The 50,214-nt window shown below is 60.5% G+C and carries 50 protein-coding genes and 1 pseudogene; 32 read left to right on the forward strand and 19 right to left on the reverse strand.

What is annotated here, in order from left to right; genetic code table 11:
- Positions 1-476 (reverse strand): NTP transferase domain-containing protein (locus ACGYLA_RS17010; RefSeq protein ID WP_394434035.1); only part of this gene is annotated, 476 nt, incomplete at its 3' end.
- Between the two features lie 828 nt (positions 477-1,304).
- Between ACGYLA_RS17010 and ACGYLA_RS17015 the strand changes: the two genes are divergently transcribed.
- A complete protein-coding gene (locus ACGYLA_RS17015; RefSeq protein WP_394434037.1) occupies positions 1,305-1,703 on the forward strand; it encodes a VanZ family protein in 399 nt (132 codons plus the stop codon).
- A 539-nt stretch (positions 1,704-2,242) separates the two neighbouring features.
- Positions 2,243-2,827, forward strand: a complete 585-nt coding sequence (locus ACGYLA_RS17020; RefSeq protein ID WP_394434039.1) for a terminase small subunit — start codon at positions 2,243-2,245, stop codon at positions 2,825-2,827.
- Between the two features lie 40 nt (positions 2,828-2,867).
- Here ACGYLA_RS17020 and ACGYLA_RS17025 read toward each other — a convergent pair whose 3' ends face one another.
- Complete coding sequence (locus ACGYLA_RS17025; RefSeq protein WP_394434041.1) at positions 2,868-3,758, reverse strand: tyrosine-type recombinase/integrase; 891 nt, start codon at positions 3,756-3,758, stop codon at positions 2,868-2,870.
- Between the two features lie 58 nt (positions 3,759-3,816).
- Here ACGYLA_RS17025 and ACGYLA_RS17030 point away from each other — a divergent pair, with 58 nt between their 5' ends.
- The 6 genes from ACGYLA_RS17030 (at position 3,817) to ACGYLA_RS17055 (ending at position 7,439) form a co-directional block, all read left to right on the forward strand.
- A complete protein-coding gene (locus tag ACGYLA_RS17030) occupies positions 3,817-4,065 on the forward strand; it encodes a multiprotein-bridging factor 1 family protein (RefSeq protein WP_394434043.1) in 249 nt (82 codons plus the stop codon).
- Between the two features lie 322 nt (positions 4,066-4,387).
- A complete protein-coding gene (locus ACGYLA_RS17035) occupies positions 4,388-4,918 on the forward strand; it encodes a hypothetical protein (RefSeq protein WP_394434045.1) in 531 nt (176 codons plus the stop codon).
- Entirely contained in the window at positions 4,911-5,420 is a 510-nt protein-coding gene (locus ACGYLA_RS17040) for a hypothetical protein (RefSeq protein WP_394434047.1), read from the forward strand. The genes ACGYLA_RS17035 and ACGYLA_RS17040 overlap by 8 nt, the downstream gene beginning before the upstream one ends.
- 767 nt (positions 5,421-6,187) lie before the next feature.
- Positions 6,188-6,451, forward strand: a complete 264-nt coding sequence (locus tag ACGYLA_RS17045; RefSeq protein ID WP_394434049.1) for a hypothetical protein — start codon at positions 6,188-6,190, stop codon at positions 6,449-6,451.
- 449 nt (positions 6,452-6,900) lie between these two features.
- The gene (locus ACGYLA_RS17050; RefSeq protein WP_394434051.1) at positions 6,901-7,143 is read left to right on the forward strand and encodes a type II toxin-antitoxin system CcdA family antitoxin; all 243 of its coding nucleotides are present in this window, start codon (positions 6,901-6,903) and stop codon (positions 7,141-7,143) included.
- Entirely contained in the window at positions 7,143-7,439 is a 297-nt protein-coding gene (locus ACGYLA_RS17055; RefSeq protein ID WP_394434053.1) for a CcdB family protein, read from the forward strand. The genes ACGYLA_RS17050 and ACGYLA_RS17055 overlap by 1 nt, the downstream gene beginning before the upstream one ends.
- Before the next feature lie 47 nt (positions 7,440-7,486).
- Here ACGYLA_RS17055 and ACGYLA_RS17060 read toward each other — a convergent pair whose 3' ends face one another.
- On the reverse strand, positions 7,487-8,245 hold the full coding sequence (locus ACGYLA_RS17060; RefSeq protein WP_394434055.1) for an alpha/beta hydrolase: 759 nt from the start codon (positions 8,243-8,245) through the stop codon (positions 7,487-7,489).
- A gap of 71 nt (positions 8,246-8,316) precedes the next feature.
- Positions 8,317-9,213: a LysR family transcriptional regulator gene (locus ACGYLA_RS17065; RefSeq protein ID WP_394434057.1), complete on the reverse strand. Its 897-nt coding sequence runs from the start codon at positions 9,211-9,213 to the stop codon at positions 8,317-8,319.
- Between the two features lie 131 nt (positions 9,214-9,344).
- Here ACGYLA_RS17065 and ACGYLA_RS17070 point away from each other — a divergent pair, with 131 nt between their 5' ends.
- Genes ACGYLA_RS17070 through ACGYLA_RS17080 form a run of 3 tightly spaced genes read left to right on the forward strand, consistent with a single transcriptional unit; the run spans position 9,345 to position 12,305 of the window.
- Positions 9,345-9,857 (forward strand): TRAP transporter small permease subunit, encoded by a 513-nt coding sequence (locus tag ACGYLA_RS17070; RefSeq protein ID WP_209219519.1) that lies wholly within the window; start codon positions 9,345-9,347, stop codon positions 9,855-9,857.
- Positions 9,854-11,164: a TRAP transporter large permease gene (locus tag ACGYLA_RS17075; RefSeq protein ID WP_394434059.1), complete on the forward strand. Its 1,311-nt coding sequence runs from the start codon at positions 9,854-9,856 to the stop codon at positions 11,162-11,164. The genes ACGYLA_RS17070 and ACGYLA_RS17075 overlap by 4 nt, the downstream gene beginning before the upstream one ends.
- 28 nt (positions 11,165-11,192) lie before the next feature.
- Positions 11,193-12,305, forward strand: coding sequence for a C4-dicarboxylate TRAP transporter substrate-binding protein (locus tag ACGYLA_RS17080; protein ID WP_394434061.1), 1,113 nt, complete (start codon positions 11,193-11,195; stop codon positions 12,303-12,305).
- A 42-nt stretch (positions 12,306-12,347) separates the two neighbouring features.
- Here ACGYLA_RS17080 and hydA read toward each other — a convergent pair whose 3' ends face one another.
- Positions 12,348-13,784, reverse strand: a complete 1,437-nt coding sequence (gene hydA / locus ACGYLA_RS17085; protein WP_394434063.1) for a dihydropyrimidinase — start codon at positions 13,782-13,784, stop codon at positions 12,348-12,350.
- Positions 13,785-13,863: 79 nt separating this feature from the next.
- Here hydA and ACGYLA_RS17090 point away from each other — a divergent pair, with 79 nt between their 5' ends.
- From ACGYLA_RS17090 to ACGYLA_RS17145, 12 genes are all read left to right on the forward strand, one after another.
- Positions 13,864-14,511 carry a GntR family transcriptional regulator gene (locus ACGYLA_RS17090; protein WP_394434065.1) on the forward strand — a complete coding sequence of 216 codons (648 nt, stop codon included), beginning with the start codon at positions 13,864-13,866 and terminating at the stop codon, positions 14,509-14,511.
- Positions 14,512-14,603: 92 nt separating this feature from the next.
- The gene (locus ACGYLA_RS17095) at positions 14,604-14,996 is read left to right on the forward strand and encodes a VOC family protein (RefSeq protein WP_209219524.1); all 393 of its coding nucleotides are present in this window, start codon (positions 14,604-14,606) and stop codon (positions 14,994-14,996) included.
- 75 nt (positions 14,997-15,071) lie between these two features.
- A complete protein-coding gene (locus tag ACGYLA_RS17100; RefSeq protein WP_394434067.1) occupies positions 15,072-16,631 on the forward strand; it encodes an ABC transporter substrate-binding protein in 1,560 nt (519 codons plus the stop codon).
- Between the two features lie 73 nt (positions 16,632-16,704).
- Positions 16,705-17,670 (forward strand): ABC transporter permease, encoded by a 966-nt coding sequence (locus ACGYLA_RS17105; protein WP_209219526.1) that lies wholly within the window; start codon positions 16,705-16,707, stop codon positions 17,668-17,670.
- A 10-nt stretch (positions 17,671-17,680) separates the two neighbouring features.
- Positions 17,681-18,553: an ABC transporter permease gene (locus tag ACGYLA_RS17110; RefSeq protein WP_209219527.1), complete on the forward strand. Its 873-nt coding sequence runs from the start codon at positions 17,681-17,683 to the stop codon at positions 18,551-18,553.
- Positions 18,553-19,548 carry an ABC transporter ATP-binding protein gene (locus tag ACGYLA_RS17115; protein WP_394434069.1) on the forward strand — a complete coding sequence of 332 codons (996 nt, stop codon included), beginning with the start codon at positions 18,553-18,555 and terminating at the stop codon, positions 19,546-19,548. Before ACGYLA_RS17110 ends, ACGYLA_RS17115 begins: the two co-directional genes overlap by 1 nt.
- Positions 19,545-20,579, forward strand: a complete 1,035-nt coding sequence (locus tag ACGYLA_RS17120; protein ID WP_394434071.1) for an ABC transporter ATP-binding protein — start codon at positions 19,545-19,547, stop codon at positions 20,577-20,579. The genes ACGYLA_RS17115 and ACGYLA_RS17120 overlap by 4 nt, the downstream gene beginning before the upstream one ends.
- Entirely contained in the window at positions 20,576-22,018 is a 1,443-nt protein-coding gene (locus ACGYLA_RS17125; RefSeq protein ID WP_394434073.1) for an ABC transporter substrate-binding protein, read from the forward strand. Before ACGYLA_RS17120 ends, ACGYLA_RS17125 begins: the two co-directional genes overlap by 4 nt.
- Positions 22,008-23,465: an amidohydrolase family protein gene (locus ACGYLA_RS17130; protein WP_394434076.1), complete on the forward strand. Its 1,458-nt coding sequence runs from the start codon at positions 22,008-22,010 to the stop codon at positions 23,463-23,465. Before ACGYLA_RS17125 ends, ACGYLA_RS17130 begins: the two co-directional genes overlap by 11 nt.
- Entirely contained in the window at positions 23,462-24,121 is a 660-nt protein-coding gene (locus tag ACGYLA_RS17135; RefSeq protein WP_394434078.1) for an aspartate/glutamate racemase family protein, read from the forward strand. Before ACGYLA_RS17130 ends, ACGYLA_RS17135 begins: the two co-directional genes overlap by 4 nt.
- 8 nt (positions 24,122-24,129) lie before the next feature.
- A complete protein-coding gene (locus ACGYLA_RS17140) occupies positions 24,130-25,053 on the forward strand; it encodes a dihydrodipicolinate synthase family protein (RefSeq protein ID WP_394434080.1) in 924 nt (307 codons plus the stop codon).
- Positions 25,053-25,823, forward strand: coding sequence for an SDR family oxidoreductase (locus ACGYLA_RS17145; protein WP_394434082.1), 771 nt, complete (start codon positions 25,053-25,055; stop codon positions 25,821-25,823). The genes ACGYLA_RS17140 and ACGYLA_RS17145 overlap by 1 nt, the downstream gene beginning before the upstream one ends.
- 159 nt (positions 25,824-25,982) lie before the next feature.
- On the opposite strand, the gene ACGYLA_RS17150 is transcribed toward ACGYLA_RS17145, so the two are convergent.
- The 9 genes from ACGYLA_RS17150 to ACGYLA_RS17190 form a co-directional block, all read right to left on the reverse strand.
- On the reverse strand, positions 25,983-27,407 hold the full coding sequence (locus ACGYLA_RS17150; protein ID WP_394434084.1) for a mannose-1-phosphate guanylyltransferase/mannose-6-phosphate isomerase: 1,425 nt from the start codon (positions 27,405-27,407) through the stop codon (positions 25,983-25,985).
- 194 nt (positions 27,408-27,601) lie between these two features.
- Entirely contained in the window at positions 27,602-28,471 is an 870-nt protein-coding gene (gene rfbA / locus ACGYLA_RS17155) for a glucose-1-phosphate thymidylyltransferase RfbA (protein WP_394434086.1), read from the reverse strand.
- Positions 28,468-29,319, reverse strand: a complete 852-nt coding sequence (gene rfbD, locus ACGYLA_RS17160) for a dTDP-4-dehydrorhamnose reductase (protein WP_394434088.1) — start codon at positions 29,317-29,319, stop codon at positions 28,468-28,470. The genes rfbA and rfbD overlap by 4 nt, the downstream gene beginning before the upstream one ends.
- Positions 29,320-29,323: 4 nt before the next feature.
- A complete protein-coding gene (gene rfbB, locus ACGYLA_RS17165) occupies positions 29,324-30,364 on the reverse strand; it encodes a dTDP-glucose 4,6-dehydratase (RefSeq protein ID WP_394434090.1) in 1,041 nt (346 codons plus the stop codon).
- Complete coding sequence (gene rfbC / locus ACGYLA_RS17170) at positions 30,361-30,930, reverse strand: dTDP-4-dehydrorhamnose 3,5-epimerase (RefSeq protein WP_394434092.1); 570 nt, start codon at positions 30,928-30,930, stop codon at positions 30,361-30,363. Before rfbC ends, rfbB begins: the two co-directional genes overlap by 4 nt.
- Positions 30,931-31,037: 107 nt before the next feature.
- The gene (locus ACGYLA_RS17175) at positions 31,038-31,790 is read right to left on the reverse strand and encodes an SDR family NAD(P)-dependent oxidoreductase (protein ID WP_394434094.1); all 753 of its coding nucleotides are present in this window, start codon (positions 31,788-31,790) and stop codon (positions 31,038-31,040) included.
- Positions 31,787-33,103, reverse strand: a complete 1,317-nt coding sequence (locus tag ACGYLA_RS17180; RefSeq protein ID WP_394434096.1) for a TRAP transporter large permease — start codon at positions 33,101-33,103, stop codon at positions 31,787-31,789. The genes ACGYLA_RS17175 and ACGYLA_RS17180 overlap by 4 nt, the downstream gene beginning before the upstream one ends.
- A gap of 4 nt (positions 33,104-33,107) precedes the next feature.
- Positions 33,108-33,587 carry a TRAP transporter small permease gene (locus tag ACGYLA_RS17185; RefSeq protein ID WP_394374367.1) on the reverse strand — a complete coding sequence of 160 codons (480 nt, stop codon included), beginning with the start codon at positions 33,585-33,587 and terminating at the stop codon, positions 33,108-33,110.
- Positions 33,588-33,640: 53 nt separating this feature from the next.
- Entirely contained in the window at positions 33,641-34,645 is a 1,005-nt protein-coding gene (locus tag ACGYLA_RS17190; RefSeq protein WP_394434097.1) for a DctP family TRAP transporter solute-binding subunit, read from the reverse strand.
- A 134-nt stretch (positions 34,646-34,779) separates the two neighbouring features.
- Between ACGYLA_RS17190 and ACGYLA_RS17195 the strand changes: the two genes are divergently transcribed.
- The 4 genes from ACGYLA_RS17195 to ACGYLA_RS17210 are packed head-to-tail and all read left to right on the forward strand — an operon-like array spanning position 34,780 to position 39,140.
- Positions 34,780-35,598, forward strand: a complete 819-nt coding sequence (locus ACGYLA_RS17195; protein ID WP_394434099.1) for an IclR family transcriptional regulator — start codon at positions 34,780-34,782, stop codon at positions 35,596-35,598.
- The gene (locus tag ACGYLA_RS17200; RefSeq protein ID WP_394434123.1) at positions 35,598-36,767 is read left to right on the forward strand and encodes an acetyl-CoA acetyltransferase; all 1,170 of its coding nucleotides are present in this window, start codon (positions 35,598-35,600) and stop codon (positions 36,765-36,767) included. Before ACGYLA_RS17195 ends, ACGYLA_RS17200 begins: the two co-directional genes overlap by 1 nt.
- Complete coding sequence (locus tag ACGYLA_RS17205) at positions 36,767-38,332, forward strand: acyl-CoA synthetase (protein WP_394434101.1); 1,566 nt, start codon at positions 36,767-36,769, stop codon at positions 38,330-38,332. The genes ACGYLA_RS17200 and ACGYLA_RS17205 overlap by 1 nt, the downstream gene beginning before the upstream one ends.
- Positions 38,325-39,140, forward strand: a complete 816-nt coding sequence (locus ACGYLA_RS17210; RefSeq protein ID WP_394434103.1) for a hypothetical protein — start codon at positions 38,325-38,327, stop codon at positions 39,138-39,140. The genes ACGYLA_RS17205 and ACGYLA_RS17210 overlap by 8 nt, the downstream gene beginning before the upstream one ends.
- Positions 39,141-39,215: 75 nt before the next feature.
- Here the strand turns inward: ACGYLA_RS17210 and argE are convergent, their stop codons facing one another.
- From argE to ACGYLA_RS17230, 4 genes are all read right to left on the reverse strand, one after another.
- On the reverse strand, positions 39,216-40,412 hold the full coding sequence (gene argE / locus ACGYLA_RS17215; RefSeq protein ID WP_394434105.1) for an acetylornithine deacetylase: 1,197 nt from the start codon (positions 40,410-40,412) through the stop codon (positions 39,216-39,218).
- Positions 40,409-41,896, reverse strand: a complete 1,488-nt coding sequence (locus tag ACGYLA_RS17220) for a tripartite tricarboxylate transporter permease (RefSeq protein ID WP_394434107.1) — start codon at positions 41,894-41,896, stop codon at positions 40,409-40,411. The genes argE and ACGYLA_RS17220 overlap by 4 nt, the downstream gene beginning before the upstream one ends.
- A 12-nt stretch (positions 41,897-41,908) precedes the next feature.
- Positions 41,909-42,403: a tripartite tricarboxylate transporter TctB family protein gene (locus tag ACGYLA_RS17225; protein WP_394434109.1), complete on the reverse strand. Its 495-nt coding sequence runs from the start codon at positions 42,401-42,403 to the stop codon at positions 41,909-41,911.
- A gap of 102 nt (positions 42,404-42,505) precedes the next feature.
- A complete protein-coding gene (locus tag ACGYLA_RS17230) occupies positions 42,506-43,477 on the reverse strand; it encodes a Bug family tripartite tricarboxylate transporter substrate binding protein (protein ID WP_394434111.1) in 972 nt (323 codons plus the stop codon).
- A gap of 121 nt (positions 43,478-43,598) precedes the next feature.
- Here ACGYLA_RS17230 and ACGYLA_RS17235 point away from each other — a divergent pair, with 121 nt between their 5' ends.
- The 4 genes and pseudogenes from ACGYLA_RS17235 (at position 43,599) to ACGYLA_RS17250 (ending at position 48,382) form a co-directional block, all read left to right on the forward strand.
- Complete coding sequence (locus tag ACGYLA_RS17235; RefSeq protein WP_394434113.1) at positions 43,599-44,519, forward strand: LysR family transcriptional regulator; 921 nt, start codon at positions 43,599-43,601, stop codon at positions 44,517-44,519.
- Between the two features lie 130 nt (positions 44,520-44,649).
- Positions 44,650-45,624 carry a UDP-glucose 4-epimerase GalE gene (galE, locus tag ACGYLA_RS17240; RefSeq protein WP_394434115.1) on the forward strand — a complete coding sequence of 325 codons (975 nt, stop codon included), beginning with the start codon at positions 44,650-44,652 and terminating at the stop codon, positions 45,622-45,624.
- A gap of 258 nt (positions 45,625-45,882) precedes the next feature.
- Positions 45,883-46,884, forward strand: coding sequence for an IS30 family transposase (locus ACGYLA_RS17245; protein ID WP_394434117.1), 1,002 nt, complete (start codon positions 45,883-45,885; stop codon positions 46,882-46,884).
- A gap of 128 nt (positions 46,885-47,012) precedes the next feature.
- Positions 47,013-48,382 (forward strand): annotated as a pseudogene (locus ACGYLA_RS17250) (ISNCY family transposase).
- Here ACGYLA_RS17250 and ACGYLA_RS17255 read toward each other — a convergent pair.
- Positions 48,368-49,093, reverse strand: a complete 726-nt coding sequence (locus ACGYLA_RS17255) for a hypothetical protein (protein ID WP_394434119.1) — start codon at positions 49,091-49,093, stop codon at positions 48,368-48,370. The pseudogene ACGYLA_RS17250 and the gene ACGYLA_RS17255 sit on opposite strands and share 15 nt — an antisense overlap.
- Positions 49,094-49,333: 240 nt before the next feature.
- Between ACGYLA_RS17255 and ACGYLA_RS17260 the strand changes: the two genes are divergently transcribed.
- Positions 49,334-50,212, forward strand: a complete 879-nt coding sequence (locus ACGYLA_RS17260) for an IS30 family transposase (protein WP_394434121.1) — start codon at positions 49,334-49,336, stop codon at positions 50,210-50,212.
- The last annotated feature ends 2 nt before the right edge of the window (positions 50,213-50,214 follow it).

Genomic DNA, 50,214 nt, shown 5'->3' on the forward strand with positions numbered 1-50,214 from the left:
GAGGCGTCTTTGAACTCGACGATCCGTTCCAAGGCGTCGCCCTGCATCACCAAACGGCCATATCGGGCGGGATCGGCAGCCTCAAACCCCAGAACCACCACGTCATCTGTCGCCAGCGCCTCTTGCATCTTCTCAAGTGTCTCGGGCTGGACGAAGGGCGTGTCACCGTAGAGCACTAGTGCCATGCCCTCGAACCCGTCCAGCGCCGGGCGGGCCTGCGCCACCGCATGGGCCGTGCCCAATTGCTCGGTCTGTTCGACGACCTGCGCGTCTTCGTCAAAGAGGGTGGCGGCAGCGCGGACCTGATCGGCCCCGTGCCCGGCTACCACGACCGTATGGCGCGGGCCGAGCATTGCGCCCGCGGCCATGGCGTGTTCCAGCATCGGGGCAGAGGCCACGCGGTGCAGCACCTTTGGCAGGTCCGAGTTCATCCGTGTCCCCTTGCCCGCGGCGAGGATGATCAATGCAGTTTCCATGTAATTTTTCTCAACAAAGGTTAGCAGTATCGCGATAGTGGTGGCTACTATGCGCCAAGTCGCCAAGCGTTATGTTAGCCGGGCAATGTCCCGCGCCCTGAGGCGCCAACATCATTTAAGGATTGACGATATCTGCCATAAGAGCCGGTTCTCTCGCGCCCTAAGCGTCTCTATCAAGCTCACCGCGACAGACTTGGGCCAGCACAAAATAGGTGAGATTAGTAAAAGAGGGCTTGGCCTAAATTTCTGGATCACTAGCTGCTAAAATAAATGATCAAAGAATGTTGCTCAGAGAGCGTCCGTATTAAAAAATTCACCCGGCCACATCCGCTATGCGAACATCGGTCGGTGAAGCCATCTCAGACGGGCTCAAAGGACGAATTGGCCTGCCGAGAAATTCACGGTTACCGGTGCGAATAACGATATCGCCATCATCCAGAGCGCGCACCAACGTCCCTTGCACATGTATGTAGTCGCTCACGATGATAGTTCGAAGCATGTTTGTAGTCCCCCAGTAGCGTTGAAGCCTTCCTTAGACCCTGCCAGGGTGCGTCCGCAAGGCCTGTACTCAGGTTCAGCGCAAAGCTTTTGAAGTCTTCCATTAGTAGGCTTTCTGAGAGTATAGGTGGTTCTGCTATGATGGGATTGGATCGAAAATCCTTCAGCAAGAACCCAGTAAACTTTTCGAGGCAGTCTTTTGCCATATGCCAAAATGCCTACTGGTCTAACCCTTGAGATTACTTCATGTGACTTCGGCTAGAACCCACTGAAATCGGCACATTAGCGCATTTAATCGACGCAGCTAGCACCGGAGAACTGATTATTAAGATGTCCATTTTTCAAGAAGCCTCGCTCGGGCCCAACCAGCATCGATCGATCGCGATATGGCTGACCATCGGCATGTCTGTCTGCATTACCTTACTGACCCTTATCCCTTTGAACACCCCCACTGTGCTTCCTGGAAGCGACAAGACGCACCATGTCTTGGTTTTTATGTCTCTGATATTGCCTTCTGCGGCGTTCTATCCCGATGCGCTTCCTCGTGTCGCCCTTGCGGCAACATTCTATGCTGGTCTCATCGAGGTTATCCAGCCCTTCGTTGGCCGGTCTGGGGAGATGGCTGATTTCTTGGCGGACCTGCTCGGGATTTCGGTCGGAGCAATGATCGGTCTTTTGCTTCATCGCGGGGGCGGATGTTGGTCCGTTAAGTGTCGCCAGCGGAACTAATCCAGAGCTTGCAGCTGCAACCACTTTGCCTCGTCCGACCTGCCTTTCTCATAGTCTGCACAATTAGGGATTCGAAAAGCCTATGAGATCAAAGATTTGGTCGACTCTCCAAGAACATTAGTATGGTTAGCGTGCGTGGGTGCGCTGGAGTGGTGCACGCTGGCCTATGATGCGCGCACCCTTTTCTTGTCCTGTGCCTGTTTTTGCGAGCGCGCCTCAGTCTAAAAATAGCCTTCCCTTGTCCAGATGTAACACTTGATGTAGTGTTGTCTCAGATCGCGAGCGCATGATGTGCTTCGGTCGCCTTTGAAACGGGCGCCGACACATCAATAGGGTGCCCCTACGCTATGGAGCCAGCTCATGATCAATTTTGGATGTCTACCGTTTTGGGTGAAAACGGCTTCGGACCGCGCCTCCCACACTACAGCCTCTCGGGGCGTTATATCGAACTGCCCGTGTCGACATGCAATAAAGCTCTGCCGGAATGCACAGCGATTTGATGAATTGCCCAACGATTTCGTGGTCGGAGGGCTTTTGGCATGAGCATGCAGGAAAGTGACCTTGCTATACCCGACGTAGCACTCTGGGCAATGCGGCACCGGTTGACACGCCAACAAGCGATTTTCGTTGAAGCCTACCGCCAAGACTTTGATCCGGTAAAAGCGCTTCGCATTGCGGGCTTCGCTGGACGGGATGAAAAAGCACTTGCCATGAAGCTGCTCAACCAGCGGAATATCCAAGCCGCTCTCAAGGCCCGAAACGAAGAGCTACATTGCCGAGCTGAAGAAATGCGAGAGGCAGCTCTGGAATGGACACGGGATATGCTTGAGGCGGAACTTAGTGATATTTTCGATCCAAATGAACGCCTTAGACCTGTTGCCGACTGGCCGGTGGTCTGGCGTAAGGGCCTCGTACGTTCCTTGAAGGTTCAATCGAAGCCAGGACACAGTACGAAGTTCGAGTTTCAAATCAAGATAGCAGATAGGCTTCGGTTTCTTGAACTCATGATGCGCCATCTTGGAATGCTCGGTCCTCGCATCAAACGCAACGAGGATAAGAAACTTTTGGCTGCAGCGCGGGCCGCGCAACTGAATGCTGATCGGATGGCGCTACGGAAACCATAGGATAAAAGATCTTGATATCAGGGGTCGGGTCAAAGGAGGCTCAAGCCTCCCAAACATTTTGCTCAGCATATTCCAGATAGCGGGCGAGTACGTTTACGGATTTCCAACCACCGGCCCGCATAATGGCTGCGGTATCGAAGCCTTTGCGCAGAAGGTCCTGCGCGGCACCAACACGCATCGAGTGGCCGCTGAACGCCCGGACGTCCTCCGCGGGGTAGCCAGCTTGTTTTGCGGCGGTTTTGACCACTGTTTTGACGGTGGTATCGCTGAGGCTGCGATCTACCGGGTGTTCTTGATAAATCGGGCAAAAGAGCCACTGAGTACTCGCGCCGCGCCAGTCCTGCCAATCCAATACGCGCTGCGCCGTATCAACCGAGGTAAAGGCGACACGGCCTTGTCCTTCTTGGTCGGCTTTGCTGCGGCGGATCAACACCCGCAAGGTGCCATCGCCCCGCAGCGTGATATCCTCGTCGCGCAGTGCGACCAGTTCTGATCGGCGGGTCATCAGTTCATAGCCTAGAGACAACATGGCGGTGTTGCGCATTCCCCAAGGGGTCTTGGGCTGAACGGCAAGGAAACGTTCTAGGTGCGCAGCTGTCAATCCGCGCGCCTGTTGCGGGCGGACAGGTTTCGCGCGTCGTACCCGCCGGTAGGCGAGATTGATCTCTTCGTCGTGTGTCGGATCTGCGAGACCCAACAACCGATGAATTTTGCGGATGGCGTAAAGGCGGCGCCTTACCGTCGAGGGCGCCATTAGCGTGCCTTCGGCTTCCAAGAAGGCGCAGACCTGCTCCACGCTTGCTGGAAAGGGGGCAAGCCGCTCTTCGGCACACCAATTAACATAGGCTTGAACATCGCAATGATATGCGCGCATCGTTGCATCAGAATATGCCCCATCAAGAGTCTCTAATGCGTTACTCCAATCCAACATGCTCGATCTCCAATAAGATTCGCCTAGTTATGATAAAAATTAAATCATAACTGAGGCTATGTCAATTACAGGTCAGCAAATACGAACAGCGCGCGCCGCGCTGAATTGGTCGGTCAAAGATCTTGCCGATGCCACAGGTGTCGGTACCGCGACGATCGTGCGCTATGAATTGGCAGAAGCTGCCGTGCCGAAATCGCGCAAGAGCAACCTTGAGATACTGCGCACCTGTTTCGAGGCTGCCGGGATCGAATTCATCGGCGCACCCGATGACGCGCCCGGCTTACGGTTCCATCCTTCAAATCCCTGAACGTACCCTGAATAAGTTTAGGGTCAGATTTTTGAGTTGTTCGCAAAAAGGGTTGCGAGCGCCTGTACCTATATCTAGTGTGTAGAACACATACCGTGCGCATGATGTGCTAGGTTCGATTTCCGCTCAGCGGAGGTGATGTGCATGATGCCAGTCCCTCCGCTCTTTGCAGGGACGTACCGATGCGCATTTTCGGTTTCCCAACAACAATTTTCGGCTTCATCGCACCTACGCGTGCGCCGCCTTGCGTCATGATTTGGTCCTTTGCCCATCGGCAGAGGCGACTTCCGAGAAAATTCATCTCTTCGCAAGGACCCCAATGATGACCAAAGATCCCAAAAAACCCGTCGCCGCGCAACACAAATGCCTCCCCGTCGCCCTTGGAGGAAGTCGCGCAAACCATGAGAAGATCGAGAGCGAGGTGCATGATACGCTTCAGGCTCGCAGCGCGTTGGAGCGCCGCCGCGCTAGCGAAATCGCAATTCTTGAGATGGAGCTGGAGCAGCATCGCCGGATGCGCGATACACTCCTTATGGCAACTGTTCGCGATTTGGCGGCTGGCTACTTCACTGTCGGCCGGTTCGTAGTCCGGCCAGATGTCGAACCAAAGCACATGAAGCTCGCACGAGACCTGGTGGGGCAAGAGCCAACGCGCCAGCTCGCAGCGGAAGAAAAACTACAGGCCGCGGGAACGACGTTGGATGAGATTTATGCGCGGGCCTATCAAACTCTCGCAGAGAAGCTGAGCCATCACGAAAAGCGTATCGAAAGCTTGGAAAAGCGTCGCCGCGAGCTCACAGATGATTATGACGCCCTCCGGGTCATCGCCCCACGGATGCGGTCCAATGGATAAGCGTGACCGAGACCGAGCTGCGCCTGCTGACCCTTCACAGAATGCCCGAAAGCACGGGTTGACTGCGCCGGTGCCGACCCAGCACACACTCACGATCTACCGCGAGATCCTCAACAACCCCGAACAATGTGCGGCAAGCTACGTCACATACAAGGTAAACCGGTTGGCATGGGAGTTCGCGGAAGCTGAGGCGCTGGTCGAGCGCGCCAGCGCGGCTGAACGGGAGCACCTTTTCGGCAGTGCGCGGGCAGACGCGGTTACGATTGACGATTTCCGAAAGGTGGTGCTGGACGTCCCAGCCATGCGGGAAATCGTCCTCTCGCAAACGGTGGATGTCGCTGCTGCGGTCGCTGCAGCGCAGGAGGCGGCATATTGGAAGGCCTATTGGAAAAAGGCAGACCTCTTGAAGCGCTATCGTCGCGAGGCTGAGACCAGAAGAAGGAAAGCGCAGGCCGCCTATACCAAGGCGCTTGTCGCGGACGATCCCTGCCCACCAAGCTAGCTAAGCCGTTCGCCTTCAGGCGGCGGAGGACTCGCTGGATTTGCCGTCACAGAGCAGTCGCTGCTTTTGGATGGCACGCTATTTGACAGTTATGGACCAAATACTCTCGGGGCGAAGACGATCTTCGCCCCGAGAGCGCGCTTTTACTTGCACGACCGGTTGGCATGACCTCGTCCCGCCCGTCTGCTGCAGAATGACTTCCCTAATATACGCGAGCGCAATGCATTTTTTGCGCTCGCACGCTTAAAATAAACGCCTTTTGAATGTTTGTCCTGTGTCCCGGCGGGGTGGGAGTTCACACCGGTAGCGCGCGCTGAGCGGAGCCTTCGCATTGCGAAGCGAGGCGCGCGCGGGCCGTTTAGCGGCTGCATGTTTTCTATCAAAGCTTTGAACGTCGAACAGGCCATGTGTTGCGGAACACGGAGGTCCCTTTCTGGTTTCTCGCCCGCGCCTTCTCTGTCCCAGTTCCAGAAGCCCGGACTATCCCAGCGTGTATCTTACCCGTTGCTTCGCCCGCCAAGAACAATTTCCCGAAACGGACTTTCATTCACCTTCAGGTGGTGGAGCAAAGGCTTCGGTCGTGGCTTCATGGCCGGTAGGGCAGGGCGCTGTTCAATGGATGGGTGCAGCTACGCACAGAATAAATCTAGGGCAATAAATCCCTCGACGCGCAACAGTTTGCCAACCTGCCGGTGCAAAGCATTCACATCTTACGGCGCACGAGTATCCAGGCTATTTTGTTAGGGCGCTTCGACGCTGGGGGCCTCATGGGTAATCTGACCATAAGACTAAACCCTGAGGAAAAAGCCCGGCTAAAAGCCTGGGCCGCGGTGAGGGGTGTGAGCACGACCGAGTATATCAAAGCCCTCGTCGCTGCCGATATGGCAGCGGGAAATGCATATGAGCGCGCTGCCGCTTGGTTTCGCGAAAATGAAGCTGCCATTGCCAAAGAAGCAGAGCAGGTCGAAACGAGCGGTGTCCCGGTGTCCCATTTGGCCTTGCACCACCCGTGGCCTGATGCAGAAGTTTGACGTTCTTGAGATCGCTGCGATCTTTACCTCGTTGTGCAAGCGGAGCATCTGCTGGAGCTGAATACGGTCGTCCTGTTGCCGATCGTTTCTGCGTCTCGCTATAGCTGCCGAACCTTTGGCCCCATTCCCGAAACGACCTTGGGCTCGCTCTCAAGTTGCAATTTTTAGGCTTTCCCGGCATATTTTACCTTCGATGTGCTGAAGCTTTCCGAACGACAGGGTGCTCCGCGTGTGGCCCAATCATGCCGGGAAGAGGCATCGCCGGCAAAGCTCCGATAACGCGCACCATCAGCGGCGCGCGGGTCGATCCGCCCAACGAGGCTCAGAGATGGGTAAAAAACGCGCCTCCTGCAACCCGCCCGGGCATTCGCGCGACTAGGGAAGTGATCGGTGACCCATTGCAACACACACCAATCATGTGTATTTATTATGTGATTTAGGAGTATGGCATGCAGACCACAGCCGAAAAGCAGCGCACAAACATTACCCTTACAGCAGAAAATCTCTCTGCCGCCCGGGAGTTAGGCTTGAATGTCTCGGCGATCAGCGATGCTGCTGTCGGAGAAGCGGTGCGTGCGGCACGGGCCGCAGCTTGGGCATCAGACAACGCGGCGGCGATCTCAGAGCGCCGCGCTTGGATTGAGGCCCATGGGATGCCGCTGGCGGACTTGCAGGTGCTGCGGCTCGGCTGATGGCGCAGTTCCAAGTCTACCAAGTATCTGGCGGGCGGCTTGTGCTCGACCTTCAGACGGATCTCATCGACACAGGTTCCCGCGTGGTCGCACCTTTGATCCCGATTGCAGGCGGGCCGGGGGTCATAGGACGTCTGGAGCCGGTACTCGAGATTAACGGTGATGCCTATGCCCTGCACACTGCAGAGATGGCGGCGATCCCCTCTGCGTTGCTCACAGGTCCTCCCATCGCCGATCTTTCCGCATCAGACTATGAAATCCGCGGAGCCCTCGACATGGTCTTTTCAGGCTTCTGAGCAGGCCAATTTGACCAGCCTTCTCCTCCGCGCGTTATCGGATCCGGTTACGCTAAGAGCCCAGCAATCCGCCGCGCAATCTCGCCCCGCTCATAATCCAGCGTCGCCACATGGTAAGACCGCTCCAACCAAGACAGTCGTATCTCACCTGACCCCACTGAGGTCGCGATACGCAGCGCGTTTTGTGGGTCGACGACATTGTCGCTTCGCGACTGCATAATCTGGATCGGCTGCCGTATCAGCGGCAGCAAGGCGCCGGTCGCATTCGTCAGCAGAAACCGCTCTTTTAGTGTATCGCGTGGAATCCGATCATAGCAAATTTCGGTCCTCCCCGGTTCGGCGATGTCGGAGCCGATGCCGTCGATGAACGCCGGCCCGTCTGCCTCGTAAAGCGGCGCGACAACCTCGGGGCGGTAGAGGCCGGTTGAGCCGTTGATGCTGACCACGCCCTGTATCTTATCGGGCATTCTGGCGGCGAGGTTGAGCGATAGCGTCGCGCCCAAGGAAAGCCCGCCGACGATAACCCGGCCACAGCGTGCCGAAAGTTTGGCGAGAGCGTCCTCTGCTGAGGCGACCCAATCCGCTTGGCCGGTTATTGCCAGGGCCGCAGGGGTTTCGCCATGTCCCGCGAGACGCGGACAATATACCGTCGCGCCGCTGATCTCATGTACTTTTTCCGCGACTTCTCGCACGCTCTGCGGCGTGCTGGTGAAGCCGTGGAAAAAGAGAAATCCGGTGTCGCTGCCTTCGAGAAGAAATGGCTGCGCCTCGGGCAGGTCGAAGGGGGCGATCGGGGTCTGTTTCATAGGCGCATAAGATCGCGCTATCGCTGTGTTACGCAAATAGACTTGTGGTATCGTGCGATAACCGAACGCGATCAACCAAGCGGCGGGAAGTGGTTGCGGAACTGACGCAACAGCCCGGTATCTGCCTTGATGCTCCATGCCATCGAGATCGTCGCCTCTGCATCTAGCCCTGCTATCGGCACCAGTTCTAACGCTGCGGGCAGGCTCTCGGCCATGGTCATGGGGAAAAGCGTCACCCCGCGGCGTTCGGCCACGCGCTGTAAGATCACCTGCACGTCCCAAGCCTCATCCACCACCACGGGGGTAAGACCCGCGCGATCGCATGCGCTGTCGAGCAAGGCGCGCCATGAGCGCCAATTTTCCCGCAGCCCCATGACGAAAGGCATCTCTGGCAAATCAGTGACGTGCGAAGGGGCTTCGCCTGCGGGGGCGACCAAACCGATGCGCGAACTCCAGACGGGCATTTGGTCGATCCCCGGTGCGCCAACGGTGGGGTGGGATAGCAGAAAGCCAAGGTCGATGGCGCCGGACTTCAGGTTTTTCAGCATGTTATCCGTGGACATGACATGCATCTCGACCTGCACGCCGGGGACACTGCGGTGGAACGCATCCAGCGCTTCTGAGATTTGCCTTGAGGTGGCGAGGGCGGAATAGCCCACGATGATATGCCCACGAGCCCCGGCCGCATTCTGGCGCGAGGCGCGGATCGTCCGCTCGAACTGCGCGACCGTCTGGCGCGCATCGTCGAGGAAAACGACGCCTTCCGGTGTGGGGATCACGCGCGGCCCGCTGCGATCGAATATCCGAAACCCCAAATCCACCTCAGTGTCTTTCACGGCTTTCGAAATGGCAGGCTGCGCGATATTGAGCATCTCGGCTGCGGCGCGGAAGCCCTGGGCATCGGCCACGGCCAAAGCGTATCGCAGATGTCGGAGGTCGAGCCTTGTGGGTTTCCTGCTGTCGTCCATTGATGCTTCCGTGTTGATCGCGTTTCGTTATCACTCGATCAACCATCGCTATTTGTCAACTGACCCTTCAGCGGTGAGGTTGAATCGGAATTACGGGCCCGGTTCCCGTCTTGGTATGGGGAGGAGGCCCGATGCTGACGCTGTTCAACAGATTATGCTCTTGGCTGATGTTTATCGGCGGCTTCGGTGTCATCGCGATGATGCTGAACATCGTGGCCGATGTGGTCGCCAAACTGGTGTGGAACGCGCCGATCCAAGGCACGGTCGAGATGTCGTCCTACTACTATATGGTCGCGCTGGTCATGTTGCCGATGGCCTTTGTCGAGATGCAGGACCAGCAAATCTCGGTCGATCTGTTGTTCAATCACTTCCCCGCATGGCTTCAGAAACTTGCGCTGCTCTTTAGCTGCCTCGCCGCCGCCGCCATCTTGGCCGTGATGACATGGCGCACCGGGCTGGACGCGATGCGCGCTCTGCGTGTGGGCGAAGTCGTGATGGGCGGGCGCGAAGTCATCGTCTGGCCCTCGCGTATGGTTCTGCCGCTTGGCTTCGGCCTTGCCAGTCTCGCCGCGTTGCTGCGGGGTCTGCTGGTGCTGCGCGGGCAGCCTGTCACCCAGTCCGACCTTGATGGGGGCATGTCATGAGCAATCTCGTTATCGGTTGGATCGGTGTGGGCACGTTGTTCGGTCTGCTGGCCTTTCGGATGTCCATCGGGACGGCTCTTATGGCGGTGTCCTTCGTCGGCATCACGGTGATGTTCAACCTGCAAGCCGCTTTTGGCATCGTCAGCGCCATGCCATTCAATTTGATCGGAGACTGGTCACTGACGGCAATCCCGATGTTCCTCTTCATGGGCTTCATCGCCGCCAATACCGGACTTACCGCGGGTGCGTTTGACCTTTTGCGTGTGTTGCTGGCGCGGGTGCCTGGCGGTCTGGCCTCGGCCAGTGTCGGCGCTTGCGGGCTTTTCGCGGCCGCTTCCGGCTCTTCCATCGCGACCACCGCCGCCATGTCGAAGATCGCCGTGCCGGAGATGCTGAAGGCGAAATATCACCCTTCGCTGGCCACCGGTGTCGTCGCGGCTTCAGGCACGCTTGGCTCCCTCATCCCGCCGTCAATCCTCATGGTGCTCTACGGCATTTTCACTGAGCAATCGATCGGCCAGCTCTTCATCGCGGGCGTCATTCCCGGTGTGCTCTCAGCCTTCGTATATATGGCGATGATCACCGTTCGCGCCACGGTCACACCCCAGCTGGCTCCGCCCGTGGTCGAACGGATCGACCGGGCCCAAGTGCTGGGCCTGCTATGGTCCGTTTGGCCGTTTCCTGTACTGGTGCTCGGCGTTTTAGGTGGGATTTTTGGCGGCTTCTTCACTCCGACTGAGGCCGGCGCCGTGGGTGCATTCCTTGCCGCGACGGTTGCTTTGCTTCGCCGCTCGCTAACCCGCAAAGCGCTGGCCGAGGCGATCCGACAGACGACGGTCGCGACCTCTTCGATCTTCTTTCTCTCCATTGGCGCGGTGATGTTCACCCGCTTCATGGGGCTGTCGGGCGTACCGCGCGCCCTAACGGATATGATGCTGTCGGTTTCGGACAATCAGATCGTGATCATCCTGATGATTGCCGCGCTCTTCGTCATCTTGGGCATGGTGATCGACTCCATCGGTCTCATCCTGCTGACGCTACCGATCCTGCTACCGGTGCTTGAGGCCGCAGACATCAACCTCATTTGGTTCGGCATCATCTGCATCAAGCTTTTGGAGATCGGGCTGGTGACACCGCCTGTCGGCCTGAACCTCTATGTCCTGCACAGCGCGCTCTCTGGCGAGGTAAAGCTGCGCGACATCATCTCGGGCACGACATGGTTCATCGCCATGGACATCGTGACGCTTTTTATCCTGATCGCCTTTCCCGCGATCAGCCTGTTCCTGCCCTCGCTCATGGCGCAGTAACGCTTTTTTAACCGGAGGAGACGACAACATGAAACTCAACACATCCATACTGGCCCTCGCGGTCTGTGGCCTCGGCACCGCCGCCGCAGCCCAGAACGCGAACCACTTCTTTGCGGAACGCCATTCGATGGTGCGCGGTCCTTACGTGGAATTTGCCGAACGTGTGGCCGAAGAAACTAATGGCGAGGTGAATTTCACCGTCTTCGCCGGTGGCTCCCTGCTGCCGCCGGCCGCTTCATTGCAAGGCGTGCGCGATGGTGTGGCTCAAGTGACCTATCACGCGGGCACCTATACGCCGTCCGAACTGCCTGTCGCGAATCTGATCGGCAACTTCGCCTTCTACAACACCGATCCGATGGTCATGGCTTTCGCCTCGACCGAGTTTGGCCTCACCAACGAAGCCGCCTTGGCCGAGTGGAAAGAGAATGGCGTGGTCTTCGGTGGCGGCTACTCGACCTCTGAATATTATATGATGTGCAACACGCCCGTCGCTACCTATGATGACATTCAAGGCAAACGCCTGCGCATGGCCGGGGGCGCCTGGTCGCGTTTTGCGGAACATGTGGGCGCCGTGCCCGTGTCGATCCCCTCGAGCGAGATGTACACCGGCCTCGACACAGGCTCGCTCGACTGTGCCGTGGCGGCTGCCGATGCGCTCGACTCCTTTTCGCTTTCCGATGTAGTGACGCATCTGAATATGCTGGCCGTCGGCAACTATTACGCCGGTTTCGAGTGGGGCTATAACCCAACGTTTTGGCAGGGTCTGTCGCAAGAATCGCGCGACGTTTTGTTTGACCAAATGGCCTATTATTTGGCGCAGCACCGGGTTGAGTTCGACAAGGACGTCGACAAAGCGGTCTCTGCTGCGAAAGAAGGCGGTATGGAAGTCTTCGAGCCCGACCAAGCCCTTAAAGACGCGCTGGCGGAATTCGTCAAAGCGGACGAAGCCGTGCTGATCGAAAACGCCAAAAGCCGTGGGATCGAGAACCCCGAGTCTCTGCTGGAAGACTATAAGCGCATCGTGGACCGCTGGGCCGAACTGCTTGCCAATGTGGATCACACCGACACCAATGCGCTGGCAGCGCTGGCAAAAAGCGAGATCTATGACAAGCTGGACCGTGCAAACTACGGCATGAACTAAGCTTTAGTGCGTAGAAGGGTAGGGGCGCCGCAATGGCGCCCCTTAGCCCGCCCGCATTGGCAACCAGCGACCGCGCGGCGCTTCGGTGACCAGCGCCCGGTCCCTGACCAATAGCTCACCCCGAGAGAGCACATGGCGCGGCATGCCTTTGACGGTAGTGCCTTCGAAGGGATTGTAACCGGTGTTGTCATGCAGATCATCGGCGCCGTAGGTGTAAGAAGCCTCAGGATCCCAAATCGCCAGATCAGCATCGAAGCCTTCGGCAATTGCGCCTTTGCCATCCAGACCAAAGGCTCGCGCAGGCGCGGTGGCGGTCACTTTGGCGAATGCTTCGACATCCATGCGTCCCTCGCTCACCATCGCGCTGAACATCAGCGGCAAGCGCGTCTCCAGCCCCGGCATCCCATTGGCGATTTGATTGAATGGCGCGTTTTCCCCATGGGCGAACTTGCCGCTTGCGTCCATCCGGTAGGGCGCATGGTCTGAGGTGATCAGCTCAATCGTGCCATCGGCCATTGCCTCCCAAAGAGCGGCCTGATCCTCAGTACTGCGCTGCGGAGGGGAGCACATAAAGCGGGCCGGATTCTCGCTGTCCAGAATATCCTCGGTCATGAAAAGGTAGTGCGGACAGGTCTCGGCCTGCACCTTCACCCCACGCGCGCGGGCCTGCCGGATGATCTCGGCCCCTTCACCGGTTGAGACGTGAAAGATCATCACCCGCGCCCCGGTGAATTCGGCAAAACGGCACATCCGGTCGATCGCCTCAATCTCTGCCTCGCGTGGGTGGGAGGCGGCGTGGTATTTCGGGGCGGTCTTGCCCTCGGCCAGCAGCTTTTCGGTCATATGGCCGATCAGCCCGTCATTCTCGGCGTGAAAACAGACGAGTGCGCCCGCATCCCGCGCCAAAGCAAGGATATCGAGGATAGATTTGTCGTCCTGACGAACCTTGGCGTAGGTGGTGAATATCTTGATCGAACGGTGCCCTTCGGCGATCAGCGCCGGGATGTCTTTGGCAAGATTGGCATTGCCCGTGTCGGCGACGATCATGTGAAAGGCGTGATCGATGATCGCGCCCTTCTTGGCAAGCGCGGCATAGTTCCCCACGACCTTCCGCATCTTCTGGCCCGCGTGCTGCGCGGCGAATGAAACGGTGGTCGTGGTTCCGCCCATCGCGGCAGAGCGTGTGGCGGTGCGGAACGTATCGGCATTCATCAACCCCGCGCCGGACATCTGTTCGATATGGCAGTGGGTATCTACACCACCGGGCAATACCAAGAGGCCGCGCGCGTCGATTTCTGTAGGGGCAGAGGATGTGATGGTGCTGCTCAACTCACTGATTCTACCATCCGCGATGGCGATGTCCTGAACCGCAGCGCCTATGGGCGTTACAACGGTCCCGCCACGAATGACGGTGTCAATCTGTTTGCTTTGCATGGCAACCTCGACGATATGCAGTATCTGGGTGGTGAAAATAATCATACCATGGGTATACCATATGGTATACCGACAAAAGGTATATCGAGGCGGAGGCGGGCTCTTAGCCCCGAGAGGAGGCAACATGACGGATAAAATCGAAACGCTCGGGGATGCCACCTTCAAGCGGCTGAAGGCGATGATCCTGGACGGCACGCTTGAGCCGGGCACGCGACTAAGCGAAAAGAAGTTCGCCGACCATTTGGGCGTATCGCGCACACCGGTGCGAGAGGCAATCGGTCAGCTGGTCAGCGAAGGCCTTGCCAAGCGCAGTGCGGGTAGCGCGCCGGTGGTCTCAAGCGTGTCCTTGAACGAGATCATGGAGATCCTCCATGTCCGTAGCTTGCTGGAATGTGAGGCGGCACGCAAAGCTGCATCTTCGGGCAAGAAAACCGCGGAGCTAAGCGATATTCGCAATAAAATGCAAGGGTTTATAGATGGCCCGCGCCCTACAGCGGCAGAGCATTCGGCTCTGGATATGCGGCTGCATTTCATCCTTGCCGAGATGGCAGGCTCAAATCTTCTGCTCGAGCTGATCGAAAGCCTTAAGGTCAAAACCGGCATGTACGATCAAGGTTCGATCCCTGATCGTCTAGTGCCGGGGTGCGAGGAGCATATCGCTTTGATCAACGCGGTCATCGCCAAGGAGCCCGACGCCGCCAGCGCTGCGATGAAGCTGCATCTCAGCAATGTTCGAGAATCGATCATTTCGCACATTTATCATCCATTCTAATCCCCGTGGGGCAGCGCCGACGCAAAGGTGGTTGACTCAGCATTCCGGTTGTATACCGTAGGAATACCAATTAGGAACGCAGTGGGGATTCCATGCAGGCGCAACGACCCGAGGGCGGTATCGTTCTCGCGATCACCTTTCAGTATTACCGCGATTTGCCGACAGCGATGCGCTTCTACGAGGACGTGCTGGGCCTGACGCTCGCCATTGATCAGGGGTGGTCCAAGATCTACCGGATCGACGGCCAAGCCCATGTCGGCCTCGTGGATGAAACCCGCGGCATGCAGAAATGGCAGGAGAAGAAGACCGTTCAGCTTTGCCTGCGCGTGCCGGATGTCGACGCTTGGTATGCTTGGGCTGAGGCCAACAAGGTCGCCGGGCTGACCAAGATGTTCGACAGTGATGAGCTGGGCATCCGCGCCTTCGCCATGAACGATCCCGAGGGCTATCAGATCGAGGTGCAGACTGCCCGCCCGGGCAACTGACGCCGATCCGTCACCATAATGAATGAGGGCCCGCCAAGTGGCCCCGTCACCCATCCAACAGTGGAGAAGCTACCCATGAAATATCTCAGTGAAACCGCGCTGCGTGCCAGTGCCCTCGGTCTGGCCTTGATGGCCACGACGGCGGGCGCGGCATTGGCCGAGAAATCTGTCACCATCGGCCTCACCGCGGACCCCAGCCACCTCTACCCGCTGGCGGGCGAGGAGTTGTCGTCCAACATCATGTATTACCACCTCTACGATCCGCTGGTGAAGCGCAGCGCCGATCTGTCCTTCGGGCCCGGTCTTGCGGAAAGCTGGGAGAATGTCGATGACACCACATGGCGCTTCAAGCTGCGCGAGGGCGTGACCTTCCACAACGGCAACGACTTCACCGCCGCGGACGTGGTCTTCACCGTCGAGAAGGCGCGCGAGTCGATCCGCCCGGACCTCGTGGCCAACATCGCCTCGATCACCGCGGTCGACGATTACACCGTCGAGATCAAGACGCCCAAGCCCTACGCGGTGCTGCCCAATGATCTGGCTGAACTGCTGATCCTCGACAGCGAATACACCCAAGCCACTGGCGACGAGAAGATGGACCTCGAGCCTATGGGCACCGGCCCCTACAAGCTGGAAAGCTGGATCAAGGAAGAGAAGCTAACCCTTTCGGCCAATGACGACTACTGGGCCGGCGAGCCCAAGATCGACACTGTCACCTTCCGCCCGATCACCAATCCCGCGACACGCACCGCGGCACTGCTGACCGGGGAGGTGGATGTGATCCAGGACCTCGCGGTGCGTGACGTGGACCGGGTAAAACGCGAAGAGGGTTTTGAGGTCGTCACCCGCCCGAGCCTTCTGAACGTCGTGCTGGCCATGGATACCCGGGAGAAATCCCCGACCATCGAAGGCGACAACCCGATGACCGACCAGCGAGTGCGCGAAGCCATCGCGCGGGCCATCGACACCGATGCGATCAATAAGATCGTCATGAACGGTTTGGCCACCCCGAGTGACCAATTCGTGCCGGAAAGCCACATCGGCTATGCCGACGGCATGAGCTTCCGAGAGATGTACCCGGTGGACATCGAGAAGGCGAAAGAGCTGATGGCCGAGGCAGGCTATGCCGACGGCTTCACCATGACGCTGGATGCCACCAACAACCGCTACGTCAACGACGCGCAGATCGCGCAGGCGCTGGCCTCGATGCTGGCCAAGATCAACATCGACTTGCAGCTGAACATCATGCCGAAGTCGAACTTCTGGGGCTACATCCGCGTGCCCACAGAGAACTCCAGCTTCATCATGTCGGGCTGGGACGTGCCGGCGGGGGATGCGGGCTCCATGTATGGCGCGCTGTTCTACACCCGCGACAAGAAGGAAGGCTACGGGCAGGTCAACCGCGGCTCCTACTCCAACCCGGAGCTCGACGCGCTGGTCGACAAGGCCGACGCCACTCCCAGCATCGAGGAGCGCGACCAGTACCTGCAGGAAGCTTCCAAGCTCTTGTTGAACGACATCCCGATGATCCCCGTGCATTACGAGCAGGACATCTACGCCAAGCGTGACGGCGTGATGCTTGAGCCGCGCGTGGATAAGTTCATCTGGGCCTATGACATGGACGTGGCCGAGTAAGCCGCCGCCTCCGGCCCCGGCGGCCTGCGCTGCCGGGGTCTTTCCTCTCCTTGCCGAAAGACTGTAGCCGCTGATGTTCGGATATCTGCTCAAACGTCTGATCCAGATGACGCTTGTCCTCTGGATCGTCTCCGTGATCGTCTTCTTGATGATGAGTTTCACCGGCGATCCGGTGTTCATGGTCGTGCCGATCGACGCCACCGATGCCGAGATCGCGCAGGCGCGCCGCATCCTCGGGCTCGACCAGTCGCTGCTGGTGCAATACGGGCGCTTCATCACGAGCCTCGTGCAGGGCGATTTCGGCAATTCCTACGTCTTCCGCCAGCCCGCGATGACGCTGATTTTGGAGCGTCTCCCCGCCACCGTCGAGATGGTGCTGGTCGCCATGGCGCTGGCGCTCGCGGTAGCCATTCCGCTTGGCGTCTATGCCGGGGCCAACCCGAACTCTCGCATCAGCCGCACGATCATGGCGGGCTCCCTTCTGGGCATCTCGCTGCCGGGCTTCTGGGTCGGCATGGTGCTGATCTTCCTCTTCGCCGTGCATTGGGGGATTTTTCCCTCCTCGGGCCGGGGCGACACGGCCGAGATCTTCGGGCTACGCATCAGCTTGCTGACCGCCGACGGCTGGCATCACATTATCCTGCCCGCAGTGACGCTCTCGCTCGCCACCATGGCGATCCTACTGCGCATGACCCGCGCGGGCATGATGGAGGTCGGGCGGCAAGACTTCATGAAATTCGCCCGCGCCAAGGGCGCCACGCGCCGCGACGTGCTCTATAAACACGGGCTGAAAAACGCGCTTATTCCGGTCATCACCATCTTCGGTCTGCAACTGGGCGATCTCATCGCCTTTGCCACGATTACCGAGACGATCTTTTCCTGGCCCGGCATGGGCAAGCTCTTGATTGACAGCATCTACCGCGCCGACCGCCCGGTGATCGTCGTCTACCTGATGCTGGTGGCGCTGATCTTCGTGGTGATCAATTTCCTCGTCGACATCGTCTACACGCTGATCGACCCGCGCATCACGTTGAAATGAGGGCGGTGACATGACGGCATTCTTCCAATCCGAGTTTTTCTACAACTACCGTCGCAGTTCCTCGGCGATGATCGGCAGCGCGCTGATGGCATTCTTTGCCCTCGCGGTGCTGCTTGGCCCCTTCCTCGTGGCGCAAGACCCTTATGACATCGCGGCGCTGAACCTGATGGACAGCTACAAGCCGCCGTTCTGGCTCGAAGGGGGTGACCCGCAGTTCTGGCTCGGCACCGACGGGCAGGGGCGTGACGTCTGGGCCTCGATCGTCTATGGCGCGCGGATCTCGCTCTTCATCGGGCTGGTGGCGATGGCGGCCTCCTGTTTCATCGGCACGCTTCTGGGCCTGATCGCCGGGTTCTACGGCGGCATTGTCGACAGCGTCATCATGCGCATCGCCGACATCCAGCTTTCCTTCCCCTCGATCCTGATCGCGCTGTTTCTGATGTCCGCCGTGGGCACCGGGATCGACAAGGTGCTGATCGCGCTGACGGCCGTCGGCTGGGTGGTCTATGCCCGAACCGTGCGCGGCTCGACCCTCTCGGAGATCGAGAAGGAGTATGTGCAGGCGGCCAAGGTCGCCGGCCTGCCGAACCACAAGATCATCCGCAAACACGTGCTGCCCAACGTGCTGACACCGCTCATCGTCATCGCGACCATTCAGGTCGGCACCTTCGTGCTGATCGAGGCGTCGTTGTCGTTCCTCGGCGTCGGCGTGCCGATCACCCAGCCGTCGCTGGGGCTGTTGATCAAGAACGGTTTCGACGTGCTGTTCTCCGGCCTGTGGTGGACCAGCGTTTTTCCCGGCGTGGCAATCATGATGCTGGTCTTTGGCATCAACCTCTTTGGCGATTTCCTGCGCGACGAACTGAACCCGAGGCTGAAATGATGCGCGACACGGTACAGCAAAAACTGCTCGAGGTCCGCGACCTTAGGACCCATTTCCACACTTTCGCGGGCACGGTGAAAGCCGTGAACGGCGTCAGCTTCGATATCGCGGCGGGCGAGGTCATGGGCCTCGTGGGTGAGAGCGGCGGCGGCAAATCAGTCGTCGGCTTCTCGATCCTTGGGTTGATTGACAGCCCCGGCAAGATCGAAGGCGGGGAGATCCTGCTCGACGGCGAGGACCTTGTGAAAGCCGGGGAAGCGCGGCTTCGCGAGATCCGCGGGCGTGACATTTCGATGGTGTTCCAAGACCCAATGACCTCGCTCAACCCGCTGCATACGGTGGGCCGCCAGATGGATGAAGTATTGCGCCTGCACAGCGACTTGGACGCCGAGGCGCGTCACGCGGCCTGCGTGGAGATGCTGGAGAGCGTCGGCATCAGCCGTGCGGCGGAGCGGCTTAAGGCCTATCCGCACCAGTTCTCGGGCGGGATGCGCCAGCGCGTGGTGATCGCCATCGCGCTTCTGGCGCGGCCCCGGTTGATCATCGCGGATGAGCCGACGACGGCGCTCGACGTGACAATCCAGAGCCAGATCCTAAAACTGATGCGCCGCCAGATCGCCGAGAAGGGCGCCTCGATGATCCTCGTCACCCACGACCTCGCCGTGGTTTCCGAGATGGCCGACCATATCACCGTGCTCTATTGCGGCAGCGTGGTGGAGCGTGGCCGCACCCGCGAGCTGATTGAGGCCCCGGCGCATCCCTATACCCGCGGGCTGATCGACAGCATCCCGGACCTCGGCAACCGTCACGAACGGCTGAAGCAGATCCCCGGCACCGTGCCGGATATTCGCAACCTGCCCCGGGGTTGCAACTTCCGCGACCGCTGTCCGCGCGCGCAGGCCCTTTGTGCGGAGATCGAACCCGATCTGATGCCACAGCGCGGCTCGTTATCGGCGGCCTGCCACTTTCCTCTCAGCCCCGGAGACACCGCATGACCGATGCCCCTGCACCAATGCTCGACGTGCGCGACCTTGAGATGCATTTCTCCTTAGGCGGTTCTGTCCTCGACCGACTGCGTTTTGGCAAGAAGGGCCCTCGGATCGACAAGCCTGTGGTCCGCGCGGTCAACGGGGTGAACTTCAGCATCGAACGCGGTGAAATCATGGCGCTGGTGGGCGAAAGCGGCTGTGGCAAGTCCACCGTCGCCAAGACCATCGCGCGCATCTACAAACCCACGGGCGGCGAACTGCGCATTGATGGTGAGGACGTGGCCGAGCACGACTTCGCGCAGATGTTGCCTGTCCGCGCCAAGATGCAGATGATTTTTCAGGACCCCTATGCCTCGCTCAATCCGCGTCAGAAGGTGCGCGACATCGTGGCGGAGCCGCTGCTGCAGCAGACCAAGACCGCCGCCGAACGGCGCGAGGTGCCTGAAAAGATCGAAGCACTGCTGGCGAAGGTCGGCCTCAACGCCGAACACGCAGGGCGCTATCCGCACCAGTTCTCCGGCGGCCAGCGCCAGCGCATCGGCATCGCACGGGCGCTGTCGGTCACGCCGGGGCTGATCGTCGCGGATGAGCCAGTCTCGGCGCTCGACGTCTCGATCCAGGCACAGATTCTGAACCTGATGAAGGACCTGCGCGACGAGTTTGGCCTCGCCTATCTTTTCATCAGCCACGATCTCTCGGTCGTGCATCACATCGCCGACAAGATCGGCGTGATGTACCTCGGTTTCATGGTCGAGAACGCCCCGCGCGACGTGCTGTTCTCGCGCCCACGTCATCCCTACACACGCGCGCTTCTCTCGGCTGCGCCCAGCATCAAGGCCAAGCGCGACACGCAGGAGATCGAGCTTTCGGGTGAGGTGCCCTCGGCGCTCTCGCTGCCCTCGGGCTGCTGTTTCCGCACCCGCTGCCCCTTTGCCTGGGACCGCTGCGCCGCCGAACGGCCCGACCTGCGCGATGTGGGCGACGGCCAGACCGTCGCCTGCCACCTGATCGATGAGCCGGAAAGGGATGTCGCATGACCCTGATCGCACAAGCTCGGCTGGGCCTTCACGACCCGCATGACTGCACCGACGCCAGTGACGAGTTGACGGTGCTGCACGCGATCTACGACACGCTGGTGAAACGCGACGGGCAGGGGTTTGTCCCCGCGCTGGCGCGTGATTGGGAGGTGTCGGAGGACGCGACGGTCTGGACTTTCACGCTAGAGCCGGAGGTGACCTTCCACGACGGCACCCCCTGCGACGCGAAGGCGGTGGCCGCCTCGCTCAATCGCATGGCGCGGGAGGACAAGGGCTATACCCTGGGCGCGCCGGCAGTCTGGCGGCAGTTTCTGGGCGGAGCCAAGCTAGAGGTTCTGGCACCGACGCGGCTGCGCGTTACCCTGACCGCGCCGATGGCGGATTTGCTCGACGTGCTGGAGCAGGGCTTCATCGTCGCACCTTCGGCTTTCGCGGCGCTCGATGCGGGGGATTACAGTGTTCAGATTGGGAGCGGGCCTTACCGGATTACAGAGATCACGCCCGAGCGGATCAGTGCCGAACGGATAGCGGGGCATTTCTCCGGGACCCCCGCCAATGAGACGGTCACATGGCTGCTGGAACCCGACACCGACAAGCGTCAGGCGATGCTGGCGGAGGGCAGGGTACAGGTCGCGAACGGTCTTGACTTCGCGGCCTCGCGCAGCCTCGGCGCGATGCGGCACGAGTTCCTTTCGCCCGTCGCGATCATCTATCTGCTGAATGCCGCGCGCGGTCCGCTGGCCGATGCCCGTGTCCGCCGGGCGCTGAGCCTTGCGGTCGACCGCGAGGCCATCGTCGAGACCGTGATGCAGGGCGCTGCCCGCCCGCTGCGCGGCTTTGTCAGTCCGAACCATTTCGGGGCCGGCACGGGGCAGGGCGCGCAGATGGACCGCGACACCGCCCGCTCCCTGCTGGCCGAAGCCGGGCACGGCGACGGTCTGACGCTCGACGCCGATTGCCCGACCCGCCTGCCGGACGAGGCCGAGCGGCTGACCGCCGCGCTTGGCGAGCAGCTCAAGGAAGTGGGGATCACGCTCAACGTGCACATCCATCCCGAGCGCGAAGATTATGCGCACATGGTACGCCGCAAGGAAATCCGCGACCTCTGCGTCTTCGATTCAAGCCCGATGAGCACCTACCGCGTGCTGTACGAGAAGATCGACAGCCGCGTGGCCGGCTCCTGGTGGCAGGGCTATGCCAACTCCAAGATCGAGGCGCTGATCGACAAGGGCCGTGTGATGCCCGACCGCGATGCGCGTGCGCGGGTCTGGCAGAAAGCTTACGCGCTGCTGCAGGAAGACCCGGCGTGGCTTACGCTCTACAACCCGCTGCGGGTGATCGGCATCGCGGGGGAGCATCCCGATTTCGCCATGCCCGCCGACGGGGTGATCGACGTGTCCGCCTTGCCGCATCTGCCGGAGGTGGCCCATGCTGGCTGACACGCTTCTGACTGGCGGCATCGTCATCACCATGGACCCCGCTCGCCGGGTGATCGAGACCGGTGCGGTGGCCGTCCAAGACGGCAGGATCGTGGCCATCGGCCGGGCCACCGAACTCGCCGAACAGGTCGAGGCCGCCGAGGTCATCGACTGCACCGGCCATGTCGTCTTTCCGGGGCTCGTGGATGTGCATGCCCACGCCGGCCATGGTCTGATCAAGACCATGGGCATGCGCGGGGGAGATCGTTGGGAGGCGATCTGCGGCGAGGTCTATACACAGATCTCGCCCCCCGATTTCTGGCGTGCGGAAGCGCGGCTTGCCGCCCTCGAGCGGCTGCGCTTCGGCGTGACCACCGGCGTGTCGCTCTTGGGCGGCGGCGACACGATCATGCGCAGCGACGATCCCGCCTATGCCGCGGCGCATTGCGAAGGCGTGCTGGAGGTCGGCACCCGCAGCGTCGTGGCCGTGGGCCCCACCCGCGCACCACACCCGCTGACTTACGCCGATTGGGAGACCGGCGAGCGGCGCCCCTATCCGGTGAGCTTCGAGCAGCAGTTCGACACCGCGAAAGCCGTGGCTGAAGACTGGCATGACACCCACGCGGGCCGGATCAACATCGCCATGCTCTACCCCGTCCTGCGCGACGAACACGAACGCGACATGGCCCCGGAAGATTACGCCGCCGCCTGCGCGCAGACCCAAGCGGTGCAGGCCCATGCCCGCGACAAGGGACTGGTGTTTACCCAGGACGGGCACTGGCGCGGCTCGATCCGGCGGGCCAAGGAACTGGGGACATTGGGGCCGAACGCGCTGCTGTCGCATTGCATCGACCTGCACGACGACGAAATGATCGCCGTGGCCGAAACAGGCACTAAGATTGCGCATAACCCCTCGGCCAATGCCTCGATCTCGGGCCGTTGCCCGGCGGTCGAGATGATGGACATGGGCGTCTGCGTGGGCCTCGGCTCGGACGCCACAGCGCCGGACCGCTCGGGCGACATGTTCCGACATATGCAGCAGGCGATGCATTACCACCGCCGCCATTTCCGTGACGCCGACGTGCTGCCGATCGGAAAGGTTCTGGCGATGTGCACCATCGACGGGGCGCGCGCGCTCGGGATGGAAGACCGCATCGGCTCGCTGGAGGTCGGCAAACAGGCCGACATCGTGACCATGGACCTTTCCCGCCCGCATCTGCAGCCCGGCAACATGGCAGTGCACCGGCTGGTTTGCTTTGCCAACGGCAATGACGTGAGCAACGCGATGGTGGGCGGCGCGATGGTGCTGCGCGACGCCCGTGCGACACGGCTCGACGAGGGCGCGGCCCTGCGAGAAGCGGCCACGCAGGCCGAGTTGATGATCGACCGCTTGGGCGGCGCGCCGGACCTCGAATTGCCCGCGAATTTCTGGGGCGGCGCCCCCCACGGCACGGAAGGCCAGCCATGACCATCTACATCATCAACCCCAACAGCAGCCAGCATGTGACCGACGGCATCGACCGCGCGGTCGACCCGATGCGCGCGGACTCCCCGGTACCGATCGTGGCGGGGACGCTGGCCGAAGGCCCCCCGGGGATCGAGACGCAGGCCCATGTCGACGGTGTCGTCGGCCCGATGCTGTCGCATTGCGCGGCGCTCGAAGATCAGGCCAGCGCCTTTGTCGTTGCCTGTTTCTCGGACCCCGGGCTTGCCGCCCTGCGCGAGCAATCGCAGCGGCCCGTCCTGGGTATCGCGGAATCGGCAGTTCTGACGGCGATGACGCTGGGCCAGCGTTTCGGCATCATCTCGATCCTGCGCCGCTCGATCCCGCGACACATGCGCTACCTCGGCGCCATGGGGGTGATGGATCGGCTCGCGGGCGACGAACCCTTGGAGCTTGGCGTGCTGGAACTGGCCGACGAAACCCGCACCTTCGAGCGGCTGAAGACCGTCGGCACCTCGCTGCGCGATGGCGCGGGGGCGGATGTGTTGATCCTCGGCTGCGCCGGGATGACCGCCTTTCGCGGTGAGCTTGAAACAACCCTCGGCGTGCCCGTCATCGAGCCCTGTCAGGCGGCCACCGCCATGGCGATCGGCCGGGTCGCCCTGCAACAGACAAGATAGGAGAGAACATGTCCGCACTCACAGCAGAGGCGAAAGGCGTCTTTGTCATCGCCGTGACCCCCTTTCACCCCGATGGCCGCATCGACATGGAAAGCTGCGACCGCATGGTCGACTTCTATCTCGAAGTGGGGGCCACGGGCCTGACGGTCTTGGGCATGATGGGCGAGGCCCCGAAGCTCACGATCGAGGATTCGCAAGAGGTCGTCGCCCGCATCCTGAAACGCGTCGATGGCCGGGTGCCGGTGGTCGTGGGCGTCTCCGCCCCCGGCTTCGCGCAGATCGACACGCTAACGCGAGCCGTGATGGTTCTCGGTGCCGCCGGTGTCATGGTGGCCCCGCCCGGGAGCCTGCGTACCGACGACCAGATCGTGAATTACTACCGGCAGGTGGCCGAAGTGTTGGGCGACGTGCCCTTCGTGCTGCAGGATTTCCCGCTCGTCACCGGCGTGCAGATCGCGCCCAAGGTGATCGCACGGATTGTCAACGAACTGCCCACCTGCGTCTGTTTGAAACATGAAGATTGGCCAGGGCTTGAGAAGATCTCCGCCCTGCGCGCCGAAGGCATGTTGGTGCGCCCGCTCTCGATCCTCTGCGGCAACGGCGGGCTGTTCCTGCCCGAGGAGATGGGTCGCGGCGCCGATGGCGCGATGACCGGCTTCGCCTACCCGGAAATGATGGTGCAGGTGGTCGATCTGTGCAGCCGCGGCGAGCTGACCCGCGCGCAGGACATCTTCGACGCCTACCTGCCGCTGGCACGTTTCGAGCAGCAGCCGGGGCTGGGTCTGGCGATCCGCAAATACACGCTCGCGAAGCGCGGCATCATCGCCCATGACGCGCAGCGCCGCCCCGGGGCTGCGCTCAGCGAAGCCGCCCGCGCCGAGGTCGACCGGCTGATCGCGCGACAGGAAAAACGACTGAAGGAACTGAACTGATGGATCTCGAACTGAACGGCAAACGCGCGCTTGTACTGGGGGCCAGCCGGGGCCTCGGCATGGCGATTGCCAAGTCTTTAGCCGCCGAGGGCGCGACCGTCTTTGCCGCCGCGCGCAGCCGCGACAAGATCGCCGATTGGGCGGAAGGCATGGAGAACGTGCATCCCGTTGAATGCGACCTGTCGGACCTCGCCCAAGTCGACGCGCTGGCCGATCAGCTGCTGTCGGGCGGCGGCGCGGACATCATCGTCAACAACGGCGGCGGCCCGCCCCCGGGCACCGCGCAAGCGGCCGAGCGTGGCCAGTGGCTTGCGCATTTCGAGGCGATGGCGGCAAACCTCTTTCACCTCAATACGCGGCTTTTGCCCGAGATGAAGGCACGCGGATGGGGCCGGATCATCTCGATCACTTCCTCGGGCGTGGAGCAGCCCATTCCGAACCTCGCGCTCAGCAACGGCATCCGTTCGGCGGTGGTGGGCTGGTCGAAGACGCTGGCAAACGAGGTCGCGGGTGACGGCATCACCGTCAACGTGGTCATGCCCGGGCGCATCCACACGCAGCGGGTGGATGAGCTCGACGCCGCCGCCGCCAAGCGCACCGACAGCGACGTGGCCGAGGTGGCCGCCAAGTCCCGCGCCACGATCCCGGCGGGGCGCTACGGCAAGCCCGAGGAATTCGCCGACGTGGTCACCTTCCTCGCCTCGGCGCGCGCGGGCTACGTCACCGGGTCGCGCATCCGCATCGACGGCGGGTCGATCAAAGGGGTTTGATCGGGATCGGTCAAAGAGAAAAGCCGCCAAGAGGGTGCTTGGGCCCCAATGGTTACTACATAAAGGGTGTCCACCCGAGGTCTGTTCGCATCAAAACGGACCTGTCTAGCGCGCGCAGCGGTACGCCATCGCGCTGGACAGGCGGCCGTCAGTATCTCACTACTTGCGCGCGTAAACGTCCTCGTAGCGAATGATGTCATCCTCACCCAAGTAGGACCCGGTCTGTACTTCGATCAGCACCATTGGGACCCGGCCGGGGTTCTCCATCCGGTGGACCGCGCCAAGCGGGATATAGACCGATTGGTTCTCGGTTACCAATTGGACATCGTCATCAACGGTTACCTTTGCCGTGCCTTCCACGACGATCCAGTGCTCCGAGCGGTGATGGTGGCTCTGCAAAGACAGGGCGGCGCCGGGATGGACCACGATGCGCTTTACCTGAAACCGGCCTCCGATAATCAGGCTCTCGTACCACCCCCAAGGCCGGAAATCGCGTGGCAACTGCACCGCTTGGCTGGCACCCTTAGCCTTCAGTGCCGCGACCGCTTCCTTAACCCGTTGCGCTTGGGCTTTCGGCGCCACCAGAACGGCATCGGACATGGCAATGACCATCATATCGTCAAGGCCGATGCCCACGACTTCCTGCCCCGGTGTTTCCGAACGCAAGAGCGAGTTGGAACAGTCAATCGCCGTGGCGTGATCCGAGGTGGCATTCCCCGCCATGTCCTGCGGGCTTTCCATCCAAACGGCGTCCCATCCCCCGAGATCGGACCATTCATGGCGGTAGGGCATGACCGCTAGGTTATCGGCCTTTTCCATGATCGCATAGTCGATCGAAATGTCTTCCGCTTCGCTCCAAGCCTCAGGGGCCAATCGGGTGAAGCCAAGGTCGGTATCCGCGCCTTTCAAGGCGGCCTCTACGGCGGCGAGCAGTTCGGGGGCATGCGCCCGGTATGCCGTGATCAGCGTTTCTGCGGTAAAGAGGAAAATGCCAGCGTTCCAGAGGAAATTGCCCGCCGCCACCATGTCAGCGGCGCGTGCCGCCTCGGGCTTTTCGACGAAACGCGCCAGTGCTTGGGGACTGTCGGCTTGGGCATCACTGCCTGCGGCAAGCTCCAGATAGCCATAGCCGGTTTCGGGCCGGGTAGGGGTGATGCCGAAGGTAACCAGATCGCCCTCCTGCGCCCGGGGGACAGCCGCCTGGACAGTTTCGCGAAAGGCGTCGGCCTGCGGGATCAGGTGGTCAGACGGGGCCACCAGCATCAATGCCTTTGGGTCTTTCTGCGCCATCCAGAAAGCCGCGGCGAGGATCGCCGGGGCGGTATTGCGGCCCTCGGGTTCGATCAGAATGCCTTGCGGGGCCAGTTCCACAGCGGCCAACTGCTCTGTTACGATAAAACGAAAGGGATCACCTGTCAGAACGACCGGAGCAGCGAAACCTTCACCGGAAAGCCGCTTGGCAGAGACCTGAAACAAGCTTTGCTCCCCCATAATGCGGGCGAACTGCTTGGGGTGGGATTTGCGGGACAATGGCCAAAGACGTGTACCGGAGCCGCCACAAAGCAGGATGGGGTGAATTGTCACAATAAATCCTTTTTTTACAACGGCTTAGGCATCCATAAAGTCTAACGCTCAGGAGATGACTACACCGAAAAGTCTACCTTGGGTACCGTAGAATGCATTCTGTGGCCGATGGCCATCCGTCATGTTGACCGAAGCGGACCATCGAAGAAACGCACCTGCGCACCAACCGCAGCGCGCGATTGAGGAGGGCGGTCTTACTTCAACGTCGCAAGATAGCTGCCATAGTCATTCTTGGTGAACATCTCGGCGCGTTCTGCGAGGGCCTCTTCGTTGATCCAACCATTTTTAAAGGCGATCTCTTCCAGACAGCCGGTTTGCAATCCTTGCCGTTCGGTCAGCGTGCGGACAAAATTTCCCGCGTCCAACAGGCTGCCATGGGTGCCGGTATCCAGCCAAGCATAGCCGCGCCCCATGCGTTCGACCTGCAATTTGCCCGCCCGTAGATACATCTCAAGCAGTGAAGTGATCTCCAATTCGCCGCGCGCCGATGGCTGAACCTCTGCGGCATGTTTCGGGGCATCGCCGTCAAGAAAATAGAGACCCGTCACAGCGTAGTTCGAGGGCGGCACATCGGGTTTTTCGATGATCTCTTGGGCTATGCCATCTGCGTCAAAGCCGACGACCCCGTAACGTTTTGGGTCAGAGACGTGATAGCCAAACACCGTGCCCCCTTCGATGCGCGCATCTGCGGCGGCCAGCATATCCGGCAACCCATGCCCGAAAAAGATGTTGTCCCCCAGCACCATAGCCGAAGGGGCACCAGCTAGAAAATCTTCGGCCAGCAGATAGGCTTGCGCTAAACCGTCGGGGCTCTCCTGCACGATGTAGGTCAGGTTGATCCCCCATTGGCTGCCATCGCCGAGCGTTCGGATGAATTGCTCTTGATCCTGCGGCGTAGTGATCATGGCGATGTCACGGATGCCCCCGAGCATGAGAACCGATAGCGGATAGTAGATCATCGGCTTGTCGTAGATCGGCAGCAGTTGCTTCGAAATCCCCATGGTGATGGGGTAGAGCCGTGTGCCAGATCCTCCAGCCAGAATGATGCCTTTGCGTTTGCTCATGATCGGGCTCCAAGGTCTTTGAGTATATCTGTGAGCGTCTCACGCCAGTCGGGGCGCGGGATGTCGAAAACGGTCTCAGTGGCGCGACAATCCAGACGGGAATTCAGCGGTCTTTGGGCCGGGGTTGGATACTCGGAAGAGGGGATGTCCGTTACCGTGCAATCAAGCTGTGACCGCGCGAAAATTTCACGGGCGAAATCGGCCCAGCTGACATCCGGCGCGCCGGAGAAATGATATGTGCCGCTTTTGGCCGGATCGTCTATCAATTGCCGCGCAATGGCATGACAGGCGGCAGCGATCTCGGCAGCGCCGGTGGGGCCGCCGATTTGGTCGGCGACAATGTTGAGCGCGTCACGCTCTGCCCCGAGCCGCAGCATGGTTTTGACGAAGTTCGACCCATGGACCGAAACCACCCAAGAGGTGCGCAGGATGGCATGGGTGCCACCCGCCGCCCGTACCGCCTGCTCTCCGGCCAGTTTGCTGCGGCCATAAGCGCCAAGAGTAGCGGTTCGATCCTCTGGCTGCCATGGCAAGTCGCCGCCGCCGTCGAAGACGTAATCGGTCGAAATCTGGACGAAAGGGATGGCCAGCACCGTACAGGCACGGGCCATGGCGCCGGGGGACGCACCGTTGATCGTGGTGGCGCGCGGTTCTTCCTCTTCCGCCCTGTCGACAGCCGTATAGGCCGCCGCATTGATTACCGCCTCGGGACGCTTTCTGTGGATCAGGGCGGCGCAGGCCTCTGAGTTTTCGAGATCGGCGGCGTCACGTCCGTGACATTCCGTTCCCTCCAAGGCGGCGAGTTCGCGCGCGACCTGACCCGTTTTGCCGAAGACGAGGATGGTCATGTGCTCACCCCTTGGTGCCAAGCCGTTGGCCCACGCCATCGCGGTGCTGCAGCGTGCGCCACCAGTCCTCATTATCGAGATACCATTGCACAGTACGCTCCAGCCCCTCTTCGATCGTCACCGACGGGCGCCAGCCCAGTTCATCACGAATACGGCTTGGATCGATGGCATAGCGCAGATCGTGGCCAGCGCGGTCCTGCACAAAGGTGATCTGATCGGCGTAGGGCGTTTCCTTGGGGCGCTTTTGATCGAGAATGCTGCATATGGTCTTCACAAGGTCGATGTTGCGCGCCTCGTTCTCGCCGCCGATGTTGTAGCTGCGCCCCAAGGCGCCTTTTTCCAGCACCAGCAGCAGCGCGTCGGCGTGGTCTTCTACATAGAGCCAGTCACGCACGTTGAGCCCCTCGCCATAGACTGGGATCGGCTTGCCCGCCAAGGCGTTCAGTATCACCACCGGCACCAGTTTTTCGGGAAAGTGGAAGGGCCCGTAGTTGTTGGAGCAGTTGGTCAACACGACCGGCAGACCATAGGTCTCATGCCATGCGCGGACCAGATGATCGCTAGAGGCTTTGGAGGCGGAGTAGGGCGAGCGCGGGTCATAAGGCGCCTCTTCGGTGAACATGCCCTCTGCACCCAGCGAGCCATAGACCTCATCCGTTGAGATGTGGTGAAAGCGGAACGCTTCTGGCTTGCCGCGCGCCACCCAATAGCGGCGCGCGGCTTCGAGCATGTTGTAGGTGCCGGTAATATTGGTCTCGATGAAATCCCCGGGTCCGTCGATTGAGCGGTCCACATGGCTTTCCGCGGCCAGATGCATCACCGTGTCTGGCTGATGCGTCGCGAGAATACGATCCAGCGCCGCGCGGTCGCGAATGTCGGCATGCTCAAAGGAATAGAGCGGATCATCCGCCACACTGGCGAGATTTTCGAGACAGCCTGCATAGGTCAGCGCATCCAAATTGACGACCGCATGCCCCCGCGCCACCGCCAGCCGCACCACTGCTGAGCCGATAAAGCCGGCGCCGCCCGTCACCAGAATCTTCATGTCGTTTCCCCATAGGTAAATGGGCTGTCGAAAGCCGCCCAATGCGCGGCCTTGGCGTCTTTGTCAGAGAGGATTGCCTCCCCGGCTATTCCCCAATCGATGCCAATATCAGGGTCGTCAAAACGCACAGCCCCATCGCATTCAGGCGCATAGTAATCGGTGCATTTATAAATGATCTCTGTGTCAGGCGCGCGCGTCGCAAAGCCATGCAAAAAGCCCTTGGGGATCAGCAGTTGCAATCCATTTTCAGCGGTCAAGTCATAGCCGACCCATTGGCCATAAGTCGGGCTGCCCTTGCGGATATCCACCGCCACATCGAACAGCGCGCCTCGTCCACAGCGCACCAGCTTGTCCTGGTCATGGGGCGGGGCCTGAAAATGCAATCCGCGTACGGTTCCCGTGGCGGCAGAGAGCGAGTGATTATCCTGCACGAAATCTAAGGCGACTCCATGTTCCGCCAGTGTCTTGCGGCTCCAGCTTTCTGAAAAGAACCCTCGCTCATCGTCGAACCTCATGGGTTTTATCAACAGGACTCCTGGCACGGCGGTTTGGGTAACTTCCACCATTGCGTTCTCCTTAACGATTTCTCGTTTTCTCTAGCTAACACCAGAGTTGTTAGATGACATAATTATAATCGTCGCCAAGTAGCATCTGTTAATGCAACAGTTCTTAGTTAGCCCCTCAACGCAGGAAGACCCACGCCCGTAGCGTCGAACCCGCCGTCGGATGCGACGATCTGCCCGGTCACATAGCTCGCCCGTTCGCTCGCAAGAAAATATATGACATCCGCGATTTCACGCTCAGAGCCGTAGCGGTTGAGGGGGATCGCGTCATGATAGGCCGCGCGTATCTCCGGCGAGTGGACGGTCAGCGCGAGTTTCGTGTCCACCGGTCCAGGGCAGACGCAATTCGCGCGGATCCCGACTTCGCCAAGCTCCGCCGCCTGCTGTTTGGTCAGATGGATCACTGCCGCTTTGGAAGTCCCATAGGCGATACGCAACGTTGAGGCCCGCAACCCGGAGATCGAGGCGATGTTCACGATGGCCCCACCCCGGGCGGAGAGGAGCGCGAGACAGGCTTGGGACATCAGAAACACGCCGTCGAGGTTGGTCTCCATCACGCGCCGCCAGCGGGCAAAATCAGTCTCGGCCAAAGGGCCGAAATCGGCGACGCCTGCGTTATTGACCAGAATATCGAGGCGCCCGAAGGTTTGCTCCACCTTTGCAACGGCTTGCGCGACTTGCTGGGGGATCGAAACATCACAAGTGATGGCGAGCACGCCGGGGAGGGTGGCCGCGGCTTCCGCCAGTTCTTCCGCATCGCGGTCGAGCATTACGACGCGGCGGCCTTCGGCGTGGAAAAGCGCGGCAGTGGCAAGGCCGATACCGCGGGCGGCACCGGTGATCAGGGCAACGGTATCGTTCATTTCAGCACCTCGGGCAGGAAGAGGGAGATGGCAGGCACCGCCGCAACGATGGCAAGGCCGATGACGCTGATCGCGAGGAATGGCAAAGCGGCGCGGGCGATATGCTCCAAGGGTTGACGTGTGATGTTCGCGGCGACGTAGAGATTGATCCCGACGGGCGGGGTGATGAGGCCGATGGCGAGGTTCACCATCACCAGCACGCCGAACCAGACCGGATCCCAGCCAAGTTCGCGCACAACGGGCAGGAAGATCGGCAGAGAGATGAACATCACGGTGACCGGGTCCATGAACATGCCCGCGATTAGGAGGATCAGCATGATCACCATCAAGATCACCCCGCCATTGTCCGAAAGGCCGAGCAATTGGCCAGAGTATTGGCCAACGAGGTCTTCGACCGTCACGACCCAACCGAACAGGCTGGCATAGGCGACAACCAACATGACGACGGCCGAAGAGGAAGCGGCCTCGGTCAGAGCGTCGTAAAGGGCGCGGATAGAGAGCGTGCGATAGGCAAAGGCGCCTACGGCGATGGCATAGACGGTGGCCACGAGGGCGGCTTCGGTCGGGGTGAAGATGCCGGAGTAGATGCCGCCGAGGATGACGACCGGGGTCATCAGGCCCCAGAAGGACTCGCGGAAGCTCTGCCCAAGATCGCGCCAATAGCCTTTGCTGGGCGGCGCAGGGGAGAGCTTGTCCAACTCCGCCCGGTTGGTCGATTTGATGAAGGGCAGGATGATCAGCATCAGCACGCCCATGAAGAGGCCCGGGATGATCGCTGCGATAAAGAGTGCGGAGATCGATGTCTCGGCAATAACGCCATAGATCACGAGGCCGATGGACGGGGGGATGACGATGGAGAAGGCCGCGCCCGTGCAGACCAAAGCGGCGGCGGCAGCGCGAGGGTATCCGTCTTCTTGCATGCCTTTGATGATCATCGGGCCGATGGCCGCGACGGAAGCGGGGCCCGAGCCCGACACCGCGCCCCAGAAGAGGCAGACCACGGTGCCGACGACACCCATACCGCCGGGGAGGTTGCCGATCAGGATGCGAAAAAAGCGGATCATCCGCTCGGCGATGCCGAGGGTGCCCATCAATGTCCCCGCGAGAATGAAGAAGGGGATGGCGAGCAGGGCGTATTTCGCAATGCCGGTGGCGATCAAATCGCCCGCAAGGTCAAAGCCAAAGCCGATTTGCCACATGGCGTACATGGCCGAGAGGCCGAGCGCGAAGGCCACGGGCACGCGCAGGGCCATCAGCAGAAAGAAGGCGACGATCATCTGGGTGCCGGCACCCATGCTAAAGATATCAAACACTGGATTATGCTCGCGGTTCTTGGCGCGTCGCGCGCCACATTTCTGCGGCATGTTGCAGGTAACGGATGATGATCAGGGCAAAGCCGAACGGCAGGCCGATCTGATACCACCACGCAGGCACGCCGAGCGCATAGCTGCGGATGCCGCTGCCGATCTGGTTCATTAAGGTGGCCCAAGAGAACCAAGCCGAAGCCGCCAGAAGCAGGACCGAAAGGATCACCGACAGCAAGAATACGGCCCGGGCTGCAGGGCGGGGCAGAAAATCTTGAACGATCGTGACCGCCAAATGCTGCCCCCGCCGCGCGGCAATCGCGGCGCCAAAGACGGTCAGCAGCAAAAAGCCGTTGGTCAGCAGCTCTTCCGAGGCGGCGAAGGAATAATGCGTGGCATAGCGGACCACCACATTGATGAAACCGATCAGCGTCATGCCAAGAAACAGCACGGCGCAGACGATCTTTTCAAACTCATTCAGCAGAAATCGCAAGGCTCTGACCCTCCCGGATCAGCGCGGCCCCGGTGCAGGGCCGCGCCGGGGCTTTAGTTCGCGGGTGTCGCGGCGATGGCGTCTTGGAAGCTACCGACGATGTCGGTACCGACTTTGGCGGCCCAAGTGTCGAAGGCGGGTTTGGTCGCTGCCCGGAATGCGGCCAGTTCCTCTTCGGAGGGCTCGTAGACCTCCATTCCTTTATCACGCAGGAATGCGACGCCCTCGGCGGTACCTTGGCGGGTGATCTCGCGCTGGTATTCCATGGCTTCGGTCGCCGCTGCGCGCATCTGTTCTTGGGTCGCCTCGTCCAGATCGCCCCAGACTTCGGTCGAGACGCCAAGGAAGATCGGGTCATAGGAGTAGTGCCAAGCGGTCAGGTGTTTTTGCACCTCGAAGACCTGCTGCGGAATGATCACGGCCCCGATCGGGTTTTCCTGACCATCGACCACACCCTGCTGAAGCGCGGTCATCGTCTCGCCCCATTGCATCTGTTGCGGGTTGGCGCCGAGCGCGTTCATCACGTCGATATACATCGGCCCGGCGACGCGCATGTTCAGACCCTTCATATCTTCGGGGGTCTTGATCGGGCGGACATTGTTGGTGACCTCGCGAAAGCCGTTTTCACCCCAAGCCAGCACTTCGATACCCTTCTCGCGCAGGATGTCTTCAAGCAATTTCGCCGGTTCGCCTTGGGTGGTCGCGTCAACCTGATCGTAGTTGGCATAGAGATAGGGCAGCGAGAAGACGGCCATCTCGGGCACTAAGGGGGTCACGTTGATCGCCGAGGTGACGACGAGATCCAGCGCCCCGCGGCCCACCATCTCGGCCTGTTTCATCTGGTCGCCGCCGGAAAGCTGTGCGTTGGGAAAGACGCGAACGTCAAAGGCGCCGTCGGTTTTTTCGGACAGAAGCTCACCGAATTTTTCGGCCCCCTTGTGCCAAGTCGTGGTGTCGCCGGTGTTATGCGACAGACGCAGGGTGTCGGCGCTGACCGCGCCGGAGAAGACGGCGGTTGCAAAAATTGCGGCCAAACCCGCCTTTGAAATCATTTTCATAATAGTTCCTCCCTCATTAAGTCATAATATGGAACAGAGTTTGTCGGCTCGGGCAAGATATTTCTTGCAATCAAAGAAAGAATGCGCAGTTCTTTGTGGCGAACCCCGGAATCCCGATGCAAGAGGTCCATATTATGAACGGCGGAGATCAGGCGACCCCCGCCAGCGGCAGTCAAGCGGTGGACCGTGCCTTAGCGCTTTTGCAGATCACCGGGCGCGCAGCGAGGCGGGGCGCGTCTTTGTCGGAGTTGATCAAGGCGTCCGGTTTGGGCAAGCCCACGGTGCGGCGGCTGATGCTTGCGCTGATAAGGCGCGGTCTGGTGGAGCAGGACAGCGCCTCGCGGCTCTATTTTTTGGGGGAGGAAAGCTATGTTCTCGGCACCCTCGCGACCCCGCGCCATGGGCTATTGGAGATTGCGGCGGATGCGGCCGTGCGGCTTGCGCAGGTGAGCGGAGACACGGCTTTCGTCAACATGCGGCGCGGCTCGGCGGCGGTTTGTCTGCACCGCGAAGACGGGGCTTTTCCGATCCGGACCCATGCGCTTGAGACCGGCGCGCAGCACCCTTTGGGCATCGGCGCAGGCTCCCTCGCGATGCTTAGCGCGCTGCCGGATGCGGAAGTCGAGATGGTGATCAAAGACAATGCCGAACGGATGGCCCGCGATTACCCGGACTATGACGCCGACCTTCTGCGCAGCGACGTCGCGCGAACACGGGAGCGGGGTTTCGCCCTTAATCCCGGGCGGATCGTGCCGGGCAGTTGGGGCATCGGTGTGGCCCTTTGCCGCCCCGGCGGATCCGTGGCGGGGGCCATGTCGATCGCCGCGATTGAAAGCCGAATGCTGCCACCGCGCGATGGCGAACTGGCGGAATTGTTGAAGCGCGAAGCGCGGAAAATTGAAATCCGGTTGGCGCGCAGGATGCCGCAGCCGGTACTGGAGGAGGATGAATGATGACGGACCCCTATATCGTGGGCTGGGCCCATAGCGCCTTTGGCAAAAGCGAAGCGCCCGATACCGAAGCACTGATGGCGGAGGTCACCGGCCCGGCCTTGACCCATGCGGGCGTCGATGCCGAAGACGTGGATGGTATCTTTGTCGGTGTCTTCAATAACGGTTTCTCGGATCAGGATTTTCAGGGTGCGCTTGTCGGCATGGGGAATGAGGCTTTGGCCCGCGTCCCCGCCACCCGCTATGAAAACGCCTGCGCGACCGGCTCCGCGGCACTGCACGGGGCGATGGATTTCATCGCCAGTGGGCGGGGCAAGATCGCCTTGGTCGTCGGGGCCGAGAAGATGACCGCCACCCCGGGCGCGGAGGTGGGGGGCATCCTGCTCGGCGCCTCATACCGGGCGGAGGAAGCGGGCGTTGGCGGCGGCTTTGCCGGGCTTTTTGGGCAAATCGCGGGCAGCTATTTCCAGCGCCATGGCGATCAATCCGAAGCGCTCGCGATGATCGCCGCGAAGAACCACCACAACGGAATGCAGAACCCGCTTGCCCATATGCAGCGGGATTTCGATGTGGCCTTTTGCAATACGGTGTCCGAGAAGAACCCCCTCGTGGCTGGCCCCCTGCGGCGCACGGATTGCTCGTTGGTCTCTGACGGGGCGGCGGCGATGGTCGTGGCAGCACCCGAGGTGGCGGCCCAGTTGCAGCGCGCCATCCGTTTCCGCGCCCGCAGCCATACCAACGAACCGCTGGCGCTGTCGCGGCGGGACATCACCCGTTTTGACGGCGCGCGCCGGGCGTGGGAACAGGCCTTTGCGGCAAGCGGCCTGACGCTGGACGACCTGAGCCTCGTGGAAACCCACGACTGTTTCACCGTGGCGGAGCTGCTGGAATACGAGGCGATGGGTTTGACCGAGCCGGGCCAAGGCAGCCGCGCCATTCGCGAGGGGTGGACCGCCAAGGACGGGCGGCTGCCGGTGAACCCCTCGGGCGGGTTGAAGTCGAAGGGCCATCCGATCGGGGCCACTGGCGTGTCGATGCATGTCATGGCAGCGATGCAGTTGATGGGGGAGGCGGGCGGCATGCAGATCCCCGATGCCGAGCTTGCGGGGGTGTTTAACATGGGCGGGGCGGCGGTGGCCTCCTATGCCTCGATCCTTGAGCGGGTGGCGTGATGCAGCCCGTCTCTACCCGCGTCATGAACCTCTCGCAGTTTCTGGCCGACTCTGCGCGACGTCACCCTGAGGAGATCGGGCTGGTCTGGGGCGAAGATACTTGGGCTTGGTCCGAGTTGGAAGCGCGCGCCACCGCCTTTGCCGCCGCTCTGCGCGACCGTTATGGCATGCGCAAGGGCGACCGGTTGCTGGTACAATCCGCGAACTGCAACCAGATGTTCGAAGCGGCCTTTGCCTGCTGGAAACTCGGCTGCGTTTGGGTGCCTGCCAATTTCCGCCAAACGCCGGAGGAGGTCGCATGGCTCGCCATGTCTTCGGGCGCCAAGGGGCTCTTGGCCGGGGCCGAATTCGCCGGGCATATCGCGGCCTGCAAAGATGTCGATTTCACCGTCACGATTGGCGGTGAGGGGGAGGGCGGTTACGACGCGCTTGTGGCCGCGTTCGCGGAGGTGCCGGTCACCGTGGCCGAGGTAGATCGCGACGATCCCGCGTGGTTCTTCTTTACCTCCGGCACCACCGGCAAGCCCAAGGCGGCGGTGTTGACCCATGGCCAATTGGCCTTTGTCATCACCAACCATCTGTGCGACTTGATGCCGGGGACGGGGCCGGATGACGCCTCTATCGTTGTCGCTCCGCTGTCGCACGGGGCGGGCATCCATCAGTTAACGCAGGTGGCCCATGGGGTGAAAACCATCCTGCCCGGTGGCGCAAAGTTCGATCCTGCCGAGGTTTGGCGCTTGGTCGCCAAATGGGGCGTGACGAATGCCTTTACCGTGCCGACAATCGTGAAGATGCTGGTCGAACATCCCTCGGTTCATGAGCACGACCACTCCAGCCTGCGCTACATGATCTATGCCGGGGCGCCGATGTACCGGGCCGACCAAATCCGCGCGATTGAGGTTTTGGGCCCTGTTCTGGTTCAGTATTTCGGCCTGGGCGAGGTGACGGGCAATATCACCGTGTTGCCGCCCGCGCACCACTCCGCCGATGATGCCGTGATGCGGATCGGCACCTGCGGCTTTGCCCGCACGGGGATGCAGGTGCAGGTGCAGGATGCCGATGGCAAAGAGGTCGCCCCCGGCGAGACGGGAGAGGTCGCCGTGATCGGCCCGGCAGTTTTCGCCGGATATCACAACAACCCCGAGGCCAATGCCAAAGCCTTCCGCGGTGGCTGGTTCCTGACCGGCGACCTTGGGCATATGGATGCCGAAGGGTTTCTTTACCTCACCGACCGCGCGTCGGACATGTATATCTCGGGCGGGTCCAACATCTATCCGCGCGAGATCGAGGAGAAGATCCTGCAACATCCGGCCATCAGCGAATGCGCCGTGTTGGGAATGCCTGATCCGACATGGGGCGAGGTCGGCATCGCCGTTTGCGTCGCCCAAGGGGCGGCGCCTGAGGCCGATGGGTTGCTCAGTTGGCTGGGGGACAAGGTGCCGCGCTATAAGATGCCGAAGGCCGTCGTCTTTTGGGATGAGATGCCAAAGTCGGGCTACGGCAAGATCACCAAGAAGTTGATCCGGGCCGAGCTGGCCGAACGGGGCGAGCTTGCGGATGTCTGAGGCGCCATTGGCGCAACATCCCGGACCCGCAGCAGCGGCGCGGGTCAGCGCGGTGCCCTGTCGGGCGACGCATCGCCGGGTGACCTTGGCCGCAGGAGCGACGCTTTTGCAGGCGATGGCGGAGGCGGCTGATGGCGCAGGCGCGTGGTTCGACCTGAGTGATCTGCCTGTCGAAAGGCTCACCTTCATGCGCCCTGCGGCTTCGCCGGATGATCGGCATGTGGCGTGGTACAGCGAAGAGACGGTGTTGCGCGATGCCGTGATCGAACGGGCCGGTGCGCATCTGGGGCGGCGGGATGGCTCGGCATTCGCGCATATTCACGGGATGTGGCGCGCGGAGGACGGGGCCTGTCATGCGGGGCATCTTTTGGCAGAGAAATCGGTCCTCTCGGCAGATCATACCGTTGATGTTTGGCTGCTCGAAGGAGCCATCCTCGAAACCGCGCCAGATGCTGAGACGGAGTTCACCCTGTTTCGGCCCGTCGCTACGGGTCCGGTGGACAGCCCGAACGCCGTGCTTGCCACGATCCGGCCCAACGAGGTGATCGAAGACGGCATCGAGAAATGCGCGGCGGCTTCCGACTTGCCAGTCAGCGCGGTGAAAGGTCTGGGGAGTTTCGTCGGTACGCAATTGCGGGGGCAGCCAGCGCTTAGGGATATTGCGACCGAAGTGCTTTTGGTGGGGGAAGATGGACGCAGCGCGATTTCCGTGGGCCTTGAGGGCCCGCCGGTGAGGGGAGAACTGGCGGCGCGGGCCAACCATGTCTGTGTGACCTTCGAGGTGCTTTTGCTTTCGCAGGGCGAATGAACACTATCGCCGAAATGAGAATGCATGCCGCGTGGTCGTCGCGGCATGCAGTGAAAGCTCAATCGTGCGAAGCGGTCATTCCGGCGCGAGGAAATCGATGATGCTGCCGAGGAACTGAACGCATTTCTCAAGCTGGTCGAGATCGACGAACTCATTGGGCTTATGCGCCTGTTCGATCGATCCCGGCCCGACGATCACCGATGGGATCCCGCCGATCTGCTCGAAGACACCGCCTTCGGAACCATAAGACACCTTGCCGCCCCACGCGGGCAGAAGGTCGGCATAGCGTTGAAACCCTTCTGTTTCGCGCGCGTCGCCCATAGCGGGATAGGAAAAGATCGTCTCAAACCGGATACCGGTGCCGGGGATCTTCTCTTCCATGGGTGAGGTGACCTTACGCGAGATCTCATCCAAGAGCAGTTTCATATCCCGCTCAGGCTCCATGCCGCTGATCGAGCGGAGCTCGAAGGTCAGTGTGCAATTGTCCGGCGTTACGTTCGTGGCGACACCGCCCTGCATCATCGTCACCAACATCGTCGCATGCGGCACGGTGAAGTCGTGATCAAAGGGGCCGTCTTGCTCATAGCGTTTGCCGCGTGCAGAAATCCGCGCCACCGCTTTGGAGGCAAATTCGATCGCGTTGACATGCTCGGGCGCGAAAGACGAATGGCCCGCGGTGCCCGTGGCATGGGCGCGCATGGCGATCTTACCTTTCTGCCCGGTGATCAACTTCATCATTGAGGGTTCGCCGATGATTGCAAACTCAGGCGGCACGGGAAGCTGCGCGAGATGCTCTGCAATCGCGGGGGCGCCGAGACAGCCGACCTCTTCGTCATAGGAAAAGCAGAGGTAGACCGGGCGCATCAATGCCGCCCGCGCCAGTTGTGGGGCAACGGCCATGACGCAGGCCGCGAAGCCCTTCATGTCGCAAGCGCCGCGCCCGAAGAGTTTGTCGCCCTTGATCTCGGCTTGAAACGGGTCTGTTTCCCATTCCGGCTCATCCGCGGGGACGACATCCGTATGCCCGGACCAGACGATGCCCGGCTTGTCTTCGGGGCCGAAAGCTGCGATCAGATTGGCCTTGGCGCCGGTCTCGTCCGGGAGGATGGTGATCCGCGCGCCCAGATCGCCAAAGTACTCCGCCATATGGTCGATAAGCGCGCGGTTGGAGTTGCAGGAGACCGTATCGAAGAAGATCAGCCGCGCCAGATGTTTGGCGGCGGCACCGGTCAGGTCGTCAAACGAAAATGGTGTTTCGCTGAGGTCAATCATTGCTGAACGCGTCTTTCTTTGGATTTTAGGAACTCGCGGCGGACCGTCAGGCCAAGCACGAGAATGATCAGCACCGCGAAGACCCATGTGATGGGCGAGGACAGCAGCACCGCAGGATCGCCCCGCGAGATTGCCAGTGCGCGGCGCAGGTTTTCTTCGATCATCGGGCCGAGGATGAAGGCGATCAGGAAGGGGGCCGCGGGGATGTTCAGCAAGAACATCCCAAAGCCCACCAGCCCCATCACAAGCAACACGGCCACGTCAAAGGTGCTGGAGGCGATGGAGTAGATCCCGAAGACGCAGAGCAGCAGCACCAAGGGGGTCAGCAGTGTCTGCGGGATCAGCGCCACCTTGGTGAACATCCGCATGGTCACCTTACCCGCAAAGAACAACAGCACCGAAGAGACCAGCATGCCGATGAAGAGCATGTAAATCTCATGCATGTTCGTCTGGAACAGCAGCGGGCCGGGGGTCAGACCTTGGATCATAAAGGCCCCCAGCATGACGCCCGTGATCACATCCCCAGGCACGCCCAAGGCAAGCAGCGGGATCATGGTGGCACCGCAGGCTCCGTTATTGGCGGATTCCGAGGCGGCGATGCCCTCAAGCTCGCCCTTGCCGAAATTCGCGCCGTTCTTGGAGCTGCGCTGCGCTTCGCCATAAGAGAAGAAGGCGGCGGAGGAGGGGCCGATGCCGGGGATCGCGCCGAGGATGGACCCGATGACGGAGCCTTTGAAAATGCTGCGCAGCGATCCCATGAACTCATCGCGGGTCACATGCTGGGCACCCAAGGGGGCGGCCTCATCCTTGTTGGCCGCGCGGAGGACGACCAGCTTGATCAGTTCGGGCAGCGCAAAGAGGCCGATCAGGACCGGCGCAATCGACAGGCCGGCCTGCATATCCGGCACGAAGGCGAAGCGGAAGGAGCCATAGAGGTCTTCGCCCACGGTCGCCAGCAGCAAGCCAAGCGCGGCAGAGACCATGCCCAAGAGGAGAGAGTTGCCGGAGACCCCCGCGACGGTGGTCAGCGCAAAGACCATCAGCATGAAGAATTCAGGCGGGCCGATATGAAGTGCCAGCAGGGCGAGGGGGGCGGCAAAGAAGATCAGAGAGATATTCGACAGAAAGTCGCCGATCACTGAAGAATAAAGCGCCATGTTCAGCGCTTTGCCGCCTTTGCCTTGTTGGGCCAAGGGGTAGCCATCCAGCGCCGTGCAGGCCGCCGAAGCGGTGCCGGGGGTCTTGATCAGGATCGCGGAGACCGAGCCGCCGTAGGTCGACCCTTTGTAAAGCGCCACGAGGAGCAGGATCGACGGCACCGGGGCCATGTAAAACGTGAAAGGCAGCGCCAAGGTTACCGCCATGGTGCCCGTCATGCCGGGAATGGCCCCGACGATCACGCCGCCCCAGATACCGGCGGTCATGATCAGAAAGTTCTGCAAGGTGGCAACTGCCGAGAGTGCAGAGAGAACGTCGTTTAGCATCAGTATCTCCGATCAGAAGCCGAGTGTCTTGAGCAATGCGCCTTTAGGGAATTGCGTGCCCAAGGCGGAATTGAAGAACAAAAGAAGCAGCACCGGCGCGCCGACCGAGATCAGCGCGATCCAGACCCGGTAGCTCCGTTCGCCGGTCATCAGGACCATGGTGAAGGTCAGCAGGATGATCGCGATCAGGAAGCCGACGTAATGAAGTGCCAGCAGAAACAGGCCGAACGCGATCACCACACCCGCGAAACGCAGCGCCATCCGCTTGGGAGAGCTTCCATCGGTCTGGACCGTTTCCTCAGTCGGTGCACCGCCGCGGAACGCAAGGGCCAGCACAAGAAGGCCGAGCAGGATCCCGATCAGCGACACGGTGCGCGGCCACATATCAGGCGGCGGGGCGAAACCGGGAATGAAGGCCGGGCGAGGCACATAGACAGGGATAAGATAGAAGGCGCAGAGTGCGAAAAACGCGACGACCAGCACCCCCCGCAAAACGGGCTTCGTCATAGCAATCCTCATGAAAACAGGGACCTCTAGTGAGATCGGGCAGGCCGCAGGGGCCGGCTGGGGGAGGGGCAGGCGGGCGCGGCTGCGCCCCCCTGCAAAAGCTTATTGGGGCAGATAGCCGAAGTCTTTGGCAAGACCGTTGAAGAGCTCGTACTGGCTTTTCGCGTAGTCGGGCATCTCCACCGTGCCGATGGTGGAGATCGAGCCGCGACGGTCGGCGAGTTCGAGCCATTTCTCGTCAGTGGCGACTTGGCCCAGCACGTCTTGCCATTTGGCAATCACCTCTTCGGGCAGGTCTTTGGGAGCGTAAAGCGCGCTCCAACCGGTGATTTGGCCCGCTTTCTCATAGCCCAATTCGCTCGCTGTCGCGACGTCGGGCAGGCTGTCCATACGCTTGGGCGCAAAGACCATCAGGGCCTTCATGTCGCCGCTTTCAATATGGGGCATCAGGGATGCCGCCGCCATCGCGACGAAATCGACATGGCCGCCCAGCAGGGCTGTCGCAAGCGCACCGCCGCCTTTGTAAGGCACGAGGGTCGCTGCGGTCAGCGGGTCGAGGTCATTGTCGGCCAACAGGGCTTGGGTGGTGAAGCCGTCGATCGCCGTCGCGCCCGAGGCCGCATAGGTCATCGCGCCATTGCTGTCTTTGACCGCTGCGATCAACTCGTCGACGTTGTCATAGGGCGCGTCGCCGCGCACGGCCAAGATCATCGGCGTCGCTTCGAGCGCGCTGACGAATGTATAGGCATCCCACGGCACCGCGGCGCCCGGTGTCACGGCAGGCGACAGGGCCATGCCGACCCGCGCGAGCAGCAGCGTATAGCCGTCCGCATCGGCTTCGGATACGAAACGCGCGCCGTTCATGCCGCCTGCGCCGGGTTTGTTCATAACCGTGACCGGCTGTTCCAGAAAGGGCTGGGCCGTTTCCGCCAATGCCCGGCCAGCCAGATCCGAAGCGCCGCCCGGGCCATAGGGCACCACCAGCGTCACGGATTTTTCTGGATAAGATTGGGCGAGCGCCGGTCCACCGACTGACATGAGCGAAAGTGCAATCGTTCCGATTATGTTTTTCATGAGTACCTCAGATGTTGTCCGGCAAGCCGGAGCTGTTGGATGGCGGCCACCATCCACAGTATGCTGAATTTGACAAGAGATGCGCCATAGTTGCATAGTATGCATACTGAGGGGAGGCAGCATGTTCAAGACACGAGAACTACAGGCCTTTGACGCCTATATGCGGTTGGGCGGCATGAAGCTTGCCGCGGAACATTTGGAATTGAGCCAGCCTATGGTGAGCCGATTGCTGTCTTCGCTCGAAGAGAAAACCGGTTTCGAGCTTTTCCAGCGCAAGCGAAATCGCCTTGCGCCGACAGCCGAAGCATTCAGCTTTCATCAGAACGTGGTGCATTATCTCTCAGGACTGCGAAATCTTGAGCAGGAAGCCAAGGCGATTGCCAGCGGCCAGGTCGGGCATCTTGTCATCGCGGCGCAGCCCGTCTTTTGCGACACCTTTCTGTTAGACGCACTTGCGCAATTTCGCAAAGAGCATCCCCAAGCGACGGTCCAAATTGCCGATGTCGGCATGGCCGAAATGCTTCAGATGATCAGCGAGAACCGCTGCGATCTGGCCTTCGGCATCACGCTCAACGCCGAGGCTTTCGGCGGGGAAGCCCTGTCCTTGGCCCATTGCGAGGCGACATGCATCCTGCCGAAAGGCCATCCGCTTGAGGAGATTGAGGAAATTCCTCTGCCACGGCTGCGCAAGGAGATGTTCATTGATCTGTCCCAAGGCAGCCCTCTGCGGCGGCGGATCGATCTGATGATGGAGACCATTCAGGTTAACCGCACGATCGCCGCCGAGCTTCGGACCATCCATGGCATTGTCCGCCTCGTGGAGCGCGGGGAAGGCATCGCGATCATCGACCCCGTGGCGCATCAACTGCTCGATTTGGAACGGGTCTCGGTCCATCGGCTGATCCCGTCGATCACATGGGACATCGCGCAATTCGTTCCCCACGGGCGGCCCTTGAGCACGGTGGGGCAGGCTTTCGCGGCGGTGGTCGCAGATGAGATCGAGAGTCTGAAACGGTCCGGGGTGGTGAGCGAAACGCTGTAGTTTTGGCACTGGTGTCCCGGATGCTATTGGCCTTGCGACGCTTTAGGCGCCGCGCGAAGCCAGCCTGCCGCGCATCTCTTGCGCAGCGCGGTGGAACCGTGACAAATGACCTCAAACGAAAGGACGACCGATGGCGAAAGTATTGGTGACCGGCGGGGCCGGATATATTGGGGCGCATGCCTGCAAGGCGCTGGCACAGGCGGGATATACGCCGGTGGTGTTCGACAATCTCAGCACCGGCCATCGGGCGGCGGTCAAGTTTGGCCCGCTTGTCGAAGGTGATCTGTTGGACCGCGCGGCGATTGATGCGGCACTGGCGGAACATGCTCCCATTGCGGTCATGCATTTTGCTGCGTTGAGCCAAGTCGGCGAGTCCATGCAAGACCCGGCCCGCTATTGGCGTGAGAACGTGTTGGGCGGACTGAACTTGATCGAGGCGACGCGGGCAGCTGGGATCGACAAATTCATCTTTTCTTCGACCTGCGCCACCTATGGCGATCAGGATGGGGTGGTGTTGAACGAAGAGACCGACCAGCGCCCGATCAACGCCTATGGTGGCTCGAAGCTGGCGATCGAACAGATGCTGCGCGATTTCGCGCCCCAAGGGTTGAACCATGTGATCTTCCGCTACTTCAATGTGGCCGGCGCGGACCCCGAAGCAGAGGTAGGCGAGGCCCATGATCCGGAGACCCATTTGGTGCCGCTGATGCTACAAGCGGTGACCGGAACACGCGGGGCGCTGACCATTTTCGGCACCGACTACGATACCGAAGACGGCACCTGCATCCGCGACTATGTGCATGTCAGCGATCTGGTCGACGCCCATGTGGCGGGGTTGAAATGGCTGGAAGCGGGCAAGCCTTCGGAAGTCTTCTGCCTAGGCACCGGCGACGGGTTCTCGGTCCGCGAGGTGGTTGCGGCGGCTGCAGCTGTCACCAATGGACCCGTGCCGATGGAAGAAGGCCCGCGCCGCGCCGGGGATGCGGTGAAACTGATTTGCGGGTCGGATAAGGCCAGAACGCAATTGGGCTGGACACCATCGCGCTCCACCATGCCACAGATGTTGCGGGATGCGCATCGTTGGCATGCCTCAGACGGGTTTTGAAATTTTTCTTTTGGCGCAACGATCTGGCGCGCTGGTCATGGTCGTTTTGGGCCCATATCAGATTTAAGTATCCTACGTGTCGGGCTCTCCTGCAAGATGCTTGCTAAAACTAGGGTGTTTGATAGTTCAGGATAAACAAGCTCTGAGCTAATGACACATAATTAACCTTCTTGGTATAACTTGTGTATGCGTGCGCGCGCTACCCTCAAGTGCGACTCTTGTTAGAAAACAGTAGTTTATCTAATGAGAGGAATCGGTATGGGAGCCGTTTACGACCAACTGAGTATCACAGAACGACGCAAGATAGAACGCTGGAGACACGCTAAGGTCGCAGTTGATGAGATGGCGCGCGTTCTGAAGCGCTGCAGATCAACGATATTTCGCGAGCTAAAGCGCAACCATTTTTCGGACGAAAGCATGCCGGGTTGCGATGGCTATTACGGTGCCGCTGCTCACCTGATGCAAGCGGAACGTCGTGCTCGAGAGCGCAAACTGATCAAACATCCTGAGCTTCGCAAGTGCGTGATCGAGCGTATCAAGAACGGCTGGACACCAGAGCAAATCAGTAACCGTATGATTCACGAACGCGCTCCTCTCAGGGTCTGTCAGGAAACCATCTATCGTTACATCTACTCCAAGGAAGGTCAGCGCGAAGACCTGTGGTGGTATCTACCGACCCACCGTGTCGCCCGCAGACCACGTCGCACCAGAAGGCGCAGAGAACCCAAATTCCATCGCGATGTCAGCATTCTGTTCCGACCCGATGATGTCGCTCATCGCCGTCAGTTCGGTCATTGGGAAGCTGATTTGATGCTGTTTAAACAAAAGCTTGGCCAGTCCAACGTTACCTCATTGGTTGAGCGCGTCAGCCGCTTCACTGTGATCCTGAAAAACCCGAACAAGCGCACCAAGCCGGTCATGGCCAAGATCATGAGCGCCATCAAAGACCTCCCCCTCGTCGCCCGTCGGTCCATCACTTTTGACCGCGGAACCGAGTTTGTCAGTTGGCCACACCTGCAAGCCGAGATCGGAACCCAGACGTGGTTCTGCGACCCCTCCAGCCCCTGGCAGAAAGGCACAGTCGAGAACACTAACCGACGCCTTCGAAGGTGGTTGCCCCGCAAACGCGATATCCGGCAATGCACAGATCACGATATGAAGGTGATCTGTGATCGCCTCAACAATACGCCGCGCAAGTGCCTTGGATGGAAAACGCCAGATGAGGTCTTCCGCGAAAAGATGTTGGAGGAAATGCGATGACGCCCCTACCCTGAGCTCGACAAGAGTCGCGGTTCAGGTATCGCTCACACGCAAAGTTAAAATGTCCCACATCTGCAAAGTAGAAGTGTCACACTCTGCCTCCATGACAACAGGCAGAGGTTGCAGACATGGGATGGGTTTTGATGAGCGAGCGCGAGCTGAATCGGATCGAAGTGTTGAGCCAGTTAAGCCAAGGCCGAATGACGGCGACGACTGCGGCAAAGGTTCTGGGATTGAGCCGCAGGCAGGTTCATCGGCTTCTGAAGAAGTTTCAGACCGATGGTCCGGCCGTGATACGCCACAAAGCGCGCGGTCGGGCTTCGAACAATCGGATCGATCCGGCGGTTCGCGAGTTCGCGGTGACGCTGGTTCGTGAGAACTACATCGACTTCGGGCCGACCTTTGCGGCGGAGAAGTTAGAGGAAGATCACGGGCTGAAGGTGTCGCGCGAGACCCTGCGCAAATGGATGCAGGGATTTGGTTGTCGCGCAAACAACGCCGGACGTTTCACCAGCCACGCTTACGCCGGGAATGCTATGGCGAACTGATCCAGATCGATGGATCAGACCATCACTGGTTTGAGAACCGCGGCCCTGCCTGCACCCTGCTTGTCTTCATCGGCGACGCCACAAGTACTTTAATGCAGTTACGATTTGTCGAATCCGAGAGCACATTCAGCTACTTCGAAGCACTTGAGCTTTATCTGTCGCAGCACGGTCGCCCGGTGGCGTTCTATTCCGACAAACACACGGTCTTTCGCGTGGCCAATCAGACGGCGAAGTCGGGTCATGGGATGACACAGTTCGGGCGTGCCCTGAACGAACTGAACATCGAGATCCTCTGCGCCAACTCTTCACAGGCCAAAGGTCGCGTCGAACGCGCGAACCGGACCCTACAGGATCGGTTACTAAAGGAACTCCGGCTCGCCGGGATCAACGATATCGAGGCGGCCAACGCCTTTCTTCCGGGATTCACGGAACGCTACAACGCCAAGTTCGCCAAGTCCCCGCGCCGCCCGGACAATCTGCACCGAGCGCTGAACATTGAGCCGGACCGGTTGCGCGATGTGTTCTGTTTCCGCGACCAACGCTATGTGGGCAAACAGCTTTCCTTTTCCTATGAACGCAAACGGATAATGCTTGATGAGACTGAGATGACGCGCGGCCTCGTGGGCAAATACGTGGATACATTTGCGTTTCCGGACGGGCGGTTGGAGATCAGGTGGAAGGGCATCTCGCTCCCCTACTCCGCTTTCGACAAAGACCAGCGTGTGACGCATGCAGCCATCACCGAGAACAAACGCCTCGGCGCCGTGCTGGAGTTCATTAAGGCAGAGCAAGAGAAAGACACGCCGCCGAAGGCAAAACCCGCCGGCAAACAGCGCACGCGCTACAAGAAGACAGGCCGCAAGCCGCCGGGACGACCTTCGAAGATGGAGGGCTATTATGCGCGCCGCCGCACCGAACGTGAAGCTGCCGCCATCTCAGACAAGGCGTAGGACGGCCTGGCTATCTGTGTCGAGCTTGAGCGCAGCCTGCCAGAGCGGTGTTTTGTAGTAAGTGCCGTCGTCCCAGAGCCTCACGCCCTCCCGGTCTTCCCAGAGCAGACCCAGCCAGCACAGGGGCCGAATGACGCAAAACTTGAAGGCAAACCGCACATTGCTGTGCTTGGGGTCGAAGTCTTCCTTTTCCTCCCAGCCATAGAGCGTCCTAAGAAGATGCGCCAAGGTACAGCCGGTGCGCGCCTCGACATTGATCACATTCAGGAAGATGTCCCAGTTGCCCAAAGGGCCGCCACGCGCCTCCATGCCCTCATCATGGATGGAGTGATAAAGGTACTCAGGCGCCACCAGATCAAAGAAGGCACCCGGTGTCTCGGCCAATGCTCGACCCTTCTTTGTCGCGACCAACCTCCCTTTGTATTGGCGCAAGAGCTTCAGATAGCGCAGGAGATCATGTACTGGCCACAATGGCTGCATATCATGCTCGTTGAGGACTTTGTTCATCTCAAACAGCTCCGACGCTGTATATCCCGGCCAATCGAACTGATCTGCGGCCCAATGCACGAACTTGCGGTTCATGGCCCCGGATTTGGTCAGACCGATCCCGCGATTCTCGTCGGCAAAGCGCAGGGTGAAAATCATCCCCCGCACAAGTGGCGAGTGTTTCAAGACATAGACATCGTCATAAAGTTTGAGCGGCGGCAGCATGCCGAAACGCTAAACCCGAAGCGCGGCGCTAGCAAACCGCAAAGCCAGTCAGGGCTGCGATATTTGAGGTCTACGCCCTGTCAGGCTTTGCTCCTCTCAGCACCCACGTGAGACATTTCTACTTTGCAGAGCGAGGGGACATTTCTACTTGGTTGCAACAACTTGTGTAGCCGGGAGCGCGCTACCCTGAAGTGCGGCTCCTATTAGAAGACAATACGTTATCTGATAGGAGATCATGGCATGGGAGCCGTTTATTCGCAACTATCACTGTCTGAACGTCGTAAGATCGAGAACTGGTGGCATGCAAAAGTGCCCGTCAGAGAGATGGCGCGCGTCCTGAGGCGCCACAAATCGACGATCTTTCGCGAGATCAAACGCAATTTCTGGGCTGATGATGCATTCCGAAAGAAGTACGGGGGCTACTTCGGTCACGCCGCCCAATTACAGACGAACAAACGTCGATCGGTACAACGTAAGCTGATCCGGCATCCAGAGCTGTGCAAGACTGTGATCGCGCGGATCAAACAAGGTTGGACGCCTGATCAGATCGGCAACCATATGATCTATGAAGGCGCGAAACTACGTGTCTGCCAGGAAACGATCTATCGCTACATCTACTCAAAGGAAGGCATGGATCAGGAACTTTGGTGGTACCTGCCTGAGCACCGGAAGGCCCGTCGACCGCGGCGTGCCAGGAAGCGTCAAAAGCCTAAGTTTGACCGTGATGTCAGCATTCTATTTCGCCCTGACGATGTCGCGCACCGCCGTCAGTTCGGGCATTGGGAAGCTGATCTTGTCTTGTTCAAACAACGCTTTGGCCAGTCAAATGTGACTTCTCTCATGGAGCGCGTGAGCCGCTTCACTGTCTTGCTGAAGAACCCGAACAAACGCACCAAGCCAGTGATGGGTAAAATCATGAAGGCGGTGCGCGACCTACCTTACATCGCACGCCGCTCAATCACCTTCGATCGGGGCACGGAGTTCGTCAGTTGGCCCCATCTTCAGGCTGAGATCGAAACCCAGACGTGGTTCTGCGATCCCTCCGGTCATGTCCCAGGGAGAGGTGTAACTTCTGGTAGCGCTTTTGGTGGCGTCCGCGCCCTTCATGAGGCGCCGTAGGA

The sequence above is a fragment of the Sulfitobacter sp. 1A13679 genome (assembly GCF_043557115.1).
In the GTDB taxonomy this organism is placed as follows: domain Bacteria; phylum Pseudomonadota; class Alphaproteobacteria; order Rhodobacterales; family Rhodobacteraceae; genus Sulfitobacter; species Sulfitobacter faviae.

Excerpts from the sequence above, each read along its gene's own strand:
- ACGYLA_RS17115 (WP_394434069.1), top strand. The coding sequence starts at position 18,553 with ATGCGCGACACGGTACAGCAAAAACTGCTCGAGGTCCGCGACCTTAGG.
- ACGYLA_RS17025 (WP_394434041.1), bottom strand. The coding sequence starts at position 3,758 with ATGTTGGATTGGAGTAACGCATTAGAGACTCTTGATGGGGCATATTCT.
- ACGYLA_RS17190 (WP_394434097.1), bottom strand. The coding sequence starts at position 34,645 with ATGAAAATGATTTCAAAGGCGGGTTTGGCCGCAATTTTTGCAACCGCC.
- ACGYLA_RS17045 (WP_394434049.1), top strand. The coding sequence starts at position 6,188 with ATGGGTAATCTGACCATAAGACTAAACCCTGAGGAAAAAGCCCGGCTA.
- argE (WP_394434105.1), bottom strand. The coding sequence starts at position 40,412 with ATGATTGACCTCAGCGAAACACCATTTTCGTTTGACGACCTGACCGGT.
- ACGYLA_RS17210 (WP_394434103.1), top strand. The coding sequence starts at position 38,325 with ATGTCTGAGGCGCCATTGGCGCAACATCCCGGACCCGCAGCAGCGGCG.
- rfbC (WP_394434092.1), bottom strand. The coding sequence starts at position 30,930 with ATGGTGGAAGTTACCCAAACCGCCGTGCCAGGAGTCCTGTTGATAAAA.
- ACGYLA_RS17205 (WP_394434101.1), top strand. The coding sequence starts at position 36,767 with ATGCAGCCCGTCTCTACCCGCGTCATGAACCTCTCGCAGTTTCTGGCC.
- rfbA (WP_394434086.1), bottom strand. The coding sequence starts at position 28,471 with ATGAGCAAACGCAAAGGCATCATTCTGGCTGGAGGATCTGGCACACGG.
- ACGYLA_RS17260 (WP_394434121.1), top strand. The coding sequence starts at position 49,334 with ATGGGAGCCGTTTATTCGCAACTATCACTGTCTGAACGTCGTAAGATC.
- ACGYLA_RS17245 (WP_394434117.1), top strand. The coding sequence starts at position 45,883 with ATGGGAGCCGTTTACGACCAACTGAGTATCACAGAACGACGCAAGATA.
- ACGYLA_RS17080 (WP_394434061.1), top strand. The coding sequence starts at position 11,193 with ATGAAACTCAACACATCCATACTGGCCCTCGCGGTCTGTGGCCTCGGC.
- ACGYLA_RS17035 (WP_394434045.1), top strand. The coding sequence starts at position 4,388 with ATGACCAAAGATCCCAAAAAACCCGTCGCCGCGCAACACAAATGCCTC.
- ACGYLA_RS17060 (WP_394434055.1), bottom strand. The coding sequence starts at position 8,245 with ATGAAACAGACCCCGATCGCCCCCTTCGACCTGCCCGAGGCGCAGCCA.
- ACGYLA_RS17120 (WP_394434071.1), top strand. The coding sequence starts at position 19,545 with ATGACCGATGCCCCTGCACCAATGCTCGACGTGCGCGACCTTGAGATG.
- ACGYLA_RS17145 (WP_394434082.1), top strand. The coding sequence starts at position 25,053 with ATGGATCTCGAACTGAACGGCAAACGCGCGCTTGTACTGGGGGCCAGC.
- ACGYLA_RS17140 (WP_394434080.1), top strand. The coding sequence starts at position 24,130 with ATGTCCGCACTCACAGCAGAGGCGAAAGGCGTCTTTGTCATCGCCGTG.
- ACGYLA_RS17220 (WP_394434107.1), bottom strand. The coding sequence starts at position 41,896 with ATGCTAAACGACGTTCTCTCTGCACTCTCGGCAGTTGCCACCTTGCAG.
- ACGYLA_RS17100 (WP_394434067.1), top strand. The coding sequence starts at position 15,072 with ATGAAATATCTCAGTGAAACCGCGCTGCGTGCCAGTGCCCTCGGTCTG.
- ACGYLA_RS17125 (WP_394434073.1), top strand. The coding sequence starts at position 20,576 with ATGACCCTGATCGCACAAGCTCGGCTGGGCCTTCACGACCCGCATGAC.
- hydA (WP_394434063.1), bottom strand. The coding sequence starts at position 13,784 with ATGATTATTTTCACCACCCAGATACTGCATATCGTCGAGGTTGCCATG.
- ACGYLA_RS17200 (WP_394434123.1), top strand. The coding sequence starts at position 35,598 with ATGACGGACCCCTATATCGTGGGCTGGGCCCATAGCGCCTTTGGCAAA.
- ACGYLA_RS17015 (WP_394434037.1), top strand. The coding sequence starts at position 1,305 with ATGTCCATTTTTCAAGAAGCCTCGCTCGGGCCCAACCAGCATCGATCG.
- rfbB (WP_394434090.1), bottom strand. The coding sequence starts at position 30,364 with ATGAAGATTCTGGTGACGGGCGGCGCCGGCTTTATCGGCTCAGCAGTG.
- ACGYLA_RS17050 (WP_394434051.1), top strand. The coding sequence starts at position 6,901 with ATGCAGACCACAGCCGAAAAGCAGCGCACAAACATTACCCTTACAGCA.
- rfbD (WP_394434088.1), bottom strand. The coding sequence starts at position 29,319 with ATGACCATCCTCGTCTTCGGCAAAACGGGTCAGGTCGCGCGCGAACTC.
- ACGYLA_RS17230 (WP_394434111.1), bottom strand. The coding sequence starts at position 43,477 with ATGAAAAACATAATCGGAACGATTGCACTTTCGCTCATGTCAGTCGGT.
- ACGYLA_RS17095 (WP_209219524.1), top strand. The coding sequence starts at position 14,604 with ATGCAGGCGCAACGACCCGAGGGCGGTATCGTTCTCGCGATCACCTTT.
- ACGYLA_RS17030 (WP_394434043.1), top strand. The coding sequence starts at position 3,817 with ATGTCAATTACAGGTCAGCAAATACGAACAGCGCGCGCCGCGCTGAAT.
- ACGYLA_RS17065 (WP_394434057.1), bottom strand. The coding sequence starts at position 9,213 with ATGGACGACAGCAGGAAACCCACAAGGCTCGACCTCCGACATCTGCGA.
- ACGYLA_RS17040 (WP_394434047.1), top strand. The coding sequence starts at position 4,911 with ATGGATAAGCGTGACCGAGACCGAGCTGCGCCTGCTGACCCTTCACAG.
- ACGYLA_RS17175 (WP_394434094.1), bottom strand. The coding sequence starts at position 31,790 with ATGAACGATACCGTTGCCCTGATCACCGGTGCCGCCCGCGGTATCGGC.
- ACGYLA_RS17105 (WP_209219526.1), top strand. The coding sequence starts at position 16,705 with ATGTTCGGATATCTGCTCAAACGTCTGATCCAGATGACGCTTGTCCTC.
- ACGYLA_RS17255 (WP_394434119.1), bottom strand. The coding sequence starts at position 49,093 with ATGCTGCCGCCGCTCAAACTTTATGACGATGTCTATGTCTTGAAACAC.
- ACGYLA_RS17090 (WP_394434065.1), top strand. The coding sequence starts at position 13,864 with ATGACGGATAAAATCGAAACGCTCGGGGATGCCACCTTCAAGCGGCTG.
- ACGYLA_RS17235 (WP_394434113.1), top strand. The coding sequence starts at position 43,599 with ATGTTCAAGACACGAGAACTACAGGCCTTTGACGCCTATATGCGGTTG.
- ACGYLA_RS17195 (WP_394434099.1), top strand. The coding sequence starts at position 34,780 with ATGAACGGCGGAGATCAGGCGACCCCCGCCAGCGGCAGTCAAGCGGTG.
- ACGYLA_RS17075 (WP_394434059.1), top strand. The coding sequence starts at position 9,854 with ATGAGCAATCTCGTTATCGGTTGGATCGGTGTGGGCACGTTGTTCGGT.
- ACGYLA_RS17110 (WP_209219527.1), top strand. The coding sequence starts at position 17,681 with ATGACGGCATTCTTCCAATCCGAGTTTTTCTACAACTACCGTCGCAGT.
- ACGYLA_RS17130 (WP_394434076.1), top strand. The coding sequence starts at position 22,008 with ATGCTGGCTGACACGCTTCTGACTGGCGGCATCGTCATCACCATGGAC.
- ACGYLA_RS17055 (WP_394434053.1), top strand. The coding sequence starts at position 7,143 with ATGGCGCAGTTCCAAGTCTACCAAGTATCTGGCGGGCGGCTTGTGCTC.
- galE (WP_394434115.1), top strand. The coding sequence starts at position 44,650 with ATGGCGAAAGTATTGGTGACCGGCGGGGCCGGATATATTGGGGCGCAT.
- ACGYLA_RS17020 (WP_394434039.1), top strand. The coding sequence starts at position 2,243 with ATGAGCATGCAGGAAAGTGACCTTGCTATACCCGACGTAGCACTCTGG.
- ACGYLA_RS17070 (WP_209219519.1), top strand. The coding sequence starts at position 9,345 with ATGCTGACGCTGTTCAACAGATTATGCTCTTGGCTGATGTTTATCGGC.
- ACGYLA_RS17135 (WP_394434078.1), top strand. The coding sequence starts at position 23,462 with ATGACCATCTACATCATCAACCCCAACAGCAGCCAGCATGTGACCGAC.
- ACGYLA_RS17225 (WP_394434109.1), bottom strand. The coding sequence starts at position 42,403 with ATGACGAAGCCCGTTTTGCGGGGGGTGCTGGTCGTCGCGTTTTTCGCA.